This is a genomic window from Schinkia azotoformans (assembly GCF_035811335.1).
Lineage (GTDB): Bacteria > Bacillota > Bacilli > Bacillales > Bacillaceae_J > Schinkia > Schinkia azotoformans.
On sequence record NZ_JARSMD010000007.1, the window covers coordinates 56,321 to 102,697 of the forward strand.

Annotated in this window: 45 protein-coding genes, 5 pseudogenes and 1 riboswitch; of the genes and pseudogenes, 47 read left to right on the plus strand and 3 right to left on the minus strand. The window is 37.4% G+C overall.

Going from position 1 to position 46,377, the window contains the following annotated elements; genetic code table 11:
• Positions 1-348 precede the first annotated feature (348 nt).
• From P9E47_RS03735 to P9E47_RS03785, 11 genes and pseudogenes are all read left to right on the plus strand, one after another.
• A pseudogene (locus P9E47_RS03735) lies at positions 349-1,794 on the plus strand (vitamin B12-dependent ribonucleotide reductase); the annotation flags it as partial.
• 246 nt (positions 1,795-2,040) lie between these two features.
• Positions 2,041-3,162: pseudogene (locus tag P9E47_RS03740) on the plus strand (vitamin B12-dependent ribonucleotide reductase); the annotation flags it as partial.
• A 486-nt stretch (positions 3,163-3,648) separates the two neighbouring features.
• Positions 3,649-3,758, plus strand: a riboswitch (SAM riboswitch).
• A gap of 218 nt (positions 3,759-3,976) precedes the next feature.
• Complete coding sequence (locus P9E47_RS03745) at positions 3,977-5,293, plus strand: O-acetylhomoserine aminocarboxypropyltransferase/cysteine synthase family protein (RefSeq protein ID WP_326162619.1); 1,317 nt, start codon at positions 3,977-3,979, stop codon at positions 5,291-5,293.
• Positions 5,294-5,309: 16 nt separating this feature from the next.
• Positions 5,310-5,455, plus strand: a pseudogene (locus P9E47_RS03750) (helix-turn-helix domain-containing protein); the annotation flags it as partial.
• Positions 5,456-5,480: 25 nt separating this feature from the next.
• On the plus strand, positions 5,481-6,632 hold the full coding sequence (locus P9E47_RS03755; protein ID WP_326162620.1) for an acyl-CoA dehydrogenase family protein: 1,152 nt from the start codon (positions 5,481-5,483) through the stop codon (positions 6,630-6,632).
• A gap of 19 nt (positions 6,633-6,651) precedes the next feature.
• Positions 6,652-7,515 (plus strand): ABC transporter ATP-binding protein, encoded by an 864-nt coding sequence (locus P9E47_RS03760; RefSeq protein WP_003332449.1) that lies wholly within the window; start codon positions 6,652-6,654, stop codon positions 7,513-7,515.
• Between the two features lie 21 nt (positions 7,516-7,536).
• Positions 7,537-8,649, plus strand: a complete 1,113-nt coding sequence (locus P9E47_RS03765) for an ABC transporter substrate-binding protein (protein ID WP_326162621.1) — start codon at positions 7,537-7,539, stop codon at positions 8,647-8,649.
• Positions 8,650-8,712: 63 nt separating this feature from the next.
• Positions 8,713-9,483 carry an ABC transporter permease gene (locus tag P9E47_RS03770; protein ID WP_326162622.1) on the plus strand — a complete coding sequence of 257 codons (771 nt, stop codon included), beginning with the start codon at positions 8,713-8,715 and terminating at the stop codon, positions 9,481-9,483.
• Between the two features lie 138 nt (positions 9,484-9,621).
• Positions 9,622-9,990, plus strand: a complete 369-nt coding sequence (locus P9E47_RS03775; protein WP_003332453.1) for a hypothetical protein — start codon at positions 9,622-9,624, stop codon at positions 9,988-9,990.
• A gap of 39 nt (positions 9,991-10,029) precedes the next feature.
• Entirely contained in the window at positions 10,030-11,361 is a 1,332-nt protein-coding gene (locus tag P9E47_RS03780; protein ID WP_003332454.1) for an LLM class flavin-dependent oxidoreductase, read from the plus strand.
• A gap of 107 nt (positions 11,362-11,468) precedes the next feature.
• Positions 11,469-12,800, plus strand: coding sequence for an LLM class flavin-dependent oxidoreductase (locus P9E47_RS03785; protein ID WP_003332455.1), 1,332 nt, complete (start codon positions 11,469-11,471; stop codon positions 12,798-12,800).
• Between the two features lie 237 nt (positions 12,801-13,037).
• Here the strand turns inward: P9E47_RS03785 and P9E47_RS03790 are convergent, their stop codons facing one another.
• Positions 13,038-13,232, minus strand: a complete 195-nt coding sequence (locus P9E47_RS03790; protein WP_003332456.1) for a YgaP family membrane protein — start codon at positions 13,230-13,232, stop codon at positions 13,038-13,040.
• Between the two features lie 348 nt (positions 13,233-13,580).
• Between P9E47_RS03790 and P9E47_RS03795 the strand changes: the two are divergent.
• A pseudogene (locus tag P9E47_RS03795) lies at positions 13,581-14,489 on the plus strand (PEP/pyruvate-binding domain-containing protein); the annotation flags it as partial.
• A 218-nt stretch (positions 14,490-14,707) separates the two neighbouring features.
• Here the strand turns inward: P9E47_RS03795 and P9E47_RS03800 are convergent.
• Positions 14,708-14,875 carry an aspartyl-phosphate phosphatase Spo0E family protein gene (locus tag P9E47_RS03800; protein WP_003332459.1) on the minus strand — a complete coding sequence of 56 codons (168 nt, stop codon included), beginning with the start codon at positions 14,873-14,875 and terminating at the stop codon, positions 14,708-14,710.
• A 127-nt stretch (positions 14,876-15,002) separates the two neighbouring features.
• Here P9E47_RS03800 and P9E47_RS03805 point away from each other — a divergent pair, with 127 nt between their 5' ends.
• The 7 genes and pseudogenes from P9E47_RS03805 (at position 15,003) to P9E47_RS03835 (ending at position 21,630) form a co-directional block, all read left to right on the plus strand.
• Positions 15,003-15,710, plus strand: coding sequence for a DNA alkylation repair protein (locus tag P9E47_RS03805; RefSeq protein WP_326162623.1), 708 nt, complete (start codon positions 15,003-15,005; stop codon positions 15,708-15,710).
• Positions 15,711-15,730: 20 nt separating this feature from the next.
• Positions 15,731-15,847 (plus strand): annotated as a pseudogene (locus P9E47_RS03810) (VOC family protein); the annotation flags it as partial.
• A 98-nt stretch (positions 15,848-15,945) separates the two neighbouring features.
• Positions 15,946-16,818 carry a LysR family transcriptional regulator gene (locus tag P9E47_RS03815; protein ID WP_003332461.1) on the plus strand — a complete coding sequence of 291 codons (873 nt, stop codon included), beginning with the start codon at positions 15,946-15,948 and terminating at the stop codon, positions 16,816-16,818.
• A 127-nt stretch (positions 16,819-16,945) separates the two neighbouring features.
• Positions 16,946-17,071, plus strand: coding sequence for a hypothetical protein (locus tag P9E47_RS03820; protein WP_268869826.1), 126 nt, complete (start codon positions 16,946-16,948; stop codon positions 17,069-17,071).
• 34 nt (positions 17,072-17,105) lie between these two features.
• Positions 17,106-18,035 (plus strand): AEC family transporter, encoded by a 930-nt coding sequence (locus tag P9E47_RS03825; protein ID WP_003332462.1) that lies wholly within the window; start codon positions 17,106-17,108, stop codon positions 18,033-18,035.
• Positions 18,036-18,092: 57 nt separating this feature from the next.
• Positions 18,093-19,763 carry a hypothetical protein gene (locus P9E47_RS03830; protein ID WP_326162625.1) on the plus strand — a complete coding sequence of 557 codons (1,671 nt, stop codon included), beginning with the start codon at positions 18,093-18,095 and terminating at the stop codon, positions 19,761-19,763.
• Between the two features lie 988 nt (positions 19,764-20,751).
• Entirely contained in the window at positions 20,752-21,630 is an 879-nt protein-coding gene (locus P9E47_RS03835) for a patatin-like phospholipase family protein (RefSeq protein WP_035197000.1), read from the plus strand.
• Positions 21,631-21,650: 20 nt separating this feature from the next.
• Here P9E47_RS03835 and P9E47_RS03840 read toward each other — a convergent pair whose 3' ends face one another.
• Positions 21,651-22,058, minus strand: a complete 408-nt coding sequence (locus P9E47_RS03840; RefSeq protein ID WP_003332466.1) for an SA1362 family protein — start codon at positions 22,056-22,058, stop codon at positions 21,651-21,653.
• Positions 22,059-22,350: 292 nt separating this feature from the next.
• Here P9E47_RS03840 and P9E47_RS03845 point away from each other — a divergent pair, with 292 nt between their 5' ends.
• The 28 genes from P9E47_RS03845 (at position 22,351) to spo0A (ending at position 46,220) form a co-directional block, all read left to right on the plus strand.
• Positions 22,351-22,863: a YqhR family membrane protein gene (locus P9E47_RS03845; protein ID WP_326162626.1), complete on the plus strand. Its 513-nt coding sequence runs from the start codon at positions 22,351-22,353 to the stop codon at positions 22,861-22,863.
• Positions 22,864-22,953: 90 nt separating this feature from the next.
• The gene (gene aroQ, locus P9E47_RS03850; RefSeq protein ID WP_326162627.1) at positions 22,954-23,391 is read left to right on the plus strand and encodes a type II 3-dehydroquinate dehydratase; all 438 of its coding nucleotides are present in this window, start codon (positions 22,954-22,956) and stop codon (positions 23,389-23,391) included.
• A 21-nt stretch (positions 23,392-23,412) separates the two neighbouring features.
• Positions 23,413-24,480 (plus strand): M24 family metallopeptidase, encoded by a 1,068-nt coding sequence (locus P9E47_RS03855; RefSeq protein ID WP_003332469.1) that lies wholly within the window; start codon positions 23,413-23,415, stop codon positions 24,478-24,480.
• A gap of 147 nt (positions 24,481-24,627) precedes the next feature.
• Positions 24,628-25,185 carry an elongation factor P gene (efp, locus tag P9E47_RS03860; protein ID WP_003332470.1) on the plus strand — a complete coding sequence of 186 codons (558 nt, stop codon included), beginning with the start codon at positions 24,628-24,630 and terminating at the stop codon, positions 25,183-25,185.
• Between the two features lie 113 nt (positions 25,186-25,298).
• A complete protein-coding gene (locus P9E47_RS03865; RefSeq protein WP_087946164.1) occupies positions 25,299-25,595 on the plus strand; it encodes a YqhV family protein in 297 nt (98 codons plus the stop codon).
• An 83-nt stretch (positions 25,596-25,678) separates the two neighbouring features.
• Entirely contained in the window at positions 25,679-26,596 is a 918-nt protein-coding gene (spoIIIAA, locus tag P9E47_RS03870; protein ID WP_407697165.1) for a stage III sporulation protein AA, read from the plus strand.
• On the plus strand, positions 26,593-27,105 hold the full coding sequence (gene spoIIIAB / locus P9E47_RS03875; RefSeq protein WP_003332473.1) for a stage III sporulation protein SpoIIIAB: 513 nt from the start codon (positions 26,593-26,595) through the stop codon (positions 27,103-27,105). Before spoIIIAA ends, spoIIIAB begins: the two co-directional genes overlap by 4 nt.
• Positions 27,106-27,126: 21 nt before the next feature.
• Positions 27,127-27,330 carry a stage III sporulation protein AC gene (spoIIIAC, locus tag P9E47_RS03880; protein ID WP_003332474.1) on the plus strand — a complete coding sequence of 68 codons (204 nt, stop codon included), beginning with the start codon at positions 27,127-27,129 and terminating at the stop codon, positions 27,328-27,330.
• Between the two features lie 14 nt (positions 27,331-27,344).
• Positions 27,345-27,734: a stage III sporulation protein AD gene (gene spoIIIAD / locus P9E47_RS03885; RefSeq protein WP_087946165.1), complete on the plus strand. Its 390-nt coding sequence runs from the start codon at positions 27,345-27,347 to the stop codon at positions 27,732-27,734.
• A gap of 35 nt (positions 27,735-27,769) precedes the next feature.
• On the plus strand, positions 27,770-28,963 hold the full coding sequence (gene spoIIIAE, locus P9E47_RS03890) for a stage III sporulation protein AE (protein WP_003332477.1): 1,194 nt from the start codon (positions 27,770-27,772) through the stop codon (positions 28,961-28,963).
• Between the two features lie 5 nt (positions 28,964-28,968).
• On the plus strand, positions 28,969-29,589 hold the full coding sequence (spoIIIAF, locus tag P9E47_RS03895; RefSeq protein ID WP_003332478.1) for a stage III sporulation protein AF: 621 nt from the start codon (positions 28,969-28,971) through the stop codon (positions 29,587-29,589).
• Positions 29,590-29,592: 3 nt separating this feature from the next.
• The gene (spoIIIAG, locus tag P9E47_RS03900) at positions 29,593-30,276 is read left to right on the plus strand and encodes a stage III sporulation protein AG (RefSeq protein ID WP_003332479.1); all 684 of its coding nucleotides are present in this window, start codon (positions 29,593-29,595) and stop codon (positions 30,274-30,276) included.
• A gap of 62 nt (positions 30,277-30,338) precedes the next feature.
• The gene (locus P9E47_RS03905; RefSeq protein ID WP_326162628.1) at positions 30,339-30,908 is read left to right on the plus strand and encodes a SpoIIIAH-like family protein; all 570 of its coding nucleotides are present in this window, start codon (positions 30,339-30,341) and stop codon (positions 30,906-30,908) included.
• A gap of 351 nt (positions 30,909-31,259) precedes the next feature.
• On the plus strand, positions 31,260-31,772 hold the full coding sequence (accB, locus tag P9E47_RS03910; RefSeq protein WP_035196989.1) for an acetyl-CoA carboxylase biotin carboxyl carrier protein: 513 nt from the start codon (positions 31,260-31,262) through the stop codon (positions 31,770-31,772).
• Between the two features lie 12 nt (positions 31,773-31,784).
• Positions 31,785-33,146, plus strand: a complete 1,362-nt coding sequence (accC, locus tag P9E47_RS03915; protein WP_003332482.1) for an acetyl-CoA carboxylase biotin carboxylase subunit — start codon at positions 31,785-31,787, stop codon at positions 33,144-33,146.
• Between the two features lie 36 nt (positions 33,147-33,182).
• Positions 33,183-33,584 carry an Asp23/Gls24 family envelope stress response protein gene (locus P9E47_RS03920; RefSeq protein WP_003332483.1) on the plus strand — a complete coding sequence of 134 codons (402 nt, stop codon included), beginning with the start codon at positions 33,183-33,185 and terminating at the stop codon, positions 33,582-33,584.
• 119 nt (positions 33,585-33,703) lie between these two features.
• Positions 33,704-34,099, plus strand: coding sequence for a transcription antitermination factor NusB (gene nusB / locus P9E47_RS03925; protein WP_003332484.1), 396 nt, complete (start codon positions 33,704-33,706; stop codon positions 34,097-34,099).
• Positions 34,100-34,118: 19 nt separating this feature from the next.
• Entirely contained in the window at positions 34,119-34,979 is an 861-nt protein-coding gene (gene folD, locus P9E47_RS03930) for a bifunctional methylenetetrahydrofolate dehydrogenase/methenyltetrahydrofolate cyclohydrolase FolD (protein WP_003332485.1), read from the plus strand.
• Positions 34,976-36,328, plus strand: a complete 1,353-nt coding sequence (gene xseA, locus P9E47_RS03935) for an exodeoxyribonuclease VII large subunit (RefSeq protein ID WP_326162630.1) — start codon at positions 34,976-34,978, stop codon at positions 36,326-36,328. The genes folD and xseA overlap by 4 nt, the downstream gene beginning before the upstream one ends.
• Entirely contained in the window at positions 36,325-36,567 is a 243-nt protein-coding gene (locus tag P9E47_RS03940) for an exodeoxyribonuclease VII small subunit (protein WP_003332487.1), read from the plus strand. The genes xseA and P9E47_RS03940 overlap by 4 nt, the downstream gene beginning before the upstream one ends.
• Positions 36,564-37,448, plus strand: a complete 885-nt coding sequence (locus P9E47_RS03945; RefSeq protein ID WP_326162631.1) for a polyprenyl synthetase family protein — start codon at positions 36,564-36,566, stop codon at positions 37,446-37,448. Before P9E47_RS03940 ends, P9E47_RS03945 begins: the two co-directional genes overlap by 4 nt.
• A 687-nt stretch (positions 37,449-38,135) precedes the next feature.
• Positions 38,136-38,732, plus strand: a complete 597-nt coding sequence (locus P9E47_RS03950; protein ID WP_003332489.1) for a hypothetical protein — start codon at positions 38,136-38,138, stop codon at positions 38,730-38,732.
• 15 nt (positions 38,733-38,747) lie between these two features.
• On the plus strand, positions 38,748-40,652 hold the full coding sequence (dxs, locus tag P9E47_RS03955; protein WP_003332490.1) for a 1-deoxy-D-xylulose-5-phosphate synthase: 1,905 nt from the start codon (positions 38,748-38,750) through the stop codon (positions 40,650-40,652).
• A 4-nt stretch (positions 40,653-40,656) separates the two neighbouring features.
• Positions 40,657-41,484, plus strand: coding sequence for a TlyA family RNA methyltransferase (locus P9E47_RS03960; protein WP_003332491.1), 828 nt, complete (start codon positions 40,657-40,659; stop codon positions 41,482-41,484).
• A 97-nt stretch (positions 41,485-41,581) separates the two neighbouring features.
• The gene (ahrC, locus tag P9E47_RS03965) at positions 41,582-42,031 is read left to right on the plus strand and encodes a transcriptional regulator AhrC/ArgR (RefSeq protein ID WP_003332493.1); all 450 of its coding nucleotides are present in this window, start codon (positions 41,582-41,584) and stop codon (positions 42,029-42,031) included.
• A gap of 35 nt (positions 42,032-42,066) precedes the next feature.
• Positions 42,067-43,770 carry a DNA repair protein RecN gene (recN, locus tag P9E47_RS03970; protein WP_326162633.1) on the plus strand — a complete coding sequence of 568 codons (1,704 nt, stop codon included), beginning with the start codon at positions 42,067-42,069 and terminating at the stop codon, positions 43,768-43,770.
• Positions 43,771-43,921: 151 nt separating this feature from the next.
• Positions 43,922-45,220 carry a SpoIVB peptidase gene (spoIVB, locus tag P9E47_RS03975; RefSeq protein WP_003332496.1) on the plus strand — a complete coding sequence of 433 codons (1,299 nt, stop codon included), beginning with the start codon at positions 43,922-43,924 and terminating at the stop codon, positions 45,218-45,220.
• A 178-nt stretch (positions 45,221-45,398) separates the two neighbouring features.
• Positions 45,399-46,220 carry a sporulation transcription factor Spo0A gene (gene spo0A / locus P9E47_RS03980; RefSeq protein ID WP_211208564.1) on the plus strand — a complete coding sequence of 274 codons (822 nt, stop codon included), beginning with the start codon at positions 45,399-45,401 and terminating at the stop codon, positions 46,218-46,220.
• Positions 46,221-46,377: the final 157 nt, after the last annotated feature.

The following is a 46,377-nucleotide window of genomic DNA, read 5'->3' on the forward strand; positions in this document are numbered from 1 at the left end:
AATGTGGTACAAAAGCCACATTTTTTTGTTTGTTTTTTCAAGAATGTTGATAAATCGTCGATTAAGTTTTGCAAACAAGAAATTTTTCCATATTTCGTTATTTTAATCGAAAATAGCAATGTAATCTTGATTTTTCTCTTATTTTTAATGAATTACTAGTTTGACAAAATACTGTTTTTTTATTTGATGGTACAACATGTAGTAGGTATTGAAATATCGTCGATACTATATATTGATTTCGAGAGGATGTTATGGTACGGTATGTATATTGAATTAAGCAACAAGAATACCTACTAGAATTTTAAACTAACTTAAACTTTATTAATAGTTTTAAGGGGAGATGAAGTAATGGTGACGGCTGCTGCCGAAAAAATGATGGTTGATGTTAAAAGATTAAATAAGGACATTGCCTTATTCCCACAGGTCCACGAAATTACAGAAGATATGAAGCTTACTCATAAAGGTGTATCACGTCTCGTAATGCTAGACCGATATGCGTTTAAGGATACTGAAAAGATCACGCTAACAACTGGGGATTTTGTTGTTCTCACTATTAAAGAGGACCCTAAGTTTCCTGCCCGTGGTACTGGTTTTATACAAGATATTGATTGGGAAAATAATAAAGCCGTTGTATTAGTCGAAGAAGAGTTTCGCGGAGCTCTTGAAACTGAAAAAGAAGTGAAGACAGGTCTTATTACTCGCTCAATTGATGTAATCGAAAAACCACTTGAGATTTACTATGAGCAAATTGCAAAGCGTGTTGCGACAGGTCTTGCCGAAGTAGAAGAAACAGAAGAAAAACGCCAAGAATGGTTCAAAAAGTTCTATGAAGAGCTTTCCGACTTGAACTTTATCCCAGCTGGTCGTGTACTATACGGTGCAGGCTCAGGCACAGCCGTGACCTTCTTCAATTGCTATGTAATGCCATTTGTCCAGGACTCAAGAGGTGGCATTTCTGAACACCGCACACAAGTAATGGAAATTATGAGCCGTGGCGGCGGTGTTGGTACGAACGGTTCAACATTGCGACCTCGTAATACATTAGCACGCGGTGTAAACGGAAAGTCTTCCGGTTCTGTTTCTTGGTTAGATGACATTGCGAAACTGACACATTTGGTTGAGCAGGGTGGGTCGCGCCGTGGAGCTCAGATGATAATGTTGGCGGATTGGCACCCAGACATCGTAGAATTCATTATTTCTAAAATGCAAAACCCAAGAATACTACGTTTCTTAATTGAAAATACAAAAGATGAGCATATCAAAAAGCTTGCAAAAGATAAGCTGAAATTCACACCGTTATCTGAAACAGAAAAAGCAATGTATCAAGGTATTGTAAATTACAAAACAATCCCTGGAACAGGCGGTTTCCCTGACAAAGTTATCCATGAAGCTGAGGATAAGCTTGAAACAGGCGGACATTATAGCGTTCATAATCCTGAGTTTCTAACTGGTGCTAATATCTCAGTTTGTTTAACAAAGGAATTCATGGATGCTGTTGAAAAAGATGAATATTACGAATTAAAGTTCCCGGACGTTGAAAATTACAACCAAGAGGAAATGAAATATTATAATGAAGAATGGCACAAAATAGGCGATGTCCGTGAATGGGCAAAACTTGGACACAGAGTGCGTGTTTACAGAAAAATCCGTGCGAAAGAGCTTTGGAATCTAATCAATATTTGTGCAACATACTCAGCAGAACCAGGCATTTTCTTCATCGATAATGCAAATGACATGACAAATGCACGTGCATATGGTCATCAAGTTGTTGCTACGAATCCGTGTGGTAGAGAGTAGTTTGCCTCACGTTAAAAATTGCGGAATTAAGCGGGAACCCTGAGATGGGAATCCGAACCGAAGGCTAAAGTTAAAACTATAGTCAGGGGCAACGCATAGATGGTGAACCTCTAATAGGAGAATATAATCCATCCACGAGGCCGCAACACTAATGTCTACATTATTAGTGAAAAGATATGCTGAACTTACACGAACAAAGAAGTGTAAGAATCAAGGAATAAAAAGTCCTTGAGATAACAACTGGAACAACCTCTCGCACCATACAGTGTATGTAACTTGGCTGCAGTTAACCTTGGTCAAATGGCAGACAAGAAAAATAAAGTCGTAGATTTTGACAAACTTAGAAAAACAGTCCGCACTGGTGTCAGAATGCAGGATAATGTTATTAACGCAACACCATATTTCCTAGAGCAAAACAAAAAACAAGCTTTGGGAGAACGCCGTGTTGGTCTAGGTGTTATGGGCTTGCATGACCTCTTAATTTATTGTGAAACAGAATATGGCTCTCCAGAAGGAAACGAGCTAGTTGACAAAATATTTGAGGCGATTGCAACCGAAGCTTATCAGGCATCAGTGGAACTAGCAAAAGAAAAAGGAAGCTTCCCATTCCTAGTTGGCGAAACTGAAGCAGATACAAATCGTCTAAGAAAAGCATTTACGGAAACAGGCTATATGCAGAAAATGCCTGAAGCAATCCGTCAACAAATCTTAGAATATGGTATTAGAAATTCTCATTTACTGACTGTTGCTCCTACAGGCAGCACTGGGACAATGGTTGGCGTTTCCACAGGACTTGAACCTTACTTCTCATTCTCATACTACCGAAGCGGTCGCTTAGGTAAGTTTATTGAAGTAAAGGCTGATATCCTTCAAGAATATTTAAATAATCACCCAGAAACAGATCCAGAGAACCTTCCGAAATGGTTTATTTCTGCAATGGATTTAAAAGCTGAAGCACATGCCGATGTACAATGTGTAATTCAGCGTTGGGTAGATAGTTCAATAAGTAAAACAGTGAATGCTCCTAAAGGCTATTCAGTTGAGCAAGTTGAAAAAGTATATGAAAGATTATACAAAGGCGGAGCTAAAGGCGGAACAGTGTATGTTGACGGCAGCCGCGACGCTCAAGTATTAACCCTTAAAGCTGAAGAAAACAGTTTGGATGATGTTGAATTCGATAAAGTACCACATGAGCAACCACGTGTCGTACTAGTTGATACAATCAGTGACCTTCGTTCCACAGACGTAACAATCGGAAATGAAGTAGGAAATACTTGTCCAGTTTGCCGTAAAGGTAAAGTAAAAGAAATCGGCGGATGTAACACATGTACAAACTGTGGCGCACAGCTTAAGTGTGGTTTATAAAAAACTCGAGAAATTTGATGTTGCTTTGAAATAAAGTCTGATAAAAAATAACCTCTTTGGTATTCTTTACTAAAGAGGTTATTTTTCGTCTTTTCAAAAAAAGGAGGGAGAAATGCTAAGAGGTACTTGGGTGAAAGATTTAGATTAGAATGAAAAAAATATTATAAAAATTGCTAAAGAAAAAATATTAAGAACTTCAGAGTGTCATTCTTATATAAATGCTATAAGAAATACCAATATGAAAAGGGAAAGGTGAGGAAATGAATGTCTAAGCGCAAATGGGATTTAAATTTGTACGCTGTATGACATCATTTATTCTCATAAGTTTATATTTTGCAACCTGTCTTTCTTCTGCAAAATCTATAAAACTTCGACAAGTGACAGGTACAAAAAAAACGATTGACATTAATCTCCAACTTTGATAACTTTAAATAAATAAAAATTAACTAAGTATATTAAATTATAAAAAATAAATATATTTCTATTTTCTTATCTAGAGAAGCGGAGGGACTGGCCCTATGAAGCTTCGGCAACAGACTTTTTTAAAAGTACTGTGCTAATTCCTGCAAGCATGTTTAATGCTTGGAAGATAAGAGGAGAATGGGACTATTGAGTTCTTAACCTCTTCTTATTTACAGGAAGAGGTTTTTTGATTTTTTATAATTAAATTTTGTTGCAAGCCGATTAGACATCTAAAGGCAGCTTTTCACCAGTATTGGGGAACGCTGTCTTTTTTTTTTGTAAAAGAGGAGGGGGAGAGGCAGACTTGAAAGCTTTTATAACCTAATAAAAATAGACAAAGGAGAATGAGAAAATGACTAAAAATGTTCACACGAAAGATTTTAGATTTAATACAGTGGCTCTTCATGGGGGACAAAAACCTGATCCGAATACACGATCAAGAGCAGTTCCGATCTTTCAAACTACATCATATGTGTTTGATGATACAGACCATGCAGCATCCCTTTTTAAGATGCAAGGGGAAGGGTACATCTATTCAAGAAATGCTAATCCAACAAACACCGTTCTTGAAGAAAGGTTAGCACAGCTTGAGGGGGGAGTAGGGGCTTTTGCCGTGGCATCAGGTCAGGCAGCAGTGACCATCGGTTTGCTTACGTTAGCTAAAGTAGGTGATGAAATTGTTGCGACAAGCGCTTTGTATGGAGGTACATATGCCCTATTCTCTGAAACATTTCGTAATTTTGGCGTTACGGTTCATTTTATTGATGGGAGAAATTTTAAGGAAATCGAACAAAGCATAAATGAAAAGACGAAAGCAATCTTTACTGAATCAATCGGCAATCCAAATTTAGAAATTGCCGATTTGGAGAAGTTGAGTGAAATTGCACATAGGCATGGTCTCCCGTTGGTAGTCGATAATACGTTTGCTACTCCAGTTCTATTAAGACCAATTGACTATGGAGCAGATATTGTTATTCATTCTACTACAAAGTTTATTGGCGGCCATGGAACTTCAATTGGTGGAGCTATTATAGATGCTGGAAAATTCTCATGGGACAATGATAGATTCCCAGACTTTACAAAATCAAAACCTACTTTAAATCATCGTTCTTTCGTTGAAGTGGCAAATGAAAAGGCCTTTATTGCAAAAGCTAGGTTTGAGCTTGGGCATGATTTGGGGGCGACTCTTTCACCTTTTAACAGCTGGCTGTTTATTCAAGGGCTGGAGTCATTGTCTGTACGAATGAATCAGCATGTTAAGAATGCCCAAGCAGTTGCCCAATATTTATCCAAACACGAGTTAGTGGAGTGGGTAAACTATCCAAATCTTTTAAACAATTCTCAATATGAGTTGGCAATGAAATATTTTCCAAATGGGGTTGGATCGATCTTTACTTTTGGCATAAAAGGTGGTTTGGAAGTGGCGAAAATCTTTATTAATTCTTTAAAGCTACTTTCCCATCTTGCAAATGTAGGGGATTCAAAAACGCTGATTATTCACCCTGCAAGTACTACGCATTCAAGATTATCCCCTGAGCAACTGTTACAAGCGGGAGTTACTCAAGAGCTGATTCGAATATCGATTGGATTAGAGGATGTAAGGGATATCCTTGCGGATATTGAACAAGCGTTGCAAATTAGTAGTCGAGTCACTGGCACCCACAAGTAAATAGGGGGTGTGAGAAATGGGCTTAAAAAGTATAAAGACATTTAAGACGATCATGAAGTATGGAAACTTTCAGCGTGCGGCGGAAGAACTCAATTATGCCCAATCTACCGTGACAACTCATATCAAAAATTTAGGTCCTATTTAGGTGTGACTCTAATTAAAAACCACTGAGTGAGGAGGATAAAAAATGGCAATACAAACAGTTTCGGGGAAATCAAGCAAAGAGATTGCGGAGAACCTTGCCATAATATTTTATGAAAATGCAGCTGATAGGGATTTAAAAGGTGGAAATCCGAAACTAGAGCGAGATTTGATTCGTGAAAGTGGGTTACTTAAAGTGCTTATTCCAAAACAATTTGGTGGATGGGGGGAGAGTTGGACGGACGTTGTGCAGATCGTTAGGTTATTTGCAAAGTATGATAGTTCATTAGCACATGTTTATGGTTATCATTTTGTGAACTTAATCACTGCACATCTATGGGGAAACAAGGAACAGCAAGAATTCTACTTTAGTGAAACAGCCGAGAAAAATTTGTTCTGGGGGAATGCTTTTAATCCTATTGATATGAAGCTCTATGCACGTAAGGAGAAAGGAAACTTTGTCTTGAACGGGGTGAAAACCTTTTGTACAGGAAGTGTCGATTCAGATTATTTAATCGTCTCAGCACTTTATGAAAATCAAGATCACCAACAGTTTATAGCGATTATTCCTACAAACCGTCAAGGAATCACTGTTAATGAAGATTGGGATAATTTTGGTCAAAGGCAAACTGACAGTGGAACGATTACATTTACAAATGTGATTGTTAAGAAAGAAGAAGTGCTTCAAAATGGATTGGATTCTAGTGAGTTTGCAAAATTGAGGCTTAATATCTCTCATTTTATCTTGAATCATGTTTTTCTTGGAATTATGGAAGGAGCCTTGGAAGCTGCGAAAAAGTACACAAAAACAAAAAAAAGAATACGTACTCCAAATAATGATTCGGTAACTGGTGATCCCATTATCCAAAGACATTATGGTGAATTCTATGTACAATTAGAGGCTTCCAAACTACTTGTTGAAAAGACAGATACTCTATTCGAGCGATTATGGAATAAGGGTGAAGCCATTACAGAAGAGGAAAGATTGGAATTAAATCAAGCGGTCTACACAGCGAAAGCTTTTACAACAAATGCAGGTCTGGAACTAACATCTCGTATGTTTGAAGTAATGGGGAGCCGTGCTACAGCCAATCAATATCGTTTTGATCGGTATTGGCGTAATATGCGAACGATGACGCTACATTATTCTATTGACAATGTTATTCAACAATTGGGAGAGTGGGTTTTGCACAAATAGAACAGAAGGAGGAAAATGAATGGCTCAGGCTATCGAGTTGCAAAAGCAAAGACTTCAATTTGAAATGGTAAAGAACAAAATTGAAGCGAAGTCAATCCATTTTAGTTATCAAGGTGTCGAAATTTTAAAAAATATTGAGCTTGATGTGAAAGAAGAGGAATTCTTAGTATTAATGGGTCCGAGTGGCTGTGGAAAAAGTACATTGTTAAGATTGATAGCTGGCCTAGAACAACCCCAAAAAGGCGATATCATCGTAAATGGTGTTTCGTCAACACAAAAGGCTCCTGATTGCGGGGTTGTTTTTCAAGATTACTCATTATTTCCTTGGTTATCGGCAAAGGAAAACATCGTTCTCGCACTAAAACAAAAATTTAAAGGAAAGAAAACGAAAAAAGAACTGCAGCATTTGGCCGGGGAGTACTTAGAACTTGTTCAATTAGGTCTTTCGATTAAGAAGTATCCTGGTCAAATGTCTGGAGGAATGAAACAAAGGGCGGCCATTGCTCGAGCATTAGCATTTGGTTCTGACTTAATGCTGATGGATGAACCTTTTGGAGCATTGGATCCACTTACTCGCATTTATTTACAAGATTTATTATTAGAGATTAACCGTGATCAAAAGAAAACGATTGTGTTTGTCACTCACGATGCAGATGAAGCCATTTATTTAGCAGATCGAATTGTAATGTTTTCAGTTGGCTCAGCTGGTACGTACACAACGAGTGTTGATGTTCCATTTAAGAAGCCAAGAAATCGAAAAAAAATGTTGGCAAGCAGAGAGTTTACTAGATTTCGAGAACATATTCTAAACATCATGAACCAAGGCTTAATTGATAACTTAGAAGAACAGCATGAGGTGGGACTAGATGGAGAAGGAATCTAAATAAATATCTTTTGGGAGGAAATGAAATTGAAAAATTTATTCAAGGTAAAAACTAAAAAGGCCCTGGCTGCTTTAACTGCCGCAGTGGTACTAGCAGGTTGTGGAGTAGGGAACAAGGCTGAAAAAGCTAGTTCCACAGAGGGAAATGAAGAGAAAACTTATGAATTAACAGTAGGATATGGACAGTCACAAGGTGCACCTTTATTCGATATTGCAAAACATGAAGGATTCTTTGAAGATGAAAATCTAAAGGTAGAAGGGGTTGGGTTTGCTTCATCAGCAGATGGATTAAATGGACTACAGGCAGGCAAAATTGATATCGGCTTAACATTTGGTACGGCAGCTCCGTTAACTTTTATTGCAAATGGATCAGACTTTTCCGTTATTGGAGGTCATTTAGAGGGTGGACATCCAATCTTAGTTCAGGAAAAAGATAAAAATAAATATAAAACGTTAGAAGATTACAAAGGAAAAAAAATAGGAACGATTCGCATGTTTACGTCTGATATTGTATTTCGTACAGCGCTAACAGATGCGGGAATTGATTGGGAGAAGGATGTTGATATTGTAGAGTTTAAAACAGGGGGGGATTTGCTTCAAGCCCTCACTAGCGGAAAAGTTGATGTGGCTGTATCAGCTGGTTCACAATATTTACAAGCACAAAAGGCAGGCTTAGCTGTAGTTGGTTGGAGTAATGATTTAAATCCAACGCATGTTTGCTGTCGAGTGGTAACACGTACCGATTTATTAACAGAAGATAAAGGCGAAGCATACAAACGTTTCTTAAAAGCACTAATCCGTGCAGAACAAGTTAAAAATGAAGATCCAAAAGTAGCCGTTGAGGCTGCAAAGACACATTTAAAATTGGATGATGAAACAGTAAATTCGATTGTAAATGAACCACATGCCCACTATTCATCTGATCCAAACAGCCACGAAGTAAAGAAAATGTGGGAGCAAATGAAATCAATTGGCTATATTGAAAATGCGGATGAAATTAATATTAACAAATATATAAATATCGACCTTTATGAACGGGCATTAAATGAATTGATTGAAGAGTATCCAGAAGATCAGTATTTTAAAGATCAATTAGATAAATTTAATAAGCAAAATGAAAACGAAGGTGCGTAAGTAGGATCTTTGTTTAAATTCTCGAACATGCTTATCTTTAACCAAAGGGGGGGGAATTTGTTTATGTTCAAATTTGCAAGGCAATATTGGATTACGATATTAATCGGAGCGGCTACTATCATTGGATGGCAGCTAATGACGACAAAAGCTAGTTTTTTGAATCCTGTGATATTCCCAGACTTTGGGGAGATTTTCGGAGTCTTTACGAGATCGGGAGAAGAATTATTGCAAGGATTTGTTAGTTCGATGAAGCTATTGGTTCCGGCTTACGTCGCATCCGTAGTTTTAGGAATAAGTGGGGGAATATTCTTTGGGTTAAATAATACGGTTCGCAAGATATTAATGCCTTATGTACACATGCTAAGTCCGCTACCACCAACATTATTTATTCCTTATGCGATTGCGTTATTGCCATCGTTTCAAAGTGCATCTATCTTTTTGATTTTTCTTGGCTCTTTTTGGCCCATCTTTTTAGGGGCAATTCAAGGAGTATTAATTATCGAAAAGCAGTACCTGGATAATGCTAAGACTTTAGGCCTTAAAGGATATGACTTTTTATTTAAAGTAATCGTCCCTGCAGCTTCACCTTATATTTTAAGTGGGGCAGGTACTTCATTGACCTTGTCTTTCTTCATTTTAACAATGGCTGAAATGTTTGGTGCTGAATCAGGAATGGGTTATTTCATTCAATATTATTCAGATTTTGCTCAATATGATTATGTGATTGCAGGAATGATTTATAATAGTGCGGTGATTTTGATTGCACTATTGTTATTCGAGCAATTGAAAAAACGGATTCTATTTTGGACAAATTTAAAGACCGATTCGGATTGAGGAATGGCGGAAGATACTAGGAGGAAAAGCATGTATATAGTAGAAATCGGTCATCTCTCACCCGATTTTACCTTGAGACAAAAGGAAGGCATCGAATTAATAAAACCATAAAAATATAAAGAAAAGAGGGAATTTAATATGATCATAGCTATTGTAATAGATAAGGACGAAAAAATCGTACCAATTGTAGAGGGAGAAAAAATTCGGATTTACGATACAGAAACAAATGAATATCAAGAATTCCCAAACCCTGCTCTTGCATTGGAAGAGGGGCGTAGGGGGTCTACTCTAAAATTTGTAGAACAAAAAGGTGCCACTGCGTTTGCAGCCCCACCCCAAACCTTTTGCGAATTGTCATATGAAAAGGCAATTGAAGATCAAATCAAGTTTTTTCATTTACCATTAGGTCTTTTTTTTAGTCAGTTTAAAGAACAAGTAGATCAAAAGAGGATAGATTCTAAAGGAGTACTTCCACGTAATGAGATTGCACCTAGTTTTATCCTATAAAAGAGGATTGATTTGGATATTTAGAAGGAGTGTAAACACATGGGTCAAGGAAAAATGAAATTAGGTCTCTTCTTAATGGGAACAGGTCATCATATCGCTTCATGGAGACATGCGAATATCCCAGCAAAATCTGCTGAAAGCTTTGCCTTTTTTCAAGAGATTGCTAGGATAGCTGAAAAGGGAAAGTTAGATATGCTTTTCTTAAGTGACGGATTATCTTTTGACAAACATTCGCATCCAGCAGAGCTTGTCAGATTTGAACCACTCACCTTATTAGGAGCTTTGTCAGTTGTAACCAGCCATATTGGTTTGGCTGCAACCGCGACCACAACTTATAATGAGCCATTTCACATTGCTAGAAAATTTTTATCGCTAGATCATTTAAGTGGAGGAAGATCAGCGTGGAATGTGGTTACGTCCTATTACCAAACGGAGGCAAGAAATTTTAATGCAAAACAGCATCTCGATCACAGTATCCGATACAAGAGGGCTGAGGAATTTGTAGAAGTGGTAAAAGGTTTGTGGGATAGCTGGGAAGAGGGGGCAGTCCTGTGTGATAAGGATTCAGGGCAATACTTTGATGAAAGCAAGCTGCACTCATTACATCATCAAGGTGAATTTTTCTCAGTGGAAGGTCCATTAAATTCATCCCGTTCACCACAAGGAAGACCTGTTATCGTTCAAGCTGGATCATCTGAAGAGGGAATAAGCTTAGCTGCAAAAACAGCAGATGTGATTTTTACAGCACAGCAAACGCTTGAAGGTGCACAGGCCTTTTACAAAAAGGTAAAGGAAAAAGCTAGTCAATTTGGCCGATCTCCAGAAGAAATAAAAATTATGCCAGGACTAGCGATTTACACAGGGCGAACAGAAGAAGAGGCTGAAAATAAATATAGTGATCTTCAAAAATTAATTACTCCGGAAGTGGGATTGCAAATACTTTCTGAGTACTTAGGGGACTTTGACTTATCACCTTATCCATTGGACGGTCCATTGCCATCAGATATTCCTGAGACAAACATGAATCAGAGTAGACGAAAGCTATTAATCGAGCTTGCTGATAGAGAAAATATGACGATTAGAGAATTATCAATACATGTAGCTGGATCTAGAGGACATCGAATTATTTTTGGAAATCCACAGCAAATCGCGGACCAATTAGAAGAATGGTTTGTAAATAAAGCTTGTGACGGATTCAACCTCATGCTTCCATACTTCCCTGATAGCCTTAGAGATTTTGTAGAATTAGTTGTTCCTGAGCTTCAGAAAAGAGGATTATTTAGAGAAGAATATGAAGGTGCCACTTTAAGGGAGAATCTCGGGTTGCGGGAGCCAGAATATCGATATGCTCGAAAAGGTGTAGAGGTTTAGGTTTATCTGAAATGCTAATAGTATGATCTTAATAACCAAGTATTCAAATGCGAATAATTAATTATTGTCGATTATGAAATAATTTAAAAAATTAAGGAGGAGTTAAAATGGCAAATGAAAGAAAACTAAAACTGGGAGCTTGGATACACGGTGTTGGAGGAGGCTGGGGAGACTGGAGGCATCCAGACTCCTTGCCAAATGCAAGTACCAATTTTGAATTCTATAGGAAGCAGGCTCAAAAAGCAGAAGAAGGAAAATTAGATTTTGTTTTTATTGCGGACAGTGTTTCAATCAATGAAAATTCTAGTCCACATTATTTGAATAGATTTGAACCGGTCACGATTTTGTCTGCTCTGGCTGCAGTAACTAACAATATAGGGTTAGTGGCAACCATTACCACAAGTTACAGTGAGCCTTACACTGTTGCTAGACAACTTGCCTCTCTTGACCATATTAGTCATGGCAGAGCCGGTTGGAATGTGGTAACATCATGGCTTTCGGGAACTTCTGACAATTACAATCAGAAACCTCACCCAACGCACAATGTACGTTATAAAATGGCACAGGAGTACTTGGAAGTAGCTAAAGGGCTATGGGATTCATGGGAAGATGATGCTTTTGTTTATGAAAAAGAGTCAGGGGTCTTTTTTGATAAAGGGAAGTTGCATACTTTAAACCATGAAGGTGAATTTTTCCATGTTAAAGGTCCATTAAATATTGCCCGTTCCAAACAAGGTCAACCTGTTATTTTTCAAGCAGGAAAATCAGAAGAAGGAAGAAATTTTTCTGCAAAAAATGCAGATGTGATTTTTGCGGGCGATGGAAATTTTGAAGATTTGAAAGAATACTTTGCTGATTTGAAAAGAAGAGCACGCGTGTTTGGAAGAAATCCTAACAATATTTCCCTATTGCCTGGAATTATTCCGATTATTGGCGATACGCAAGAAGAAGCTGACCGGAAGTATCAAGAAATTGCAAACCTTGTCACCATTGATAAAGCTCTACATGCATTAGGTAGACCATTTGATGATCATGATTTCACTCAATATCCACTGGATGAACCATTCCCAGATACAGGTGATTTAGGAAGCAATAGTCATCAAGGTATGTCAGACATCATTAAAAGAAAAGCTAAAGAACAAAATTTAACATTACGTCAAGTTGCTCTTGACTTTGCAACACCGAAAGGAGAATTTGTTGGTACTCCCGAAAAAGTAGCTGATCTCATCCAGAAATGGTTTGAAGAAGAGGCTACTGATGGATTTATCATTGGGGCTGCAACACCAAAGGGACTTCCTGAATTCGTAGACAGGGTGGTGCCAATTCTACAAGAACGTGGATTATATAGAACGGAGTATGAGCATGATACTTTAAGAGGAAACTTAGGTTTAGAAATTCCAGAAAATCGATATGCTAAAAAGCCAATTCAACAGCTGTGAAGGAAGTAAGAAAACAGTGTTTAACCTTTACAGAAAGCTAATACAAAGGTGAAAAGGCACTAAACTAGATATAAAATACATGGTGAAGATTTACAACTAATATTATAAATTATTCGATGTCGTGTCTACCTATATATTTTTTAAAATAAAAAAGCAGACGTTTAAACGTCTGCTAAACCTACTTTATTTTCTCATTTTCCTTTCATGAACAGAACTACAAAGCATCAGCCTATTTTTCTATTTTATTTTGCAAGTACTTATACCAAAAAGCGTATATAGTGGACAGAATTTAATAAATGCAGTTACTAGTGGAATGATGCCGATAAGTGCTAAGTATTTTAAATTGCCTTCTAAAAAGAAGAATAATGAAAATAACACAAGTGCTAAAATGATACGAATGATGCGGTCTGACTTGCCAACATTGATCTTCATAATACCCCATACCCCATTTCTTTTTTTATAGTATAGCTTATTTCATCTTAAGAAGAGCCTGGGAGATGTTACAGAATTTTGAAAATTTTTTCGTGGATTCTCTCCTCATTGATAATATTAGCTATTAGATAAAGCCATAATAAAAGGGATAAATGAATGATATAGAAGGTCAAACGGTTATTTTCTTTGTAACAATTAACTAACAGACATCTGAATATTTCGTTTTTCAACAAATGGGGCCTCTTCCTAATTTAATTATAGCATTTAAAAAATGGTCAAAATAGACTTTTTGTTCTCCTTTACTACTGCTAAAATCAATAGAACATGAATGGTTAGGAGAGATGTAGAATGAGTTCCTTGGTTCTCGGCTTTCAGGAAATAGAAAAAACTCAAGCTTGGCTCGTTGGTGGAAAAGGGTTAAACTTAGGAAAATTATCAAAAATTGAAGGAATACAAGTGCCAGAAGGATTTTGTATTACAATAACGGGATATCAAAAAGCGATCGAACAAAACGAAACGTATCATAACTTGTTGGATCGACTAACAATGCTAAAAGTAGAAGATCGAGATCAAATTGGTGAAATTTGCGGGAAGATTTGACGAGCCATTATGGAAGTAGAAATTCCTTCCGATGTTGTAACAGCAGTTACTCATTATCTCTCCCAGCTTGGTGATCAACATGCTTATGCAGTTCGTTCCAGTGCGACTGCTGAAGATTTACCACATGCTTCTTTTGCTGGTCAACAAGACAGCTATTTAAATATCATCGGTAAAGAAGCAATCTTGCAGCATATCAGCAAATGTTGGGCTTCCCTATTTACGGATCGCGCGGTAATTTACCGCATGCAAAATGGAGTTGATGAGACATTTTATATTGTCCAGAGTCGGCCAATTACGACCTTATATCCCATCCCTGAAGCTGAGACCCAAGAAAATCATGTTTACGTTTCTGTCGGCCACCAACAAATGATGACTGACCCCATGAAGCCGCTCGGATTGTCTTTTTTCCTGTTAATGACTTTTGCACCCATGCGCAAAGCTGGTGGAAGGTTGTTTGTTGATGTAACAAATCAATTGTCTACACTCGAAAATAGAGAAATTTTATTAAATACCCTGGGCGGGTCCGATCCACTCATAAAAGACGCACTTACGACCATAATAGAGCGGAGAGACCTTATAAAATCGTTACCGAATGATAAAAAAGAACTGAGTCCCAGTAACAATAAAGGTATGGCGTCCAATGAGTATAAACGAGAAAATCTCCCAGCTGAGGCTATTGTAGGTCTACCTGTTTCTTCTGGAGTTATAGAGGGAAGAGCACGTGTCATCTTAAACATGAAAGATGCTGATCTAAAAGATGGGCAACGAATTCGCGTGCATGGAACTGAAGGATATATCGAAATATTGTAATTGCTGAATACACTCAGAGTTAATAGTAGCACCGCTTCAGTGGTTACTAGAGCGGTGTATGTTTCTTAATGACTTACCATTTTACGGTAAATATTTAATTTTTTATCAAGTTCAGTGCTTATTTTTACAGTATCAGAATGAGCTAACCCTTTTTTAGTACCTATATCAATCATGGATTTTCTCAGTTCATCTATTTGTTTTTCCAACTCAGCTAAACTATTAATAGTATTCATAGTCTTTACTCCTTAATAGAAACTGTTAATAAAATACCATTTCTAGGATGTAAATGGAAGATGGTTTTTATGACCAATATGACCAAAACTAGTAAGGTATCAATATGATTGAAGGAAGTGTATTAGTATGGATTTCGAAACAGTGATGCAGGAGCTTGAAGCACTAGGTAAGGAACGAACTAAAAAAATATACATATCCAATGGTGCGCACGAGCCGCTTTTTGGCGTGGCAACAGGTGCTATGAAACCAATCGCAAAGAAAATAAAAATCAATCAAACTTTAGCTGAAGAGCTTTATGCCACAGGTAACTACGATGCAATGTATTTTGCAGGCATTATTGCAGACCCAAAAGTGATGACTGAATCAGATTTTGATCGTTGGATGGATGCAGCGTATTTTTATATGCTGTCCGATTATGTGGTGGCAGTAACTTTATCAGAGTCAGATATTGCACAAAACGTTGCTGATAAATGGATTGCAAGCGGTAATGAGCTGAGAATGTCAGCAGGATGGAGTTGCTATTGCTGGCTTTTAGGGAATCGAAAAGATCATGAATTTTCGGGGAGCAAGATTTCCGATATGCTTGATATTGTGAAAAATACGATTCATGAATCGCCAGAACGGACGAAATCCGCTATGAATAATTTTTTATACACCGTAGGGATATCATATTTGCCGCTACATGAAAAGGCAGTCGAGATCGCAATGGAAGTAGGTACAGTGGAAGTCAAACGGGACAAGAAAAAAAGCAGTTTTCTAAATGCTTCCGAAAGTATTCAAAAAGAAATGGATAGAGGGAAGCTTGGTTTCAAACGGAAATATGTAAGATGTTAAAATCAGTTTGAAGCATAATAAGAGTAAGGAAACATGGTATGAAGTTTACTATGGAGCCGACAGAAATGGGGGAAGTCACAATAGCTGTCTTCGACGATACATGTGGGAATCTTATTCAGATCGCCCAGAGGAACTAATTGACGAAATTTTGAGGTGATTTTATGTGGAATTTAACGAAAGAAGCACAAGAAAAATTTTAAAAAAGTAATTAGAGGGAGCTAAGGGTGAGAAAAGTATGGATGAACGTGATTGGCAAATATTAAAAGTTTTATATGAAAAAAAGAACATTACGAAAACAGCGCAAAGTTTATATATTTCTCAACCCTCGTTAACGAAGAGAATCCAACAGATAGAAAAGGAATACGATCAAGCCATTATTAGTAGAGGAGCCAAAGGAGTCCAATTTACACCACAGGGTGAATATTTGGTGAAGTGTGCAGATGAAATGCTTGGTCGTCTTCGTCAAATTAAAGAAACAGTCCAAAACATGGGTGATGAGATAAGCGGGACGTTAAGATTGGGAGTCTCTAATTACATTACGAGACATAAGTTGCCAGGTCTTTTAAAACTATTTCGTGAACAGTTTCCAAAAGTAAACTATAAAGTTACAACAGGATGGAGTTGTGAAGTTTTTGATCATGTTTATAATCGTGAAGTTCACATTGGAATTGTGAGAGGGGATTATCAATGGGGAGAGGCTAAGCATCTTCTTTTTGAAGAAAACATCTGTATCACTTCAAAAGAAAAAATCGAGCTTCAGGATTTACCGTCCATGCCTAGAATACAATATCATACCGATCCCACGTTAAAATCATTAATCGATAATTGGTGGACTAGAACATTTTCTGAACCTCCCTTGATTGGGATGGAAGTTGATAAAGCAGATACATGCAAAGAAATGGTAGTAAATGGTTTAGGGTATGGGATTCTTCCTAGCGTACTCATAGAGGATCATTCAAGTTTGTATCATATTAATTTACAAAATGAAAAAGGAAAACCACTTGTTAGGAAAACGTGGATGCTATATCATCAGGAATCACTTGAACTAAAAGTAGTTAAAGAGTTTGTAGAAGTTGTTAAAAAATTGGATTTTAAAAACGATATTTAGTCAAAGCATAGGCTCATTACCTGTGCTTTTTTTGTGTATTCATTTTTCGAATGACTCTCGATAGCTTATTTGTATTTTAATAAAGTTTCTAGGCTTCTTATAATTAAATTGCTGAGGGGGAGATAAAGTGGAGGAATTATCAAGAGTGCTGGAAATAATGATTAAGACGTATGAAGGAAAAAATTTTGATGTGACATTCACGATTAAATATAAGAATGACTATCAGGGCTTTATCCAGATACTAGATTTTTAAGGACTATAGTAAAATAAATATCTGGGAGGAATTCATGGAGATTTTATTTCTTATTTTAATTAAAGTTATTTTTCCTGTTTTTTTACTAATAGGGGTCGGTGCATTACTCCATCGAAAATACACGTTAGATATGGGAACGTTGTCTAAATTAAATAATTACTTACTAATGCCAGCAGTTTGTTTTACCAATATATATGAGAGTAAAATAGGTGGAAATACACTCTTGTATATTATTAGCTTTCTTGCTTTACAAACTCTGTTTTTGATTTGTGTAAGCGTAGGTATTTCTAAATTATATAAATTTGAGAACGGGTTATCTGCCACCTTTAAAAATAGTGTTGTATTAATAAACTCCGGAAATTTTGGACTACCTGTGAGCCAACTTGTTTTTCAGCACAATCCGTTAGGTTTATCTGTTCAAATTGTTGTAATGATTTTTCAAAACCTCCTCACCTATACTTACGGATTATTTAATACTGTATCTGTTGGTAGAAAAGGATCCCAAGCGATAAAGATATTCCTAAAGAATCCTGTGTTTTACGCCTTTTTGTTAGGAATTTTTCTTCAAGCGACATCAATAAAAATTCCAGAATTTATTTGGACACCAATAGAAAATACATCAAATGGTTTTTTAGTAATTGCTCTCATTACTCTTGGAGCACAGAGTGCATTTATAAAACTCCATAGGTTATCCGCTCCATTAGTATTAAGTCTTCTTGGCAGGTTAGTATTAGCGCCTTGTATTGCGTTTGTTACAATTTTAATATTAGGTTTAGAAGGTACAATTGCACAGGCGTTGTTTATTGCAAGTTCATTTCCTACATCAAGGAATAGCTCCCTTTTTGCCTTAGAATATGGAAATCATCCTGAATATGCTGCACAAGCTGTTTTGTTAACAACTTTATGTAGCATGATCACAGTTACTACTGTTGTATATTTATCAAAAATAATATTTTTTTACTGATAGGGAATTTTATTCTTAGAGGAATAAATTCAAAGGCTTTCGTTAAAGGGTGATTTAGTGGTTCAATTCATAATGTTTTCAGTCATCGTGGCAGTCGTTTCAGCGCTCATTATCATGCCTTATGTGAACAAGAGCAGGAAAGACTTGAATTTTAGTAGATCAATGATATTTCTTGCTGCATTTGCAATACTTTTACCTTGTGTTTTCCTGTTTTATTATGTCACTTTACATGATCGTAATTTTTCTTCGTTATGGCCATTATTCATTATGGTTACATTCATTAGTGCGTACATAGTAAGTGGAGCAGAAAGCATGCTAAAATCCGGTTTGTTTGCTGTAAGTGTAATAATAGGAGTGTTCGTTTTGGCAGCTCCTTTTTTCAATGCAGAAGAAAAATATGAACAAGCCAACATGGATGTGGAAACAGAAATTAGTGCTTTTGATGAAACGAAAACACCTGCAAGTGTGCCACCGCAATATGCACGAAATAAAATGCAAAAGTCGTTTGGTCAAGTTCCTAATACGAGTTATTACCAATTGGGAGATCTTCAAATTCAAAAGGTGAATGGTGATTATGTATACATTGCACCTGTTGAATTTTCGGGCTTGTTTAAATGGATAAAGGGGAAAGAAACACCTGGGTACTTTAGATTAAGTGCAACAGACTCTGCTGCCAATCCGGTCTTCATCGAAAGTCCAATGACGTATACCCCATCGTCTTTTTATAATAAAGATGTCCACCGCCATATATGGTTGAAATATCCGCGGCATATTTTCTATGGTCAAGCACAACTTGAGGTGGATGAAGACGGAAAGCCGTTCTACATCCAGACGTATGGGGATTTTATATCAGTGAGAAACGGTTTTTCGCCAATGGGGATTATTATGGTTGACCCAACAAATGGCGAGACAAAGGAAGTTCCTTTACCTGAGGTTCCGGATTTCATTGATGGGGCGGTATCACCGGAAAGTGTAAGTTTGCGAAATAGCTATTACGGTAAATATGTTCACGGATTTTGGAATAGTATGTTTGGAAAGCAGGATGTGAAGTTTCCATCTAATGAAGGGACAGAGGATGAGGTAAGTCCAGTGTTTGATGAAAATGGAGTTATGTATTATTTCACAGATTTTACAAGCCCTAAAGAGGACGTGGATTCTATGCTCGGGTATTCGCTAACGAATGCTCGAACAGGGAAAGCTACTTTTTATACAGGTAGTCAAAAAAATTCCTATATGGATTCCTTGGGAGCCCTACAGATTATTGAAAAGAAATTTATTGAAAAAGAATGGATGGGCGAAATGCCTATTTTATATAATTTTTATGGTGAAGCCAGCTGGTTAACACCTGTACTGGATACGAATGGTTTTCTGCAAAATTATTTCATTGTTTCTGCGGCAAATCCGGAAATATCGGCCTATGCTGGTACCCCGAATGCTGCTTTAAAGCAATATAAAATCGCCTTGCAGCGCGGTGGCAGTAGTGTTAATGGAAGTTCCAAGGCAAACCAACTACAAACGGCGGGATCGGTTATTAGAGTATATAAAGAACGGACCGAATCTTTAACCGTCGTATCATTTTTACTAAATGGTGGTAAAAATTTTATTGTCACATCGGAGACAAGTCCTTTATCTATTTATTTAAAAGAAGGCGATTCGGTGATTGTCAACTATTTGGAAACAGGGGAGATCTTCTTACCAGTAACCAGTTTGGAAATCCAAGGTTTATAGCTAACTTAAGAAAGCCTCTAGGAAGACAAAAGAACTTCTTAGAGGCTGATCTATAATATCCAAAACGTTCCAAAATTTGACACAATTACCCTGATTAAACAGGTGAGGAACATGGTATATTATAGATGTAAGGAAGAAACAAACAAAAACAAACTATTAACCCAATTGACATTGAAGGTGGCTCAACCATCCTAGTTAGTTCCGTTAACTAGGTAGTATTCGGAATTACTGTTGGAAAAAGGAAAGTAGGTGAATCCACCAGAAACTTTCTGATTTACCAAGTAATACCCTGAAATGATAGGAGAACACAGAAAAGATCCACAAACTTCAAAAGTAAGTAGAAGAATCATCAAACAGTAGGATACTTAGTAAAATAGGAAACCGAAATTAACGAAGGCAGTTCAAAAAGAAGGAAATTGATCAGAGCTTCAACCGAAAGGAGGAAGAACTAAAATCAAAACCCGGATTAATGAACAAAAGCAATCGTTAAGAAAAGTAACCTATTGAACAAAGTAAAATACTTGGGGGATGACAATTCAAATTACTTAGGAGTAAATGGAAATGAGTAAGTGAATACTCAAGTTGAGTTTCAGGACCGAATTAATTGAATATGAGCTTTAAAAGCTTTTGGATGTACCCAATCTTTACAAGATTGAAAATGAAATAGCCACGGAGCTAATGAAAACATCCTAAAAAAACACTTCCATTGGCAGTTTCGCTTGAGAGACTGTAATTTGAAAATGATATCAGAAGTGTTTACAAACCCATCCGGGGTTGAAAATGTGAACTGAAAGGTAAGCATTTTTGATTAGGATGAAGAATGGTTGGGTCACCTGCAATGTCAAGAAAAAGGAGTTCGATTATGAATCGAACTCTTTTTTCTTTGGTTCCAAAGTTTTGATTTTTGTTCTATTTTCATCCCCCTCTGCTTAGGATTTAATTAACGATGCAACTCCCAACTCAAAGTCATAACCAAAGGAGGACGTATATGGAGATAGATGGCGTCTTTTCTGGTGGAGGTATGAAGGCCATTGCGTTTGTCGGTGCGCTCGAAGTGATGGAACGAGAGGGCTTCGTCTTTAAAAAAATTGCCGGAACAAGTGCTGGTGCAATCATTAGCGCTTTATTAATAGCTGGGTATAAAGCGGATGAAATCAATCAAATTTTAACAGAGGTAAATTTTAAAAAGTTTTTAGACCGACCCAACTCGAGACTGCCGATACCATTTTTAAAATGGGCGAGTTTTTATTGGGGGATGGGGATGTACAAGGGCGATGCACTTCAAAAGTGGATGGAAAAATTATTAAAGGATAAAGGGATTGAAACTTTTGCTGATATTGAAGATGGTTCGCTTAAAATCATTGCATCGGATCTTACAAGAGGAAGAATTATGGTTTTACCAGATGATTTACAGCACTATGGAATAAACAAAAATTCATTTTCAATTGCTAAAGCAGTAAGAATGAGCACAAGTATCCCTTATTTTTTTAAACCGATTAAGGTGTACAATAGCCTGGGAATTAAATCCGTTGTTGTTGATGGTGCCGTCTTAAGCAATTTTCCTCTTTGGCTCTTTGAAGGAACGTTGGAACGACCGGTTGTTGGATTTCGCTTAAGTCCAAGATTGGAAAACATTCCACCTAATATTATCAATAATGCCTTCGATATGTTCCCTGCATTAATTGAAACAATGCTCCATGCCCATGATTCAAGATATATTTCAAAAAATGTTGCCGACCAAATCATTTTTATCCCGATCGAATCAGTAAAGACGACTGATTTTCATCTTTCAGAAAAAATTAAAAAAGAACTTGTTGCAATGGGTAAACAAAGGGCTGAAGAATTTATAAAGAAATTGAAGAGTTAAATCGAAAAAAGAATCAAGCATCAAAAATGTGCTCGATTCTTTTTCTTGCCTTTATTGCCTTCAATTACTGTAAAATTGTGATCTTTTCTTCTCGCGGTATGCAAAGTGCGCATCGGTTTCTTACTATTTGGGTGTTTTTGTGATGATCCTCTTACTTTACTTGTTAAATGGTTCGATGTTTCGCTGTACAAGCGTTTTTTAGATTGTTGGGCTGCTTTTCGATACTTTGCATTTGCTTGACTATTTCCACCTACACGTTTTTGCATTACATATTTATAAACGGCAAAAATAATCCCAACAATTACGACAGCAATAAATATTTCCTTAAATAAGCCCAAAGGATTTGCAATTAACCGATACAATAATCCAATTCCCGCCAAACCAATAATGACAAGTACAATCGGATGAATGGTAGATCGCTTAAACAAGAGGTTCACCTCCCTATAGTTTATTAATCAAAAATTCAGCAACTTTAGATTGTGCTATTGCTTTATCATATTCAAGCATTCTCTTAAAAAATGCTATTGAAACCTCAACTCGGGTTTTTGTCAGTTCTTTAGATAATTCTTTCTCTATATATATTCTACAAGAAAAATACTGAAACCTCTATATTAATGCTATAAATAGTATGTCCATTTTGGGAATTATTAACACGCACAAAACTTTCGACATGACTTAAGAATAATTCGGACATAATGAATAATGGAGGTGCTGGTAAACATGACAGATAGTAAAGACAAAAATACTGAAAAAAATAATCCGAATTATGAACAGAACAAGAAAGACGAACCACTATCACATATAGCAAAGGTCATGATTATTGGATTTTTTGGAGGCATGTTTTGGAGCCTAATTGGTTATATCGCCCATTTCTTTAATTTTACAGAACTTGGTCCCTCCCTCATATTACAACCATGGGCGGTCGGCGATTGGAAAAATGAAACTATTGGAGAGTGGATTGGAATTATCATAATTGGTCTACTTTCAGTTGGTGTTGCTCTTATTTATAATGTGTTTTTAAAAAATATTCAAAAGATTTGGCCAGGGATTTTATTCGGAATCGCTCTTTGGGCTATCGTCTTTTATATATTAAACCCGATTTTCCCGAATTTAGAATCGGTAAGGGAATTTAGCAAAAATACGATTATTACAACGATTTGTTTGTACATTCTTTATGGTGTATTTGTCGGTTATTCGATTTCCTATGATGCCGAACAAATGAAACAGGCATAATCTTCTATTCAAATGAGGAGTGGCTATGGTAAAATAGAATGGCTGTAAAAAACACGCTCTATTTATAATTTATGGTAAAGGGGTTTTATCATGTCTAAGTTACTCCTCATAAATGGACCTAATTTAAATTTATTAGGGACACGTGAACCTGATATTTATGGAAATACAACTTTAAAGGATGTTGAGGACCAAATTACCAAGTTTGCAAATGAGAACGGAATGGAATTATCTACTTTCCAATCTAACCATGAAGGACAAATAATCGATGCCATTCATGATTCTCGAATGAAATACGCAGGTATTATTTTTAACCCTGGAGCTTTTACTCATTATAGCTATGCTATTCGCGATGCAATTGCCAGTGTTGATGTACCAGTGATCGAAGTCCATATCTCTAATGTACATAAGCGTGAAGAATTTAGACATACCTCAGTATTAGCGCCTGTTTGCGAAGGTCAAATTGTCGGCCTCGGAATAACAGGATATAAGCTGGCTGTGATTGCTTTTAAGGAACGATTATCTTTATAGATGAAGGGATGATTAAAGAGAATGGATCGTCTTAAAAAAGTCAGAGATAAGTTCAATGAGCTAGGCATTGATGGACTTCTAGTTACAAATAGTAAAAATCGCAGGTATATGACTGGTTTTACCGGATCTGCTGGTATTGTTATAATCTCACCAACGAAGGCTGTCTTCATTACTGATTTTCGCTACGTTGAACAAGCGAAAAATCAAGTTCAAAACTACGAGATTGTTCAACATAAAGGCCCAGTCCATGAAGAAGTTGCGAGGCTTGTTAAGGAATTAGGAATTCAACATTTAGGTTTTGAACAAGATGAAATGACTTTTGGTACCTTCAAAATTTATGAAAATGCAGTGTCCGCCAACATGGTCCCCATTTCAGGAGTGATCGAAAAGCTTCGTTTAATAAAAACGGATGAAGAACTGCAAATTTTAAAAGAAGCCGCAAGCGTAGCCGACCAGGCCTTTGAACATATAATTAAAGTGATTAAACCGGGTGTAAATGAACTTGAAATCTCAAATGAGCTTGAGTTTTTTATGAGAAAAAAAGGGGCAACATCATCCTCGTTTAATACGATTGTAGCTTCGGGCTTTCGATCCGCATTGCCGCACGGTGTAGCATCTGATAAAGTTATTAAGGCTGGAGAGCTGGTTACACTTGATTTCGGTGCTTATTATAAAGGATACTGTTCTGATATTACAAGGACTGTTGGAATTGGGGACATTAAGAATGACCAATTAAAAACGATATATGATATCGTCTTGCAAGCACAGCTACTTGGAATGAATGGAATAAAGGCTGGTATGACCGGTAAACAGGCGGATGCGTTAACAAGGGATTATATTTCAGCTAAAGGGTACGGCGACTATTTTGGACATTCAACGGGTCACGGAATAGGTCTTGATATCCATGAAGGACCTGCCTTGTCAGTCAAATCTGATACAATATTAGAGCCTGGAATGGTCGTGACAGTGGAGCCTGGCATTTATCTCGAAGGAGTAGGCGGAGTGCGCATCGAAGATGACATTGTCATTACGAAGGACGGGAATATTGCTTTAACTCATTCACCAAAGGAATTATTACTTTTATACTGATAAGAACGTATAACTTTTGTTGGATATCAGTATAAGAAAGGACATCGACTTCCGCCATTGCGGGCGGAAAGTCATGTCTTTCTAATAAATATGCATTTATCATATTTTATACCACTATACTCATTTTATCTTTAGGAGGATTCATTAATGGTCTCAGTAAACGATTTTAGAACTGGTTTAACAATTGAAGTTGACGGTGGAATTTGGCAGGTTATTGAATTCCAACACGTAAAGCCTGGTAAAGGAGCGGCTTTCGTTCGTTCTAAATTAAGAAATCTTCGTACAGGTGCTGTTCAAGAAAAGACGTTCCGTGCTGGCGAAAAAGTAGCTAAAGCTCGTATTGAAAATCGCAGAATGCAATATCTATATGCAAGTGGCGATGTTCATACATTTATGGATAATGAAAGCTATGAGCAATTAGAGTTAAACGCATCTCAAATTGAGCATGAACTTAAATTCTTAAAAGAAAATATGGAAGTTCATATCATGACATTCCAAGGAGAAACACTTGGGGTAGAGCTTCCAAATACTGTTGAATTAAAGGTTACTGAAACGGAACCTGGCATTAAAGGAGACACAGCTTCTAACGTAACGAAGTCAGCAACATTAGAAACTGGTTTAGTAACACAAGTTCCATTATTCGTTAACGAAGGTGACATGTTGATCATCAATACTGCTGACGGCAAGTATGTATCAAGAGCATAATTCATTAATAAAATTTAAACTGCGTCAAACAGAGGAGAAAAATTTTCCTCTGTTTTTTTTGTTTGGGTCTATTTTTCCATACTTATCATAATATTTAGCAGACGGACAAACAAATGGGGGGAACATTTTTGAGACGCTGGTTTGCACTCCTTGACACAGCAGTAATGTCAATGGCTGGGTTACGATTAATATCTGGATTAATAGAAGTATCAGCAGCAATCCTAATGCTAATATTCAATGATGTTAGAAAAGCGATGGCAGTAAATGCCGTTTTGGCCATTGTTGGTCCTACTGTTCTCATTCTCACGATGAGCATAGGTCTAATCAATTTAGCCGATGAAATATCTTTTTCAAAACTACTCTTTATTGGATTAGGTGTTGGATTAATTCTATTTGGAATTTATAAATAGTCATAAAACGCGGGTGGACATGCATAAATTGTCAGTAAAAGGTTATGTGAGGAGGAACACTGGTGAATGAGGTAATTTTTGAAATGCTGCCAACTACAATTGTGGAACGAATATGCCAGTATTCCGGGTCTGTTCAAAATAGAATCGAGGAAATTCGAATCAGACTTGAACGACCGCTTGAGCTTGTAATTGATGGGGAGCCTTTTTATCCAAATGGATATATTGTAACGAAACAGGATGGTCTTACTCTATTAAATAAACTAAGTGACTATTCTATCTATACATTAGAGGAAGAACTTAAGCGGGGATTTATAACGATCCGCGGTGGTCATCGTGTTGGGTTGGCGGGGAAAGTGATAACTGAAAAAGGCCAAGTCAAAGCGATTAAAGATATCACTTCCTATAATATAAGGATCGCGAAAGAAAAGGTTGGGATCGCTGATCCTCTTACTCCTTATTTATATCGTGGCAGATGGCTGAACACAATCATATATGGGCCGCCCCAAACAGGAAAAACAACATTATTACGAGATATGGCTAGAATGATGAGCACCGGGAGCTATGACAGCAATATACCATCTTTTAAGGTCGGGATTGTTGATGAACGGTCAGAAATTGCCGGCTGTGTGAAAGGGATTCCACAGCATCAATTTGGACCGCGAATTGACGTCTTGGATGCATGTCCTAAGGCGGAAGGAATGATGATGTTAATACGATCGATGAGCCCGGATATCCTTGTTGTGGATGAAATTGGAAGAATGGAAGATACAGAAGCCATTTTAGAGGCCGTAAATGCTGGTGTTGCTCTCTTTATATCCGTTCATGGCTCTAGTATGGAAGACTTATATAAGCGGCCATCGATTAAACCACTAATGGAACTGCAGGTGTTTGATAGATTTGTGGAGCTTTCAAGAAAATATGGACCAGGAACTATTAACACGATCCGAAAAAATAATGACGAGGTCATTTTCCATAAAGAAACGAGAGTGAGTCGCAGTTGAAACTAATCGGCGCCATTTTAATTATCGTTGCAACTACTTGGTTTGGGTTTGAAGCGGCCAAAAAATTAAGTGAACGACCAAGACAATTAAGGCAGCTTAAGGTCGCTCTACAATCATTGGAAGCTGAGATCATGTATGGACATTCTTCATTAAGTGAGGCATGCAATCATATCTCAAAACAATTCGAAAAGCCTTTATCTGTATTTTTTTCCAGATTTGCAAGGCGGCTTTCAGAAGGAGAAACTTTCGTAAGCTCTGCCTGGAAAGAAAGCCTAGATTCGATATGGAACAAGACGGCTTTTGGACAAGGTGAATATGAGGTATTGCGACAATTTGGGGAAACGTTAGGGCAGCATGATCGTGAGCACCAACAAAAGCATATTCGATTAACATTAATACATCTTGAACGTGAAGAAAATGATGCAGTAGAGAAACAAGGTCGATACGAAAAAATGGTTAAGAACCTTGGGTTTTTAACCGGATTATTAATTGTCATTTTATTGATGTAGTCGTTTTAGGAGGAGAATTTGATGGAGTTCAATCCGAGTATCATTTTTCATGTAGCAGGGATAGGGATCATAACGGCTTTTCTTCATACAATTTTTAAACAAATGGGTAAAGAGGATTTTGCACATTGGGTAACATTAATTGCTTTTATTTATATCTTATTTTTAGTCATTACGAAGCTGCAAGATTTGTTTATAAAGATTAAAGGAGTTTTTCTTTTTCAGTAGGGGAGGGGGCCAACATCGAAATATTACAAATAGTTGGTGTGGCACTAATTGCAACATTTTTAGCGTTAATTATCAAAGAACAAAAACCGGTATTTGCATCTATGTTGGTCATCTTCGTCAGTATCATTATCTTTCTTTTTCTGGTTGATCAGATCTATGAAATTATTCATATGCTTGAAAGAATCGCCGTTACAGCGAATGTCAATATGATGTATGTTGAAACGATTCTGAAAATCATCGGAATTGCCTACATTGCCGAATTTGGGTCGCAAATAACGAAGGATGCCGGACAAGGTGCAATTGCCTCGAAAATAGAGATGGCCGGCAAAATTTTGATTCTTATTATGGCCATACCGATCTTAACAGTCATTATCGAAACAGTGATTTCATTGATTCCTTCCTAAAACATTGATGTAGAAAGACGGTGAAAAAGTTGCTCTTGACACAAAAAAAGACAAAAAATTTGGTTTTTCTATTAGTAGCGGCAATATTTTTATTTATTTTACTTTCACCTCTTATTGTACAAGCTACCCCAAATGATACAACCCAAAGCTTTATTGATAGTGAACTTGAGAAGCTTGGAATCGACGGGGTGAAACGGTTTTGGGACGATATTAGCCATGAATACGGTGGTTTTTTGCCGGAGAGTCAAAAAGGAACGTTTATGGATTTTGTGAAAGGGGACAAGCAGTTTTCTGCGCAGGAATGGGTAAATGGTCTAATTAAATTTATTCTACATGAATTTCTGGCGAATGGAAAACTTCTTGGCACCCTTATCATGCTGACCATTTTTAGTCTTGTCCTGCAATCGATTCAAAATGCGTTTGAGCATCAAGCTGTCAGTAAGATCGCTAATGCGATTGTTTATATGGTGTTAATTATTTTAGCCTTGAATAGCTTTCATGTCGCTATATCGTACGCGGAAACAGCGATTCAAAATATGACGAATTTTATGATTGCCTTAATCCCGCTACTTTTAGGGTTAATTGCCTCACTAGGCAGTTTGGCATCTGTCGCATTCTTTCATCCGATCATTATTTTTTTAGTGAATACTAGTGGGTTGATTATCAAAAATATTACCTTGCCTCTTTTGTTTCTGTCAGCAGTACTCAGTATTGTTAGTACTTTAACTGATCATTATAAAGTCACACAATTGGCTGGATTGATGAGAAATATAGCAATCTGGCTATTAGGTACTTTTTTAACGATATTTTTGGGTGTTATTTCCGTTCAGGGGGCAGCTGTCTCTGTTTCAGACGGTCTCACAATTCGTACAGCTAAATTTGTTACAAATAATGTGGTACCTGTGTTTGGACGGACGCTTACTGATGCAGCGGATACGGTATTAAGCGCATCTGTGTTATTGAAAAATACAATTGGTTTAGTAGGGGTCGCTATTATCCTCATACTGGCCGTCTTTCCAGCCATTAAGGTTTTAATACTCGCGTTTATTTATAAGGTGGCTGCAGCCCTCCTGCAACCTTTAGGAGGCGGTCCGATCATTCAATGCCTCGATATCATGAGCAAAAGCGTAATTTATGTGTTTGCTGCTTTAGCTATCGTGTCAATTATGTTTTTTTTAGCGATTACGATCATTGTGTCAGCCGGCAATATTTCAATGATGATGAGGTGACATAAATGCAGTTTTTAACAACATGGGTCAGTAACATTGTCTTATTTGTATTACTTGCAATCATTATTGACTTATTAATGCCGAATTCAAGCCTTCAGCGCTATGCAAAAATGGTTATTGGTCTTTTATTAATTGTAATTATTTTAAATCCAGTATTAAAAATTTTTAATTCAAATATTGAAGATATATTGAAAACCTTTCGATTACCAACAGTTGAAGAGAAACTTGAAGTAGAAAATTTAATCGAAAACAAGAAAAAAGAAATACAAGCCTCACAACGTGCATATATTTTAGAACAAATGGCTGTCCAGATGAAAACAATGGTGGAGGGGGAGTTAATGAAAGACTATGGATTAAAGGTAGAAGCTGTCCAACTTCAATTTTCAGAGGATGAAGGACCATTGAGTGAAGAAGATCTAAAAGCGGTGAAGGTAATTGTTCATAAAGAAAATTCTAATGGTGATAACGAGAGTATACCGACTGTCAAAGATATCGCAATCGATACAACTACACCTTTTATAAAAAAAGAAAAAAATGATCTATCCGCAGTGGAACAATTTTTGGCTAAAAATTGGCAGCTTGAGCAAAGCAAAGTAGATGTAGTAATGGAGGGAGGGGAGATGTGAGAAATGACTGAAAAAAATAAAGATTTCAGCAGTTGGTTAAAAAAAATGTTTAAGAAGCCAGGTGAAAACGGAAATGATGAAAAAACAAATGATAAAAATTATCAAAAATACTTGCTAGTCATTTTAGCGATAGGGGTTGCCTTTATGTTAATAAGCAATCTATTACCATCTGGGAATTCCAATGAAAAAGCAGCTCCTGTTTTAGGATCTGTAAATTCAGAAGAAAAAGATGCGGCTGTTTTTGGTCAGAAAAAAGTAGAGGGTTCTGGTGAAATGGCTGATTATGAGGCTACATATGAGAACCAGTTAAAAGAGGCGTTAGAGCATATTGTAGGTGTTGAAGACGTGACAGTCATGATCAATCTGGATGCAACCGAGACAAAGGTGCTTGAAAAAAATACAGTTTTTCAAAGCCAACAAACGGATGAGGTGGACCGTGAAGGAGGGAAACGAAAAGTAGAGGATATGTCCCGTGACGAACAAGTTGTTATTATTCGAAATGGGGAACAGGAAACACCAATCGTCCTTAAAACTAAAAAGCCGGAAATTAGAGGGGTTTTAGTTGTAGCGAAAGGTGCAGAAAATTTAAAAATTAAGCAAATGATAATTGAAGCTGTAACGAGGGTGTTAGATGTACCTAATCATCGTGTATCAGTATTGCCGAGGAAAAGTGCAAGCACCCGTTAAGCGAAGTCCACTAGTCGCTGGGAGCTGGAACTGGACAATAAAAAAACTAAGGGGGATTCATCATGTTATTGAAAAAACAAACGGTATGGTTATTAACAATGGTTAGTTTGGTAGTTGTATTATCCGTTTTTTATATTACTTCACCACTACAGCCATCAGACGAGTATGCGTTAATGCCATCCGAAGAAAAGGCTAAAGATCAAACTAAGGCTTCTGAAGAAGGTGTAGAGGTTTCAATCGAAGAAATGGCAGATGGAACTGTAGCTTCCAGCCTTTCTTCTGACGACCTATTTACAGCATTACGAATGGAAATTGACGACAATCGTGCTAAAGCCAAAGAAGAGCTTCAAGCGATTGTTGCATCAAGCGATGTAACAGCAGAAAAGAGAAGTGAAGCGTTGGATAAGATGGAGAATTTACAAACATTCCAGGCAAAAGAAGCAATCCTAGAAACTATGATCCTTGCGAATGAAAATTATGCTGATGCGCTTGTAAAAGCAGAAGAAAACCAAGTTAAAGTAATTGTAAAAGCGAAGGAGCTCAACTCAAGTTCTGCAAACGAAATTATGCGATTAGTTCGCGATGAACTTGGTCCAACAAAAGTAGCTGTTGAAGTACAGCCGATTAAATAGAAAAGCGGAAGCGGCCGTTTAGCAACGTATAAACTGGAGCGCATCGACTGAGATAAAGGAAACACGATGAGCGAAGTTTACGAGTTGCTGGTCGCTGAAGCTAGACACAAAAAGCGAATCGATCTAAGTCGGTTCGCTTTTTGTAGTTATAAAATTTTGTTGTAATACAGAAAATACTGTCAAAATATTACGAATCTAATAATATATTGTTGAATTTGAAATCAAACATTTATATAGTATTGTATATGGGGAAAATAATATTTAATTTCCTTAAATACAAAAATTTGTTATTAATAATATTTTATTAATTAAAAATTTTATTCCACAGGGGTAAAGAAGGAGTGTAGTACTTTGTTAAAAGTCCAAGAAATTAGAGAGCTTATTAAATTGCTTGATAGCACATCAGTTAGTGAGCTATCTTACGAAGAAAATGGTTGTAAAATTAAATTAAGAAAAGGTGTTGTAACTGGAGTAGCTGTACCTGAAGTTGTCCAAGCACCTACAGTAGTTCCACAGGTTCAAGCAGCACCTGTAAAAGCAGAAGCACCAAAGGTTGAGGCACCTAAAGCTGAAGCATCAAAAGCAGAAGAAGCGCCTGTTAGTGCCGCTATCAATGATGAAACTTTACACAAAATTGTATCACCAATGGTAGGTACATTCTATGCTGCTCCATCACCAGACGAAGATGACTATGTTCAAGTTGGCGACAAAGTAAATACTGATTCAGTTGTTTGTATCGTTGAAGCTATGAAATTATTCAATGAAATTGAAGCAGAGGTTAAAGGCGAAATCGTTGAAGTTCTTGTTAAAAACGGCCAACTAGTAGAGTATGGTCAACCATTATTTCTTGTTAAAGCAGAATAGGAGGTAGCTCTTGTGATTAAAAAGCTACTAATAGCAAATAGAGGAGAAATAGCTGTTCGTATTATTCGTGCATGTAAGGAACTAGGCATAGAAACAGTTGCTGTATATTCAGAAGGTGATAAGGAAGCACTGCATGTCCAATTAGCAGATGAGGCTTATTGCATCGGTCCGGTTGCATCAAAAGACAGCTATTTAAACAAAACAAATCTTATAACAATAGCAAAACTTACTAATACAGACGCTATTCACCCAGGCTATGGATTTTTAGCAGAGAATGCTGATTTTGCGGAGCTTTGTCGTGACAGCAATGTAATTTGGGTTGGTCCAAGCCCGGAAGCGATTAACGCAATGGGTACAAAAGACGTAGCGAAGGAAACGATGAAAAAAGCTGGCGTTCCGGTTGTTCCAGGTTCTGTAGGAATTGTTGAAACAATTGAAGATGCGAAAAAGGTTGTCAGTGACATTATCGGAGGATATCCAGTAATCATTAAAGCTACTGCCGGCGGCGGTGGTAAAGGAATTCGCGTTGCTACTAATGAAGAAGAACTTATTAAAGGGATTAATGTAACCCAAAAAGAGGCAGCAGCTGCTTTTGGTAACCCTGGTATTTATCTTGAAAAATATATTGAGGATTTCCGTCATTGTGAAATTCAAATATTAGCAGACAATCATGGCAATGTCATCCATTTAGGTGAACGTGATTGCACAGTGCAACGCCGTATGCAGAAGCTTCTTGAAGAAACTCCATCGCCTGCTATTGATGAAAAAACAAGAGCAGAGATGGGTGAAGCGGCTGTTAAAGCAGCAAAAGCTGTTAACTATTCAGGTGCTGGAACAGTTGAGTTTATTTATGATTATAACAATAAGAAGTTTTACTTCATGGAAATGAACACAAGAATTCAGGTAGAGCATCCAGTAACAGAAATGGTAACTGGAGTCGACTTAATTAAGTGGATGATTCGTATCGCTAATGGTGAAGAATTAACACTTAAACAAGAAGATGTAAAGTTTGAAGGCTGGGCAATTGAATGCCGTATTAATGCTGAAAATCCTGATAAAAACTTCATGCCTTCACCAGGAGAAGTAAAAATGTATTTACCTCCAGGCGGCTACGGGGTACGTATTGATTCAGCTGTATACCCAGGATATAAAATCCCGCCATTCTATGATTCAATGGTGGCTAAACTTATTTGCTACGGGGAAACACGTGACGAAGCAATTGCAAGAATGAAGCGGGCTCTAAGTGAATTTGTGATAGAAGGTATTGACACAACCATTCCTTTCCATCTACGATTATTAAATCATGAGAAATTTGTGGATGCAGATTTTAACACAAAGTTTCTTGAGAAGTATGATTTAACAGAGAAAAAGTAATACTTATGAAAAGGTTACAGGAAAGGAGCTGTTTTAATGTCTGAAAATCAATTGATTGATATGACAGAGCACTCTACGAGTCTTGGAAAAGTTGAAATTGCCCCTGAGGTTATTGAGGTTATCGCTGGATTTGCCTCCGCAGAAGTAGAAGGTGTGGCCTCTATGCGAGGGAATTTCGCTACAGGTGTTGCAGAAAAACTTGGACGCAAGTCGCATGGCAAAGGAATTAAGGTTGAACTTGGAGAAGAAGGTATTGTCATTGATGTCTATGTTGTAATGCAATTTGGAGTCTCTATTCCAGATGTTGCAAAAAGAATTCAAGATAATATTCGCCAAGCTTTACTAAACATGACTGCTCTTGAGGTCAACGAAATCAATATTCATGTCGTTGGCGTACAGTTTGAACAGAAAACTGAGGAAGAAGAGCTGGATTTATAAAAAATTCATAGTCAATAATAAAGTCAGGGGGAATATCTCCTTGGCTTTTTTTTAGCATTGTTAAAAATTGTGTCAGTTTATGGTATCATCTTTCTATACTGTTGAAAGGAAGTTATTTTATGAAAAGAAGAACAGCAAGGGAAAAGGCGTTACAATCGTTATTCCAAATAGATCGAAGCCAAATTGAACCTATTGAAGCTATCCGCTACACATTAGAAGATGATGAAAGTGATCCGTTTTTAGAGGATCTTGTTATAGGAACAACAAAAAATCTCATTGAAATAGACAAGCATATAAGCGAAAATTTAGAAAAGTGGACAATTGAACGATTAGGTAATATTGACCGCTCCATTTTACGAATGGCTACATATGAGCTGATTTTCTTGGAGGACATTCCTTATAGTGTCTCAATGGATGAAGCGATTGAGTTAGCCAAAAAATTCGGTGATGATACTTCAAGTAAATTTATTAACAGTGTACTATCGAAAATTAAAAATAAATTAGCGCAAAAATAATTTTTAGGGGGAGTTTTAAATGACAGCGAAAATTATAAGTGGAAAAGAAATAGCCACTAGGCTTAGAGAGGAAATGAAATTAGAAGTAGAAAAACTCAAGAGTCAAGGCGTAACCCCAGGTTTAGCCGTAATATTAGTTGGGGATGACCCTGCTTCCCATTCCTACGTAAAGGGTAAGAAAAAAGGCTGTGAGGAAGTTGGCATCTATAATCGTTCTATTGAAGTACCGGCTACATTAACGGAAGAAGAACTTCTTGGCATGATCGACGAATTAAATAACGATGATTCGATTCATGGGATTTTAGTGCAATTGCCTTTACCTAACCATATTGAAGAGAAAAAGGTCATTGAAAGAATTTCACCTGAAAAGGATGTTGACGGATTTCACCCTATTAATGTGGGTAGAATGATGACTGGTCAAAAAGCATTTCTTCCATGTACACCGTTTGGAATTTTAAAAATGGTCCAATTGCAAAATATCGATATTGAAGGCAAGCATGTTGTTGTTGTTGGACGTAGTAATATCGTTGGTAAACCGGTTGGACAGCTGTTTTTAAATGAAAATGCTACTGTTACATATTGCCATTCAAGAACAAAAGACCTTAAAGAAATCACGACTCAAGCTGATATTCTGATTGTTGCTGTTGGTAGAGCAAATTTCATCGGCAAGGATCATATTAAAGAAGGCGCTGTTGTCATTGATGTCGGAGTAAATCGTTTGGAAACTGGGAAATTATGTGGGGATGTTATCTTTGATGAAGGACTTGAAGTAGCAAGCTACATTACACCTGTACCAGGTGGTGTCGGTCCATTAACGATTACAATGCTTTTATACAATACAATTGAATCAGCAAAACAAAAAATTGGAGTTCGTTCATGACCGAGCAAAAATTTTTAACGGTTACCGCATTAACCCGCTATTTAAAAAGAAAGTTTGATACGGACCCACATTTGCAAGAGGTTTGGATTAAAGGAGAGCTCTCTAATTTCAAATGGCATAGCCGTGGACATATGTATTTCACACTAAAGGATGAAAATACTCGGATTCAAGGTGTCATGTTTGCTGGTGATAATCGTTATATAAAGTTTAAACCTGAAGACGGTATGAAGGTGCTCATTCGCGGTGAAGTAACTGTTTATGAAGCATATGGACAATATCAGATCTATGCTAAAGAAATGCAGCCTGACGGAATTGGCAATCTTTATTTAGCCTTCGAAGAACTGAAAAAAAGGCTTGAGTTTGAAGGACTGTTTGCCCAGGAAAAGAAAAAAGTGATCCCGAAGTTTCCGGAGCACATCGGTGTTATTACTTCTCCAACAGGTGCAGCGATTAGAGATATTTTAACGACCCTTAAGCGGCGCTACCCCATTGCCCGGGTTACAATCCTTCCAGTTTTGGTTCAAGGGGAACAAGCCGCAGCTTCGATAACGAAGGCGATTCAACAAGCCAATCTGGTTGGTGATTTTGATGTGATTATTGCTGGTCGTGGTGGTGGCTCAATTGAGGATCTCTGGCCCTTTAATGAAGAAATAGTGGCTAGGGCCATTTTTGAATCAATTATTCCGATCATCTCGGCAGTAGGACATGAGACAGACTTTACAATTGCTGATTTTGTCGCTGACTTAAGGGCGCCAACTCCAACTGCAGCAGCAGAACTAGCGGTTCCTCACCTTGAAGAATTGCTAGAAAGATTAGCAGTGACCAAGGGTAGAATGATCAGAGCCATGAATGAAAGAATAGCTGCTCGGAAAAAAAACTTACAGCATCTGCAAAAGTCATATGCTTTCCGCTATCCAAGACAGCTTGTCAATCAAAAGGAGCAAGAACTGGACAGGTTGCTTGATAAGCTTTCTAAAGAAATGACCCGCAAGCTTGATACGAAAAAGGATAAGTTTATCCAGCTGAAAGCAAGATTAAAGAAATCCCATCCGGCTGCCCAAATTAGCCGAGAAAACGAACACTTAGAGCGTCTTATTCGCGGGCTGGAACGGGCGGCAATGAAACGAATGAATGAAAAACGGTTGCAGCTTAGTAATACAGTGACAACGCTAAATGCTTTAAATCCATTAAAAGTGATGGAGAGGGGTTATAGTCTTGTTTATAATGAAAAGCAAAAGCTTGTTAAATCGATTAACCAAATTGGACCAGGTGACACAATAAAAGTTCGTTTAACAGATGGCAGTCTTGATTGTCAGGTGTGGGGTATAGAGGAGAGTGAAAATAAATGAGTGAAGAAGAAAAATTAAGTTTTGAACAAGCAATGAAAGACCTCGAGGAAATTGTGGAAAAGCTTGAAGAAGGAGATGTACCTTTAGAAGCTGCGATTGTATATTTCCAAAAAGGGATGGGCTTGTCGAAAATCTGTCATGATAAACTTCAACAAGTAGAAAAACAAATGGAGCAAATTCTCGAAGAAGATGGAGAAATGAAGCCATTTGTTTTAGAAGAAGATGGGGGAGAAGCATGACCAAGTTACTAAGCAATTATTTAAAAGAAAAAAAACAATGGGTGGACATGATTATGCCATCCTACATCGAAAAGATTGAGGCCCCGGAGATTATTAAGGAATCTATGATTTATTCTTTAAACGCCGGTGGTAAAAGGCTCCGTCCTATTCTTTTATTTGCAACATTACATGCCTTTGGTAAGGATGAAAAATTGGGGATTGACGTAGCCTGTGCGCTTGAAATGATTCATACGTATTCTTTGATTCATGATGATTTACCTAGTATGGATGACGATGATCTTCGCCGAGGAAAACCGACTAATCACAAGGTTTACGGAGAAGCTGTTGCGATTTTAGCGGGTGATGGACTCCTCACACATAGCTTCGAAATTATCGCGAAATCGAAGGAACTTTCCGATACGTTAAAGGCTAATATTATCGCGTTTCTAGCCCAAGCTGCTGGACCAAGTGGTATGGTTGGTGGACAGGTCGCTGATTTGTTGGGTGAACAAAAAGATTTAAATGTAGAGGAACTCGAATATATTCATGAACATAAAACTGGAAAATTACTTAGATTTGCGGTTGTTGCTGGGGCAATCATTGCAGGTGCTTCTAAGGATCAGCAAGAATGTCTTGATCAATTTGCGAGACATCTTGGTCTAGCCTTTCAGATCAAAGATGATATTTTAGATATTGAAGGGGATGTAAAGCAAATTGGCAAGCCAGTAGGCAGCGATGTAGGTAAAGACAAGAGCACATACCCAAAATTACTAACATTAGAAGGTGCAAAGAATAAGTGCAATGATCACCTAACATCAGCTAAAGAGTGGTTAGAAAAAGCAAATGTTGAGTCTGATTTATTGCTTGAAATAGCAGACTATATTGTTAACCGTGATCATTGAGGATTTGTAAGCTTTATGGTAAAATACATAGTAACAATTGGAGTGGTGCAGTATTCTAGTCAGTCTACTAATTCTGAAGGCGGGCCTAAAAATCCGCTAAAGGGCACATCGATGAAGTTCCTTGTGTTGGCTTGAGGCGCCCAGCCTTGGGTTGATGCTGGGAGTTAAGGTCGAAGGGCGATCCACAAAGGCATGTGGGCGTTGACCCTTCTTCCGCGGAGGCCCATTTTCGTAGGTTATTGTTAAATCAAATTCCTATGGGATGGGGTATGAACCTGTTTTTGCAATGCGGGAAGCAATGTAAGCAGCGTAGCCTGCCTTGAGTGGAGTTAGAGGGGATTATGGGAAAAGCTAGGGTTCACGAGTAGGCCACTCAGACCTTTAGAAATGAGTCCATATGAAATCTGCTCTGCAAAAGAGGCTAGGAATTAGTTAAAGGCTGTAGAGGAAAACTCCTAGACTGTTCAACATTGACATATAATGGGGATTATAGTGCGGACTAAGTGGTAATCCAGTCTAGCTGCTGGCGACACAGCTAAGGTAGGTTCAAAGGGAAACCGCCATAGTGGCAACACTTGGTACTTACTTGGGAAAACCTACTGGACCTAAGCCGCAGTTTTTACCCAATATATGACCACTCCCCATACATATACATGATTAGAGTCCTTAAAGGGGATTAAGAAGTTAATGAAAGAATTGATACATAAATCGATACGTTTTAGTTTAAGTGTTGCCGTTATCACATTTGTGTTAGCGGCTATTTTTTCAATTATTTCAACTGTTATGCTAAGTGGTGTAAAATGGGGAATAGGCATGCTGCTTGTCTTGGTCATTGTCCTAGTAGGTATTTTTTTTGATATACTGGGTATTGCTTCAACGGCAGCTGATGAAACGCCATTTCATGCGATGGCTTCAAAAAAAGTCAACGGATCAAAACAGGCCATATTAATAACGAGAAATGCTGATCGATTTGCTAACTTTTGTAATGATGTAATTGGGGATATTTCTGGTATTATCAGTGGAACTGCATCTGCACTTGTCATCATCCAAATCGCAACAGGTTTTGGGTATAGCGAAGATTCAGCTTTTCAATATATAATATCAGTTGTGTTTACGAGTATTGTTGCCGCCCTAACAGTTGGTGGAAAAGCATTTGGTAAATCATTTGCGATTCGCTATTCAACCGAAATTATTTTTAAGGTTGGACAGCTTTTATTCCATCTTGAAAATAAATTCAAAATAACGATAATCAAAGAACAGAAAAAACGCAAAGCTAAGAGATGAAAGTGAGTTGCTATCATGAACCTAGAAAATATTAAAGACCCCAAGATGATCAAAAGCCTTTCAGAGGAACAATTAGAAAAGTTAGCTGAAGAAATCAGAAAATTTCTAGTTCAAAAGCTTTCTACAAGTGGTGGTCATTTAGGTCCGAATCTTGGTGTAGTAGAACTTACACTAGCCCTCCATAAGGTATTTGATAGTCCAAATGATAAATTTTTATGGGATGTTGGGCATCAATCTTATGTTCATAAAATTGTTACCGGTCGCGCAAGCGGGTTTGATACCCTTAGAAAATATAAAGGAATGTCCGGATTTCCGAAAATGAGTGAGTCTGAACATGATGTCTGGGAAACAGGTCATAGTTCAACTTCACTTTCTGGTGCCATGGGAATGGCAATTGCCCGGGATTTAAAGGGAACGGATGAAAAAATTATTCCGATTATTGGTGATGGGGCTTTAACCGGTGGTATGGCTCTAGAGGCATTAAACCATATTGGTCATGAAAAGAAGGATATTATCGTCGTCTTGAATGATAATGAGATGTCAATTGCCCCGAATGTTGGAGCTTTGCATAATATTCTAGGGAGACTCCGAACTGCCGGGAAATACCAATGGGTCAAAGATGAATTAGAGTATTTAATGAAAAGAATTCCGGCCATTGGCGGTAAGGTCGCTGCTACGGCAGAACGAATTAAAGATTCCTTGAAATACTTGCTTGTTTCCGGTGTCTTTTTTGAAGAATTAGGGTTTACTTATTTGGGGCCTGTTGATGGCCATAGTTTTACTAATCTTATTGAAACATTTCAATATGCTAAAAAAACAAAAGGCCCTGTACTCGTTCATGTCATCACTAAAAAAGGAAAAGGTTATAAACCAGCAGAATTGGATACGACAGGAAAATGGCATGGTGTTGGCCCATATAAGATTGAATCCGGTGAAGGAGTCCAACCGGTTTCTGCCGCTCCGGCCTGGAGTAAAGTTATCAGTGATGCTGTTTTAAAATTGGCAAGAAAAGATAAACGGATTGTTGCGATTACCCCAGCAATGCCAATGGGCTCCAAACTGATGGAATTCGCTAAGGAATTCCCCGAGCGCTTTTTTGACGTCGGAATTGCCGAGCAACATGCCATAACGATGGCTGCAGGATTAGCTACTCAAAAGTTTAAACCGTTCCTAGCGATTTATTCTACCTTTTTACAACGGGGCTATGACCAAGTAGTTCATGACGTATGCAGACAAAAGCTAAATGTGATTTTTGGAATTGACCGTGCCGGTCTAGTTGGTGCTGATGGAGAAACACATCAAGGAGTTTATGATATTGCCTTTTTAAGACATATCCCTAATATCGTCATTATGATGCCAAAGGATGAAAATGAAGGGCAACATATGGTTTATACAGCTGTCCAATATGATGATGGACCAATCGCACTACGCTTTCCACGTGGGAATGGACTTGGTGTGGCAATGGATGATGAATGTAAGGAAATTCCGATTGGTTCGTGGGAAATCTTAAAAGAGGGTAATGATGCGGCCATTCTTACGTTTGGAACAACGATTGAAATGGCGCTTGATGCGGCAAAACAGCTCATGAAGGTTGGCGTTAACGCTAAAGTTGTCAATGCCCGTTTTATAAAACCGCTTGACGAAGACATGCTTCATACTATATTGTGCACGGGTATGCCAGTCTTAACGATTGAGGAAGCTGTGCTTCAGGGTGGTTTTGGCAGTGCTGTTTTAGAATTTGCTCATGACCATCAATATCATAACGCCCAAATTGACAGGATGGGTATTCCTGATAAATTTATTGAACACGGAAGCGTATCAAAGCTTTTGGAAGAAATAGACTTAACAACGGAAAAAGCAGTGGAAAAAGTACAAAAGCTGCTTGAAAAACAAAGTATAATAAAACAGCAAAGGGCATGAAGGAATGAGCACTAAAAAAGAAAGAGTTGATGTTTTACTGGTCGAGAGAGGCCTATGTGAAACGAGGGAAAAAGCAAAAAGAGCCATTATGGCCGGGCTTGTTTTTACACCAGATGAACGGATTGATAAACCGGGTGTTAGAATCGAGATTGATACACCGCTTGAACTTAAAGGAAAAGTGATGCCATATGTATCAAGAGGCGGATTAAAATTAGAAAAGGCAATTAAAGTATTTGACCTCAATTTACAGGATAAAATTGTATTGGACATTGGGGCATCTACGGGCGGTTTTACGGACTGCTCGCTGCAAAATGGAGCGAAGCTAGTGTATGCCCTTGATGTTGGTTATAACCAATTAGCTTGGAAGCTACGTCAAGATGAACGGGTAGTAGTGATGGAAAGAACAAATTTTCGATATGTAACGCCAGCCGATTTAACACATGGATTGCCTAATTTTTCAACTATTGATGTGTCGTTTATTTCCCTTAAACTCATCCTGCCGGTTCTCAAAACAATACTTGCAAATGGTGGTGACGTCGTTTGTTTAGTGAAACCGCAATTTGAAGCCGGTAAAGATGAAGTTGGGAAAAAGGGCATTGTCCGTGATCGGAAAGTTCATAGTAAGGTTTTAGAGGACATCATTCAATTTGTTACAGCAATAGGATATAGTGTTAAGAATGCATCATTCTCGCCAATCACAGGTGGTGAAGGGAACATCGAGTTTTTATTACACCTAAATTGGGATAGTGATGAAAAAGGACAACAATCTACCGCTATAGATGCTGCAAAAATTGTTCAGGATGCCCACGAAACACTTAAAGAACAATCGTGAAAAAGGGTAACAAGCAAATGTTATCCTTTTTATTTTTGGAAAAATCGTTTAACATAATAATATGTAGAAAAATGCATAAAAGGTGGTGTTTTTTTAGATGAATAAGGGACAAAGACATATAAAAATTAGAGAAATTATTTCAAACAATGATATCGAAACACAAGATGAGCTTGTCGAAATTTTAAAAAATCAAGGATATAATATAACGCAGGCAACTGTCTCAAGGGATATAAAGGAGTTACACCTTGTCAAAGTCCCAATGGCAGATGGACGGTATAAGTATAGTTTGCCAGCTGATCAACGCTTTAATCCATTACAAAAACTGAAAAGGTCATTAATAGATGCATTTGTAAAAATAGATTCAGCCGGACACCTTATTGTTATGAAAACGTTACCAGGAAATGCGAATGCAATTGCGGCATTAATTGACCATTTGGATTGGGATGAAATAGTCGGAACGATTGGTGGAGATGACACGATCCTAATCATTTGTAGAACAGCCGATGCTGCGGAGGAAATTTCAAATCGTTTTCTGGATATGCTTTAATTGAAGAGTGTATTCGAATTAGGAGTGTAACAAAAATGTTAGCAGAAATGTCCATTAAAAACTTTGCGATAATTGAATCACTCGGGGTTTCTTTCCAAAAAGGATTAACTGTATTAACTGGAGAAACAGGAGCTGGAAAATCAATTATTATTGATGCAATCAGTCTAGTAGCCGGGGGCAGAGGATCGTCTGAATTCGTACGGTTTGGCTGTAATAAGGCTGAAATTGAAGGATTGTTTTTATTAGATAATGATAATCATCCGTGCATAGAGAAAGGGAAGGAGTTAGGCATCGACATCTCGGATGGTATGGTTGTCTTACATAGGGATATATTAACAAATGGAAAGAGTATTTGTAGGATTAATGGTAAGCTCGTTACTTTAGGAATTCTTCGTGAAATAGGACGAACATTAATTGATATTCACGGTCAGCATGAGCATCAGGATTTAATGAATTCAGAACGCCATTTACCGATGATTGATCAGTTTGATGAAAAAAGAACTGTACCTGCGATTGAAGAATATCAACAGCTTTATAATCAATTTTTAAAGTTAAAGAAACAGCTAAAGGGCTTAACAGAAAACGAGCAAAAAATGGCGCACCGCTTGGATTTAATCCAATTTCAGCTAAGTGAAATTAAAAATGCGGAGTTAGAGCCGGGTGAGGAAGAGACTTTAATAAATGAAAAAAGCCAGCTTTCGAATTTTGAAAGAATTCATACCTCCGTTACCAGAAGCTATAAAGCATTATCCGGGGAACAGCAGGGCTTGGATTGGGTAGGACTTGCCATGAGTGAATTGGAGAATGTTTCTTCTCTAAATGATAAATTAAAAGCAATATTTGAAAACATTTCCAGCAGTTTTTATTTACTCGAAGAAGCCACATCGTCTTTAAGAGACCAAATTGATCTTTTGGAATTTGACCCTGAAAGGCTGGACTTTATCGAAACACGCTTAAATGAAATTCGATTTTTAAAGAAAAAATACGGACAAACAGTTGAAGATATTTTAGAATATGCAGCTAAAATTGAAGATGAGATCGATCAAATCCAAAATCGTGAAGTTCATTTAGACCGATTACGAAAAAACATCAAAGAGATCCAAAATGACCTACAATTAGAGGCTGAAAACTTATCGGAAATTAGAAAGCAAATTGCTGAAAAATTAAAACATGAAATACATAAAGAATTAAAAGATCTCTATATGGCAAAGACCGTTTTCGATATTCAATTTGCCTTGCCTGACCCACCTGAATTTTTATCGACAGGTATTGATAAGGTTGAATTTTTAATCTCAACGAACCCGGGAGAACCGCTAAAACCTTTGACAAAGATTGCTTCCGGTGGCGAATTATCAAGAATCATGCTGGCGTTAAAAAGTATCTTTTCTAAACATCAAGGCATTACTTCCATCATTTTTGATGAAGTGGATACAGGTGTCAGCGGCCGAGTGGCTCAATCAATGGCAGAAAAGATATACAAAATTTCAAATGGTTCGCAAGTTTTATGCATAACCCATCTGCCGCAGGTAGCAGCAATGGCAGATGCACATCTATATATTTCCAAAGAAACAAAAGGAGACAGAACGGTTACATCGATTTCAGAATTACAAAGTGAAGAAAAAGTAAAAGAAGTGGCCCGAATGATTTCAGGGGTGGAAATTACCGATTTAACAAAGCAGCATGCAAGTGAATTGCTGCAATTGGCAAATCAAATGAAAGTAGGGGCCTCTACTGAATAAAGTTAAAGCTATCCAAACTAGGATAGCTTTTTTTCATTTTATAAAGTTATAAATACGATGTCTGAGGGCAAAATTATAACTGTAACCATATAAACATGCGTTATGTTGTGATGCGTTATGGTGTGGGATAGGAGCGAGGAGAGTGAAATGATTGAAGCTAGATTTGATTAGAAAAATAGTTGGTTTAATTCTCCTTGTTCTTTTAATTGGTGTTGGCTTCCTTAAACCAATTCAGGAGTATGTTTCTATACCAAAAGAAATCACTCTTTTTGAAGGACAAGAAGCAAATGTAACATCATTACCTGTCTTTTCACAAACAAAAGAAAATGCCATTTATTCAATAGCTGAAAATGGCGAAAAAACGCTTTCTATAAAAGGAGAAGAAAGCGGTGAAGAGAATATGTTGTTAGAAATGGCAGACTTTCCTGTAAAAAATGTTGATATAAAAATACTGCCTGACTTAAAAATCATTCCAGGCGGCCAATCGATAGGTGTTAAACTGAATACACTTGGCGTTTTAGTTGTGGGCCATCACCTTATCGAAACAAAACAAGGACCTAAATCTCCAGGTGAAGATGCAGGAATTAAAGTTGGAGATATTATTATGGAAATTAACAATGAGCCAATCCAACAAATGAGCGATGTCACAGAATTTGTTGAAGATGCGGGTAAAAATGGGAAAGTATTAAAATTAATAGTGATGAGAGACGAAAAGAAGTTTGAAACTGAACTGAAGCCGATTAAAGCAAAAAGTGAAGAAAAATACCGAATGGGTTTATTTATAAGAGATTCGGCTGCCGGAATTGGTACAATGACTTTTTACCATCCCGGCTCCAAGAAATATGGGGCACTTGGCCACGTCATTTCCGATATGGATACGAAAAAGCCGATTGTTGTTCATGATGGACAAATTGTCCGTTCTACCGTTACATCAATCGAAAAAGGGGCTAATGGAAGCCCAGGTGAAAAACTGGCACGTTTCTCTAATGAAAAAGATATCATTGGCAACATTAAAACAAACAGTCCATTTGGTATATTTGGTGAATTATCGAAGGGAATTAAAAACGGAATAATGGATACTCCCCTACCGATCGCTTTATCAAGCGAGGTGAAAGAGGGACCGGCTAAAATCTTAACAGTAGTTGGAGGAGACAAAGTCCAGGAATTCGATGTGGAAGTTGTCAGCTCAGTTCCGCAAAAATTCCCGGCTACCAAGGGGCTGGTCATAAAAATCTCCGATCCTGCCTTGCTTGAAAAGACGGGCGGAATCGTTCAGGGAATGAGTGGAAGTCCGATTATACAAGATGGCAAAATTATCGGAGCCGTAACACATGTTTTTGTAAATGACCCAACTTCAGGATATGGTGTTCATATTGAATGGATGCTAAATGAGGCGGGAATTAATATTTATGCAGATACGGCAAAAGAAGAGGATAAAAAAGCGAGCTAAATAGCTCGCTTTTTCGACATATTTCGACAAAGTTCTATTTTGTCTATTGTCAAATATCATAAATAGTCGAAAAAAAGAGTATAATGAAGAAATGTAAAGATAATGCTGAATTTTTATTATTTTTTTAAATTTTAAAAGGATTTTACGTTGCATTGTCGAATCTTTCAGTTACAATGGAATTGAGGATAACGTAACTGAGGAGGAAATTTTTGTGCATAAAAAGATAAAGGTTTGTTTAGTAGATGATAATCGCGAATTAGTTTCGCTTTTAGAAGAGTACCTATCCAATCAGGATGATATAGAAGTAATTGGGGTAGCATATAACGGACAGGAATGCTTGAACTTGTTAGAGGAATATGATCCGGATGTGCTTGTCCTAGATATTATTATGCCTCATTTAGATGGTTTGGCCGTTTTAGAAAGAATGCGTGACTTAAATAAATCATCATTTCCAAATGTAATTATGCTAACAGCGTTCGGTCAAGAGGATGTTACAACAAAAGCAGTGGAACTTGGTGCCTCTTACTTTATATTAAAACCATTTGATATGGAAAACCTTGTAAATCATATTCGTCAAGTTTCAGGGAAAGCGACTACATTTGTTAAGCGCCCTGTTGTTACAAGATCAGCAGTGGAGCCAAAGGCTAAAAGTCTTGATGCCAATATTACAAGTATTATCCATGAAATTGGAGTTCCGGCACATATTAAAGGATACTTATATCTACGTGAAGCAATTTCAATGGTTTATAGTGATATCGAACTTTTAGGGTCGATTACTAAAGTTTTATATCCGGATATTGCGAAAAAATATAATACAACGGCAAGCCGTGTTGAACGGGCAATTCGTCATGCGATTGAAGTGGCTTGGAGTCGCGGCAATATCGACTCCATTTCGAATCTATTTGGCTACACAGTAAGTATGTCAAAAGCCAAGCCGACGAACTCTGAGTTCATCGCCATGGTTGCAGATAAATTAAGATTAGAACATATGGCTTCTTAATTCAGGGGTGTCAAAAGACAGCCCTTTTTGTGCGACGGGCAGTCGCATGGAGTGTTAACTTAGTTGACACTCTTCTTTTTCTTTGTTGGACAGAGACGTCATTTCGATGAAACGACTGGTTTGAAGATAAAGAATTGAATCCCAGATGGTGAAAATC

What these genes read in the sequence shown, in the direction of transcription:
- P9E47_RS03745 (WP_326162619.1), top strand. Translation starts at nt 3,977, where the DNA reads ATGACTAAAAATGTTCACACGAAAGATTTTAGATTTAATACAGTGGCT.
- P9E47_RS03755 (WP_326162620.1), top strand. Translation starts at nt 5,481, where the DNA reads ATGGCAATACAAACAGTTTCGGGGAAATCAAGCAAAGAGATTGCGGAG.
- P9E47_RS03760 (WP_003332449.1), top strand. Translation starts at nt 6,652, where the DNA reads ATGGCTCAGGCTATCGAGTTGCAAAAGCAAAGACTTCAATTTGAAATG.
- P9E47_RS03765 (WP_326162621.1), top strand. Translation starts at nt 7,537, where the DNA reads ATGAAATTGAAAAATTTATTCAAGGTAAAAACTAAAAAGGCCCTGGCT.
- P9E47_RS03770 (WP_326162622.1), top strand. Translation starts at nt 8,713, where the DNA reads ATGTTCAAATTTGCAAGGCAATATTGGATTACGATATTAATCGGAGCG.
- P9E47_RS03775 (WP_003332453.1), top strand. Translation starts at nt 9,622, where the DNA reads ATGATCATAGCTATTGTAATAGATAAGGACGAAAAAATCGTACCAATT.
- P9E47_RS03780 (WP_003332454.1), top strand. Translation starts at nt 10,030, where the DNA reads ATGGGTCAAGGAAAAATGAAATTAGGTCTCTTCTTAATGGGAACAGGT.
- P9E47_RS03785 (WP_003332455.1), top strand. Translation starts at nt 11,469, where the DNA reads ATGGCAAATGAAAGAAAACTAAAACTGGGAGCTTGGATACACGGTGTT.
- P9E47_RS03790 (WP_003332456.1), bottom strand. Translation starts at nt 13,232, where the DNA reads ATGAAGATCAATGTTGGCAAGTCAGACCGCATCATTCGTATCATTTTA.
- P9E47_RS03800 (WP_003332459.1), bottom strand. Translation starts at nt 14,875, where the DNA reads ATGAATACTATTAATAGTTTAGCTGAGTTGGAAAAACAAATAGATGAA.
- P9E47_RS03805 (WP_326162623.1), top strand. Translation starts at nt 15,003, where the DNA reads ATGGATTTCGAAACAGTGATGCAGGAGCTTGAAGCACTAGGTAAGGAA.
- P9E47_RS03815 (WP_003332461.1), top strand. Translation starts at nt 15,946, where the DNA reads ATGGATGAACGTGATTGGCAAATATTAAAAGTTTTATATGAAAAAAAG.
- P9E47_RS03825 (WP_003332462.1), top strand. Translation starts at nt 17,106, where the DNA reads ATGGAGATTTTATTTCTTATTTTAATTAAAGTTATTTTTCCTGTTTTT.
- P9E47_RS03835 (WP_035197000.1), top strand. Translation starts at nt 20,752, where the DNA reads ATGGAGATAGATGGCGTCTTTTCTGGTGGAGGTATGAAGGCCATTGCG.
- P9E47_RS03845 (WP_326162626.1), top strand. Translation starts at nt 22,351, where the DNA reads ATGACAGATAGTAAAGACAAAAATACTGAAAAAAATAATCCGAATTAT.
- aroQ (WP_326162627.1), top strand. Translation starts at nt 22,954, where the DNA reads ATGTCTAAGTTACTCCTCATAAATGGACCTAATTTAAATTTATTAGGG.
- P9E47_RS03855 (WP_003332469.1), top strand. Translation starts at nt 23,413, where the DNA reads ATGGATCGTCTTAAAAAAGTCAGAGATAAGTTCAATGAGCTAGGCATT.
- efp (WP_003332470.1), top strand. Translation starts at nt 24,628, where the DNA reads ATGGTCTCAGTAAACGATTTTAGAACTGGTTTAACAATTGAAGTTGAC.
- P9E47_RS03865 (WP_087946164.1), top strand. Translation starts at nt 25,299, where the DNA reads ATGGGGGGAACATTTTTGAGACGCTGGTTTGCACTCCTTGACACAGCA.
- spoIIIAA (WP_407697165.1), top strand. Translation starts at nt 25,679, where the DNA reads ATGCTGCCAACTACAATTGTGGAACGAATATGCCAGTATTCCGGGTCT.
- spoIIIAC (WP_003332474.1), top strand. Translation starts at nt 27,127, where the DNA reads ATGGAGTTCAATCCGAGTATCATTTTTCATGTAGCAGGGATAGGGATC.
- spoIIIAF (WP_003332478.1), top strand. Translation starts at nt 28,969, where the DNA reads ATGCAGTTTTTAACAACATGGGTCAGTAACATTGTCTTATTTGTATTA.
- spoIIIAG (WP_003332479.1), top strand. Translation starts at nt 29,593, where the DNA reads ATGACTGAAAAAAATAAAGATTTCAGCAGTTGGTTAAAAAAAATGTTT.
- P9E47_RS03905 (WP_326162628.1), top strand. Translation starts at nt 30,339, where the DNA reads ATGTTATTGAAAAAACAAACGGTATGGTTATTAACAATGGTTAGTTTG.
- P9E47_RS03920 (WP_003332483.1), top strand. Translation starts at nt 33,183, where the DNA reads ATGTCTGAAAATCAATTGATTGATATGACAGAGCACTCTACGAGTCTT.
- nusB (WP_003332484.1), top strand. Translation starts at nt 33,704, where the DNA reads ATGAAAAGAAGAACAGCAAGGGAAAAGGCGTTACAATCGTTATTCCAA.
- folD (WP_003332485.1), top strand. Translation starts at nt 34,119, where the DNA reads ATGACAGCGAAAATTATAAGTGGAAAAGAAATAGCCACTAGGCTTAGA.
- xseA (WP_326162630.1), top strand. Translation starts at nt 34,976, where the DNA reads ATGACCGAGCAAAAATTTTTAACGGTTACCGCATTAACCCGCTATTTA.
- P9E47_RS03940 (WP_003332487.1), top strand. Translation starts at nt 36,325, where the DNA reads ATGAGTGAAGAAGAAAAATTAAGTTTTGAACAAGCAATGAAAGACCTC.
- P9E47_RS03945 (WP_326162631.1), top strand. Translation starts at nt 36,564, where the DNA reads ATGACCAAGTTACTAAGCAATTATTTAAAAGAAAAAAAACAATGGGTG.
- P9E47_RS03950 (WP_003332489.1), top strand. Translation starts at nt 38,136, where the DNA reads ATGAAAGAATTGATACATAAATCGATACGTTTTAGTTTAAGTGTTGCC.
- dxs (WP_003332490.1), top strand. Translation starts at nt 38,748, where the DNA reads ATGAACCTAGAAAATATTAAAGACCCCAAGATGATCAAAAGCCTTTCA.
- P9E47_RS03960 (WP_003332491.1), top strand. Translation starts at nt 40,657, where the DNA reads ATGAGCACTAAAAAAGAAAGAGTTGATGTTTTACTGGTCGAGAGAGGC.
- ahrC (WP_003332493.1), top strand. Translation starts at nt 41,582, where the DNA reads ATGAATAAGGGACAAAGACATATAAAAATTAGAGAAATTATTTCAAAC.
- recN (WP_326162633.1), top strand. Translation starts at nt 42,067, where the DNA reads ATGTTAGCAGAAATGTCCATTAAAAACTTTGCGATAATTGAATCACTC.